We start from the raw sequence: 57,671 nt of genomic DNA, 5'->3' as shown, positions 1-57,671 counted from the left end.
ACAAGGAAGGGCGGCTTCCGTCCCGAATGTCAAATGTCCCGCACGCCGCAGAGCTGGATGAACAAACGGCAGGTTTCGGGCTCGGCTAAGGAGCGATTGATCGGCTGATGTAGGGCGCGTTGCCGATCGTCCGCTTTGACCGGCGTGATCGTCAGCTTCCGTCGATAGCGGACGTTCATCGGAGATGGAGTCAACGACCGGCTTTTGGTCGGAAGCCGCCCGGCAGCTCAGCGGCAGGCACGACCAACTTCGGGGTAGAGCGCTAGGCTCGCGCCGCGTTTGTGCGCCTTACATGAAGCCGATCTACTCGGTCTCAGCGCCTGCGTTCATCTTCCGACGGGAGGCTCGGGCTGCCCCCTTCGTAGGCTGTTCCTTCACGAGCTTTTGAACTTCAGCGCCCCAGGCTTCGAGAGCTGCCCTTTTCTCGGCTGCGAAGCCATAGCGCTGGTACACTCCGACGATACCGCTTCGACTTCCCGAGACATGGTTCAAAACCGCCTCGGTGACTTCCAGTCGAACGCCGAGTCGCTGGAGCCCCGTTGCCGCCGTCCGTCGAATGTCGTGGAGCGTCCAGTCGCGTACCACACCGAGTTTTTCGAGCATTGCAGCCCGTAGCCGCGCCTGAACCTTGCTGAAGCCGCTCGGTCCATTACGCGGCTGACCTCTTGCCGGAAACAACTTGGGGCTATCCGGCACCTCGTCGATCTTCTTGAGAACGGCAAGTGCCTCCCGGGAAAGCGGAACGAAGTGGCGCTCACCGTTCTTCGCCCGCTCAGCGGGTATCCACCACTCACCACGTTTGAGGTCGAACTCGCTACGGTCCGCGCTGAACACCTCATCGCGCCGCTGCCCGGTCAGGATCAACAATTTTAATGCAGGCCCCCAAGGAAGCGGTTCGGCCTCTAACAGCTTCCACAGGGTCGCAAGCTCCCGGTCGTCGAGCACGCGGTCGCGAGCCTTCGGCGCCTTGGGACGGCCGGCGTCTCGGCACGGGTTTGTGGGAAGTCGATCTAGCCTGGGTAGTGCCCACGAGTAGAATGCGGACAATTGCGCATGGACGTTGCGCGCCATCACAGGCGCAGTAGCGGCGACGCTGTCGACCAGTGCCGTGATGTCTCCCCGAGTCACCGCGTCCGCCATTCGGTCACCCAGCACCGGGATCACGTAGTTTTCGAGAACCCGCTTCATCTCCCCGACGGATCGGCGATCCGCCTTCGCGGCCAGATAATCTGGGACCATGCTGCGGATTGTAAGCGTGCTGGTTCGCTTGCTCGGTGTCCTCAGTTTCGAACTAGGGTCCCCGCCAGTCTCGATGTCGCTGATGATCGAGCGGGCCTTCTTCCGGGCGTCGGCAAGACCGAAACGAGCACCGTACTGGCCGATCGTCATGTTCTTGATCCTGCCCCCTACCCGCTTGCGGACGATGAACGTCTTCAAGCCGGTGGCACCGATCCGGACTCGAAGCCCTGGAACCGCGGGATCGCTGACCTCGATCTGGCCCCGCTGCGGTGCCTTCAAACCCTTCAGCTTCGCGTCGGTGAGAACCGTCTTGTTACCTAGGATGTTACCTATGTTCTCCATCTGTCCCACCTCGATTCCGGACCCGCTGATGTGTTACCTTAGGTATCAATTGGGGTCAGATACCCCGGTAAACTGCGGGAAACCTTGGGATAATGCAATGGCGGATTTCTGCGGTTTTTGGACGTTCTGGGGCCTTGCGGGACACCCCAAAAAATGACTCTTAATCAGCGGGTCCTTGGTTCGAGCCCAAGTGCGTCCACCATATTCATCGTCGAGAAGCGCGGATCAGCGGGTGCGGCGATCGTCCACCGCGACGAAGCTGTAGCGGCCCGATCCGATCTCGATCATCGTGCCGCCGGCGACCACATGGGCGCCGACTAGCGGACGGCCGCTCTCGGTGATCCGCGCGGCGGCCGGGACCGGGAGCAACACCTCCGCCCGGCTGTTCGGCGGCACCTCGACGTCCAGCGTGAAACGTTCTCCCTCGCGACGCCAGTTCGACACGATCGGACCACGCACGGAGTCGTAACGGGTTTCGGCTTGCGCCATGCCGGGCGGCGGGACCGGCGCGACCGTGATCCTTGCATAGCCGGGCGCGGCGGGTGCGAGGCCGCCGACGCTGCGATAGAACCATTCGACGATCCCGGCATACATGTCGTGGTTCCACGAGCGGCTGATCGGGTAATTCCATGCCTCGGGTATCGCGGTCAGCCCGTTGGCCACCATGTTCCAGTAGCTCGGCATGGTCGGTTGCAGGATCATCCGGTCGACCAGGTCGCTGCGCCGCATGTCGCCGAGCGACCGCCAGACATAGGTCGTGGCGACATCGCCCGCGGCGATGTGATCGGGCAGGATCGGGCCGAACAGGCCGTCGCGGTCGGGCTTCAGCGTCGGATGGCGGATCGTGTCGATCAGCGCCTGACGCACCGCGGTCTCGTCCGCGGGGGCGACCAGCCCGAGCGCGAGCGGCAGGGCCTGCGCGCCCTGGCTGGCGGGACGGTAGCGCCCCGCCGCGCGATCGTAGAAGGCGCGGTCGTAGGCGGCGGCGACGCGCACGGCCCCCGCGGCGTATCGGCGTGCGTCACCGGCCTTGCCGAGTATCTCCGCGATCTCGGCCATGAGCTTCAGGTCGTGCGCGTAGAACGCGGTCTCGGTGTTGCGCGGCATCGTGCCCGCGGTCGACATCCAGTCGCCGAGCCCCCCGCCGACGATCCCGTTTCGATCTTCGATGGTCCGTAGGAACGCGGCGTAGCGCTGCATTGCCGGATAGTTTTCGGCAAGCGCGCGCTTGTCGCCATAGCTTTGGTAGAGCGTCCAAGGCACCGTGAACATCTGCGCCGCCGCTGGTGTTGGTGATGAAACCGTCGCTCGACGTGTTGGTCTTGACCACGCGCGCACCGGCATTGCCGCGCATGCGGATGCCGCCGACGGTGAAGTCGAGATTGGCGAGCGCGTAGCCGGTCAGCGTCTCTTCGGTTAGCCCGAAGCCCGATTGGGGCTGGAATTCCGGACCGCCGAGCCGCAACCCGAACTTGCGCCGGATCACGTCGAAATCGCGCAGCGTCGACATCCGCGGCGCGAGAAAACGGGTGGGCACCGATACGCCGCGGAACGTGTTCAACAGGTCGAGATTGACCACCTCCAACCCTTCCGGAAAGTCGCTCAGCGGAACCCCGCTCCCATCGGTGCTCGTGTAGACGCCTTCGCTCCGGGTCTTGCGGTCGGCGTAGCGGAACCCGACCTTGATCGACGACAAAAAGCCGCCATCGATCTGGTAGGTCGCGTCATTGTTCCACGCCACCTCCGACCCCCGATCACTGCCTAGCGATTGCGCGATGCGATCGAAGCGGAAATTGGCGGGATTGGTGAGATCGATGCCCAGCGTAGTGAACGATGGCGCCGACGTGCTGACATCCATGTAATAGCGCGGAGCGTTGCCGACGATCGCGATCTGAAGGAAGTCGCCGTCGGTCTTCGCCCGCGTGTAGGACAGGTCGGAACGGACGCTGAACGCTCCCCGCTTCCACTTGACGCCGCCCGCCGTCTGCCAGGTCGTCGATATCCGTTTGCCGGTGAACGGGCCGATCAGGATCTGCACGTCGCGCAGCGTCCCCGACTGGAAGTCGCGCGTGCCCGGCGAGAGCGCGATCGGGCCGTCGAGCGCGACGGTGGCGCCATCGGCAAGCCCGTACAACAAGTCCACCGCTTCGTTGCGCCTGAACTTGTTGTAATAGCCGTCGGCATAGACTTCGAGGTCGGCGCTCGGTCGCCATTGCAGCGAACCGTTGAAGCCCAAGCGGACACGCTCGCCCTTCACCGACCCTATGCCGCTGCCGCCGGGCACCAACACCGCGTCCGCCGCCTCGTTGCGAATGCCATTGCCGTTCGCATCGGCCGCGTCGGTACGCGACCGGAAGGACTCGACCGCCGAATCGTCGGTGCGATAGGATCCTTTTTGATAGGAGCCTGCGATCAGGACGCCGATCTCACCAATGCCGGTGTCCCAGCGGTTGCTGATGAGACCCGAAACCGTCGGATCGGTTTTCCCCCGATAGTCGTAATAGGTGCCGCGGGCCTGCGCTGCGATCTCCAGTCCGTCCGAATCGAGCGGTTTGCGCAGGCGGAGGTCGACGACGCCGCCGATGCCGCCCTCGATCTGGTCGGCGCTGGCGGACTTGTACACATCGGCCCCGGCGAGCAGTTCGGACGGCACGTCCTGATAGGACAGCCCGCGCCCGCCAGATGCGGTGAAGATCGATCGGCCGTCGAGCAGCGTCTGCACCTGCGTCAGGCCGCGGATCGCGATACCCGATCCTTCGCCTTGGTTGCGCTCGATCTGGACGCCGGTGATCCGTTGCAGGGCTTCGGCGACGGTGACGTCGGGAAGCTTGCCGATATCCTCCGCGACGATCGAATCGACGATCTGGGCGGAGTTTCGCTTGATCGCTTGCGCCGATTCAAGGCTGGCGCGCAGGCCGGTGACGATGATGTCGTCGGTCGTTGCGGGATCTCCCGCCTGGGCGTCAGACTGGACGGAGGTCGCAGCATCCGATGCGTTCGGCAGCGCGCCGCTAGATGCCATCTGTGTCTGCGCCGCCGCTGGCGCCGAAAGGATCAAGGCCGCGCTCGATACCGATGCCGTTAATATGATGGAAGCTTTCACTCTTTCCTCCCCTTTATCGTTGAATTGATATTCAATCGTTTGCCGTCGGACCGGCACACGGGTCAGATCAGCCCGGTCCCCATGATCCGGATCGCGGGCACGAAGCGGGTCGGCCCGCGTTTGGGGACTTCGACACTCAGCGCCCCCGACTCGTGGCGAAAGGCGAGCGCGCCGCCGCCTATCAACTCGACCCGGTCGATCGTCGCACCCGGCAGCGCATCCTTGCCGAGCGAGGCGATGCGCACCGTTTCCTCCGGCCAGTCGAGCACGAAGGCATTGAGCACGCCGGCCTTGCGGTCGACCGTGAAGCGGATGTCCTGCGCCGTGAACGGCTTGGCGCTGCCCTCGTTCTGAACGCCCTCGCTACGCCGCGTCGGGCCCTCGCCGAAGATCCGCCAAGGCCGGGTGCCGTGAATCGCGCCGCCGTTGACCGCCATCCATGCGGTCAGGCCGTCGAGGAATTTCTCCTCTTCGGAATCGATCGTGCCGTCGCCGCGCTGCGGGATCGACAGCAGCAGATTGCCGTTCTTCGACACGATGTCGCACAGCCGCTGGACGATGTCCTCGGGTGTCTTGTACGCCTTGTTCTCGTAAATCGAGCGGTCGTAATGCCAGGCGCCGATGCAGGTGCAGGTCTGCCACGGCTCGGGTCGCAGCGTTTCCGAAAAGCCGCGCTCGACATCCTCGGTCAGGAACGTCTTCTGCCACGGGAACAACAGCTTGGCATTGACGACGACGTCGGTGCTGCCGTGCCAGTCGAGCGCCTTGTTGTAGTAGTGCGCGACCGCGTCGAGCCCGAGCTGATTGAACGGCAGCCGGGTATCGTCGAAATAGACCAGGTCGGGCCTGTACTTGTCGACCAGATCGTTCTGCCGCAGCAGCCAGCGCTTGGCGAAGCCGGGGTTCTGCCAGGGAATGTCCTCTGGCCAATGCCCGGTATTCCTGCCCTGCCAGTCGAGCATCGCCTTGGTCGTGGCGATGCCGTCGGGGGCGACGATGCTGGGGCCGGTATAGAGTTCCTGGGGGTCGAGCCCCTCCCACCATTGCCCCTTGCCCGCCGCCTTGCGCAGCGTGAACGCGTCATAGCGCACCCCCGCCATCGGTCCTTCCGCATCGTAGGAATAGGCGGGCTGGTAGAAATGCCAGGCGTGCGCGCTGTGGTTGCTGACGCCGAAGCGCAATCCCGCCGCGCGTGCGGCCTTTTCCCAGGTGCCGACGATGTCGCGCTTGGGCCCGACCCGCAGCGAGTTCCAGGAATGGTAGCTGCTGTCGTAATGATCGAAATTGTCGTGGTGGTTGGCCATCGACACGAAGTACCGCGCGCCCGCCTGCTTGAACCGCGCGACCAGCGCCTCGGGCTCCCACTTCGCCGCCGTCCAGCGATGGTACATCTGCATGAAGCCGACCTTGGACGGATGGCCATAGGTCTTCAGGTGATGCTCGTAGGCGGAGTCGCCCTGCAGATACATGCGGCGCGCGTACCAATCGCCCTGTTCGGGAACGCATTGCGCGCCCCAGTGCGCCCAGAGCCCCAGCTTTGCGTCGCGGAACCATTCAGGCCGGCGATAGCCGCGTTCGAGAGCGGTCCAATCGGCGCCGATCGCCGTCGCCCCGGCTGAGCTCGCCGCCAATCCGATCGGCAGCATCGCGCCGCCGCGGAGCAGATCGCGCTTCGTAATCATCGTGCCGCCACCGATGCCGAAGCCCGGTCGAGCGGTCGCACATTCTTGGTCAGCCACCTCATCATCGCTCTCCCCACAGTATCGGTCTCTCACCATCATCGCGGACGGCGGGCCTTCACAAGCAATGTGTACCTGCATCATAGGTTAGGTGCAACGATATAAAAGCTGGGTTTCGCAGATGAAATGCAGAAAATTGGTGTGGATCAGGACGATTTGCGCCCTTTCGATCGACGCGGCACCCGGTTCGGCTCGGATCGTGCGACTCGATTCGCCCTTTTCGCCACCAAAACCGTCACCCGCGACCCGGACGCTCAGCGACCCGCCCGCCCGGCCAGCTAACGAACGCCGCGATCCCGCGAGGGCCGGGTTCCAAATTATCTAGCGGTAATAGATGCGGGCAGCCGCCGGCCGGTCGCATCGATCTCCCCGCGATAGGCGAGATGCCGATGTCGGTCGTGGCGAACAGCGGGTCCAGCTTGGCGCCGTCGCGAACTTGGGCGGACGACACGGCTTCTCCCCATCGGTATAGGCACTTGCCGATGATCTTGCGGTGACGCCTAGCTGCTCTCATAAGTGCGACCTCGTTTTCGTCTGCGCAATCGCGCTGTCGCGACAGGAGCACCGGACCATGCGCATCGATGCCCATCACCACCTCTGGCGCTATGATCCCGTGGCATTCGGCTGGATCGAACCGGGTTGTGCGATCGCACGCGACTTTGCGCCCGCCGATCTCACCGCCGCGATCCGAGCCGGCGGGATCGACGCGTGCATCGCGGTACAGGCGCGTCAGCTGCCCGAAGAGACTGACTTTCTGCTCCGCTGCGCAGAGACGACGCCCGAGATCGTCGGCGTGGTCGGCTGGATCGATCTGCGCTCCCCCGATGTCGCCGCGACGATCGACGAGCAGGCGCACCCGGCGCTGCTCGGCTACCGCCACGTCGTGCAGGACGAGCCCGACCCCCGCTTCCTGCGGCAGGAGGCATTCGTTCGCGGCGTCGCGGCGGTCGCGGCGCGCGGGCTCACCTACGACCTGCTCGTCACCCACGAGCAACTCGCAGACGTCCCGGCGTTGCTCGATCGGATCGGCGATGGCCGCTTCGTGTTCGATCACGCCGCCAAGCCCGCGATCGCAAGCGGCGGCTGGCAGCCTTGGGCGGATCGCGTCTCCGCGGTCGCCGCCTATCCGCACATCTGGTGCAAGATCTCCGGCTTGGTCACCGAAGCGGACCATCGTCACTGGAGCGCCGCGCAGATCGAACGCTATCTCGATCACGTCCTGACGCTGTTCGGCCCCCACCGGCTGATCTGGGGGTCCGACTGGCCGGTCTGCCTACTCGCCGCCGGATATGGCGATGTCGTGCGGCTGATCGAGGATTTCGTCGCCAGCCGTTGCCCCGGTGCACGCGACGCCGTCTTTGGCGGCAACGCGATCGCCGCCTACGCTATCCAGCGCTAGATCAGGCAACGCCACAGCATTTCTTGTGCTTCTTGCCCGACCCGCACCGACAGGGATCGTTGCGCCCGGCCTTCGTCACGGGCTCCGACGCAGCGACGACGATCGCACGTTGCGGCGCGAGGACCCGCAGGTGCTCCACGATGGCGGTCGGGGCCGCGTCGCTCAACGCGTTGATCTCGATGCTCATCAGATCCGATCGCTCGGCGGCGATGTCGGCAAGCACGAACAGGTGGTCCAGCGCTGTGTTCTCCGCCGGCCCGGCATCGTCGACGCTCGACAGGAAGCGGTCGGCGGCCGCGGCGAAGCCCCAGATCCACTCCTCCCAGACGGCTTCGCGGTTCTCGTCGATGTCGAACAGCGGCTTCGGCTTGTCGCGCGCCAGATCGCGCCCGATCTCGGCCAAGCGCGCCAGGACCATTTCCGCGAACAGCGCCGCGTCGATCGGATCGTCGAACGGCACCGGTTCGTGCGCGATCCCGCCCCAGATGCCCGGCATCCACTCAGCTGGCGCGATCGCGGTGGGACAAAGCGCCACCGCGGTGAGATAGCCGTCCAGCTCCGACAGCAGCATCGGTTCGTCGACCGGCAAGTCGCCGAGGATCTCGTCGAGGCGGCGGAGCCGCGAGGGTAGCTTGGGCATGCGTCGGACGATCCACTTGTTCGCTGGCACCCATTGCATGCCAAAGCCGAAAAGTGGTAGCTGTGTCCAACGCTGGCACAGTCGATGCCCGCTCGATGAAGGGGATGCGGGCATGACGCTTCGATGGCTGGTCAGCGGGTGCGCCTTGCTACTGCCGATGATGCCGAGCGCGGCGGTGATCGCGCAGCCGGTGACCGCCGAGGTCGCCGCGGGGCGGCGGACAGTCGCGCTCGACGCCGGTTGGCGGTTCGAACGCGGCGACGTCTACGACGCGCTCCGTCCCGACTTCGAAGACGCGAAATGGTCAGAGGTCACGCTGCCGCATACCTACAACGGCGCGGACGGCGACGATGGCGGCGGCTATTATCGCGGGCCGGGCTGGTATCGGCGCAGCTTCGATGTCGCCCGGCCCGCCGACGGACGGCGGCGCTTCCTCCAGTTCGACGGTGCCGCGCTGGCGGCCGACCTGTGGGTCAACGGTCGCCATGTCGGCCGGCACGAGGGTGGTCACGCCGCGTTCCGCTTCGATATCACCGACGTGCTGGTGCCAGGCCGCAACGTCGTCGCGGTGCGCGTCGACAACACCCAGCGCCCGGAGATCACGCCGCTGGGCGGCGACTTCACCGTGTTCGGCGGGCTCTACCGCCGCGTCTTCCTCGTCGAGAGCGCGGATGCGCATGTCGACCTGCTCGATTATGGCGGGCCGGGGGTGGCGGTGAAGCAGGGCGCGATCACGCCCGCCAGCGCCGCGATCCGGGTCGCCGTCCGGGCCGCGAACGACGGCGCGACCAGGCGCAAGCTCGGCGTGCGCACCACCGTTGTCGACGCGAGCGGCCGGACGGTCGCCACCGCGACGCGGCGGGTTGACGTCGCCCCGCGCACGGTGTTGCCGGTCGACGTCGCGCTCGCGATCCCCGATCCGCATCGCTGGAACGGCCGCAAGGACCCCTATCTCTACCGCGTCGCGACCGAGATCCTCGCCACGGACGGCAGCGCGATCGACCGGGTCGAGGTGCCGCTCGGCCTGCGTACGATCGCGTTCGACGGCGACAAGGGCTTCGTGCTTAACGGCACGCCCTACTCGCTCCACGGCGTCAACCTGTTCAACCCCGGTCGCCCGGGGCGGGGGCTGGCGGTCACCGATGCCGAAGTAGCTGCCGATTTCGACACGCTTGTCGATCTCGGCGTCACCGGGCTGCGGCTGGTCCATTTCCAGCACCCGCAAGCGTCGTACGATGCCGCCGACCGCCTCGGCCTGCCGGTCTGGACCGAGATCGGGATCAACAGCCGTATCGACGCGGGCAAGCCGTTCGCCGCCGACGTCGTCCAGCAGATGCGCGAGCTGATCCGCCAGAACGTCAATCACCCCTCGGTGATCCTCTGGGGCATCGGCAACGAGGTCTATGGCGAAGGCCCCGAGGTGCCCGAGTTGCTGAAGGTCGCGCAAGCCGCGGCCAAGGCCGAGGACACGAGCCGCCCGACCGTCTACGCGCATTGCTGCCAGGGCGACGATGTCGCCAAGGCGCGGGTCAGCGACCTCACCGGCTTCAACCGCTATTTCGGCTGGTACAAGGATCAGTCCGGCGCGACGATGGCGTCCTGGGCTGACGGCTTCCGCGCCGCGCATCCGCACCGCCCCTATGCGGTCAGCGAATATGGCGCCGGCGCCAGCATCCGTCACCAGCAGCAATCGCCACCCTCGCCCATTACCGACGGCGGCTGGCATCCCGAACAATATCAGGCGCTCTACCACGAGACCAATTGGCGGGCGCTGCGCGACCGGGCGGGGCTGTTCGGCACCTTCGTCTGGGTCGGCTTCGATCTAGCCTCCGACGGGCGGGCCGAGGGCGATCGCGATGGCATCAACGACAAGGGGCTGGTCACCTACGACCGCGCAATCCGCAAGGACGCATTCTATTGGTATCAGGCGAATTGGTCGGACCGCCCGATGCTCTACATCACCAGCCGCCGCCACACTGACCGCATCGATCCGGTCACCGAGGTGAAGGTCTACGGCAATGGTGGCCCGGTGACACTGAGCGTGAACGGCGTCGCGATCGGCACGCAGCCGCTCGACGATCATATCGCGCGCTGGCGCGGCGTCACGCTCCCCCCGGGCGACAACCGGATCGAAGCGAGCGCGACGCAGGGCGGCACCGTCACCCGCGACGCGGTGACCTGGCACTATTCGCCGCCTCCCGCGATCGTCGGCGCCGACTATCCGGTCACCCCGCCCAAGCCATAACGCCCGCGCCCTCGACGGATCGCCCGCCGGTCGCCTAGGATCGGCGACAAGCCAAAGGACCGAGATGATCGACCAAGAGCCAGACAGCGATCGCTTCACGCCCAGCGGCGCATCGGTCACGATCACCGATGTCGCGGCCGCCGCGGGCGTCTCGATCCGCACCGTGTCGCGGGTGCTCAACGGCTCGCCCAAGGTCGGCAAGGATACGCGTCGCGAGATCCAGGCGCATATCGACCGGCTCGGCTTCCGCCCGAACAGCCGCGCGCGCGGGCTTGCGGCGGGCCGCTCCTTCCTGATCGGCGTCGTCCAGGACGATCCCAACGCGCACGTCATCGGCGTCTTCCAGCGCGGGATCGTCGAAATGTGCTCGCAACAGGGCTATGAACTCGTCGTCCATCCCACGGGCTACGACGACCCCGACGTGATCCGCAACGTTCAGGATTTCGCGCAACGTTCACGCGTCGACGGCATCATCCTGCTGCCGCCGTTGTCGGAGCTCGAGGGGCTGGCACTTGCGCTGCGCGACCTGCAACTGCCAGCGGTGGCGATGGCGTCGGTTCGCGTCCCCGCGCACCCGGTGATGCTGGTGAGCGACGAACGCGGTGCCGCCGCGGCGCTGGCGGATCATCTGGTCGGGCTCGGTCATCGCCGGATCGGGATCGTCACCGGCCCCAAGCGCTTTCGCTCCGCCGCCGAACGGCTGGTCGGCTTTCGCGAGGCATTGGAACGCCACGGCATCGCACTGCCCGACGATTATGTCCGCGAAGGCGATTACGGCTTCGCCTCGGGGCTGGAAGCCGGCCGACAATTGCTCGCTCTGCCAGCACCGCCGACCGCGATCTTCGCGAGCAACGACAACATGGCGGCGGGGGTGATGAAGGCCGCCAACATCGCCAGCGTCGCGGTGCCGGCGGGCGTCTCGGTAGTCGGCTTCGACGACAGCGACATCGCGGCGATGATGATCCCCGCGCTCAGCACCATCCGCCGCCCGCTCGCGGAGATGGCGCGCAGCGCGACCCAGCGGTTGCTGGCGATGATCAACCGCGGCAACGCGGTGATCGAGGACGAACGCTTCGACCTGCACCTGATCGAGCGGGACTCTGTGGCGCGCGCACCCGCCGAATAGCCGCACAGTTACCGTAAACCCGTAGGCATCCTATCCGGCTGCCACCCGATCGACCGCTGGGGTGAGTTTTGTGCCAGCGGTGGCAACAATCGTTTGACTCGAATTTGGCGATCTGCTGGAACGTCGATCAAGCCGTCGATGAGCGGTGGAACAACGGTTGAGAGCCGGTCATGCGCCCAAATGGTGCCAGCGATGGCAGCGAGGCAGCGAACCGGCCAAAAAGGGAGAGAATGATGAAGCTTCGCATCCGCACGCTCGGCTTGCTCGCGACCACGAGCCTCACCGTCTGCATGACCACCGCCGCGCCCGCCTCGGCGCAGACCACCGCGCCCGATCAGTCGCCTGCCACAGGCGCCGACCTGCCGGGCGCGACCACGGCCAATCCGCAGGTGGTGGATGCGGCCAGCGGCGATATCGTCGTCACCGGGTTCCGCCAGAGCCTGCAGAACGCGCAGAACATCAAGAAGAACGCCGCCGAAATCGTCGATTCGATCGTCGCCGAGGACATCGGCAAGCTCCCCGACAACAATCTGTCGGAAGCGCTGCAACGCGTCCCCGGCGTCCAGATTACGCGCAACCACGGCGAGGGCAGCGGCATCGCGATCCGCGGCCTGTCGCAGGTCAAGACGCTGGTGAACGGCCGCGAGGTGTTCTCCGACGCAGGCCGCGATCTCAGCCTGGAGAATGTCCCCGCCGAGATTCTTGCCGGCATCGACGTCTACAAGAATCTCTCGGCCACCCTGATCGAAGGCGGTCTCGGCGGCATCGTCAACCTGAAGACCCGCAAGCCGTTCGACTTTCCCGGCTTTCAGGCGTCGATCAGCGGCCGACTCAACTATTACGACATGGCCGACGAAACCAAGCCGCAGGTCTCCGCGCTGATCTCGAACCGGTTCGACACCGGCATGGGCGAGATCGGCGTCCTGCTCGGCGCCGCGGTAATCGAATCCGCCGGCCGCTTCGACCAGAACGGGTCGGAGCCCTTTTCCAATCGCTACAACATCGTCGACTTCAACAAGAACGGGGTGTTCGTCGGCACCAACGGGCCTGCCAACGGGATCGTCAACGGCAAGCTGCTGGATCCGGGCGACCTCGTCATCACTCCGGACGGCGGCGGCGATTCCGTCGAGATCACCGAACGCCGGCGTGTCGCGGTGAACGGCATGCTGCAATGGCGCCCCGCATCGACGCTCGAGCTGTTCGTCGAAGGCACGTATAACGACTATAGCTACCGCCAGGCATCGGGCCTCGCCTATGCCAATCGCGGCAACCGCTTCGCGCTGCCCGGTGCGCCGTTCACCTTCTACGAAGGCACCAACGTCGTGAAATCGGGCACGTACCGCGACGTGCAGTTCACCGCCAACAACAATTATTTCGATCGCGACGCCTATACCTGGCAGATCGCGACCGGCGGCACCTGGAAGCCGACCGCCAATCTCGATGTCGTGCTCGACCTGTCCTACACCAAATCGTCGCGCACGGACGAAAGCGGGGGCATTCGAACCGGCACGACGGCGGCGCAAGCCACCGGCATCAACCTGTTCTTCGACACCGCGACGAAGAACAACGTCACACTAGACTTGAGCGGCGCCGACTTCGCCAATCCCAACCTCTATTCCTTCCTCGATGCGAGCAATTCGATCGAGAAGGCGGGTGGCGCGGGCAAGTCTGCGCGGCTGGACGCGATCTACCGGTTCGACGATGCGCCGATCACGTCGCTGTCGCTCGGCGGCCGGTTCGCGGAGCGCAGCGTCGAGCGCAACCAGGGGTCCCGATCGCATCTCGGCGGCGCGCCGCTCCTCCCTTCGCCCCAGCCGATCTCGCTACTGCCCGGCATCCTCAAGCCGAGCCCCTATGGCGCCGATTTCTTCCGCGATACCGATGTCCCTAACCCGATCGGCGTGATCCTGTCGCCCGATCTCGACCAGGTCCGCGACATCGCCGCGATCTGCGCCGCCTTTCGCGACACGATCTGTTACCCGACCTTCAATCCGGTCAACCGCTACGCCCTGGACGAGAAGACCTATGCCGGCTTCGGACAGGTCAATTTCGAGCTGCCGGGGATCCTTGCGGGCATCGATGGCAATGCCGGCCTCCGCTACGTCCATACCGAGCTGTCGATCGTCGGCACCCTGACTCAGCCCAACGGTACGACGCTGCCGATCGATCGCGACAGCGAATACAACAACCTGCTGCCGAGCGTGAACGTCCGCACCAAGTTCAGCGACAAGCTGTTCCTGCGCCTCGCCGCGGCCAAGCAGATCACCCGGCCGAACTTCAGCGATCTGTCCCCGACCCTCGGCATCTCGTTCGCCAATGCCGGATCGAGCCTGGTCGGCAATTCGGGCAATCCCGACCTGCGGCCGCTCAAATCGACGTCGTACGACGCATCGCTCGAATATTACTTCTCGCGCAGCGGCTACATGTATCTGTCGGGCTTCCTGAAGAAGGTCGACGGATTCATCCAGACGGTGTCGACCGACGAGCCGGTCAGCCTGCCCGACTATCCCGGCTATACCACTGCGTTGATCCGCCGGCCGCAAAACGGCAACAACGGCACGATCAAGGGGTTCGAGGTCGGCACCCAGACCTTCCTCGACTTCCTGCCCAAGCCGTTCGACGGCTTCGGCCTTCAGGCGAACTACACCTATGTCCAGTCGAGCGCGCCCGGCCCGATCGCAGGACAGAGCGTCCCGCTGCAAGGTCTGTCCAAGAACAGCTACAACATCGTAGGCTTCTACGAAAAGGCCGGCTTCCGGGCCCGCGTCGCGTATAGTTACCGGTCCGATTATGTTGAATCCACCTCGGGGCCGGGATCGGGCGCCTTGCCCATCTACGTCCAGCCGTTCGATCAGCTCGACGCCTCGATCGGCTATTTGGTGAACGATCATTTCGACATCTCGGTCGATGCATCGAACATCACCAAGTCGGTGAACCACACCTATTTCGGTGAACTCATCCGCCCGCGCTTCAACAATCTGTACGACCGCCGCGTCGGCCTGGTCGTCCGCATCAAGTCCTGACGTACCCCCGAAGGACCTTCGCCCGCGACGAGCCACCCCTCGTCGCGGGTGTTTTTTGCAAAATTCGCTCCGTCATCCTGGGCTCGTTCCGGGATCCACTGTTCCGCACGGGCATAAGCCGCTGATCTTGCGTGACCGTGGCTCCGGAACAAGGCTCTGAGCGATGGACTGGCTCGGCACCCAATTGCCTCCACGGGGATTGATCGCCCAGCGCGCGATGGTAAGCCTTGTTACGACTTACATGAGGCTTTTCCGTATGCGTCGCACGATCTTAGTCCTTGCCGCCGGCACTGCGCTGGCCTCCGCCTCCACCCTCGTGGCGCAGACCGCCCCTACCCCAGCCGCCACGCCTGCTCCCGCCCCGCGCGGCAACGGGCCGGAGATCGGCAGCTTCGGCTTCGACGAAGCGGGCATGGACCGGAGCGTCCAGCCGGGCAGCAACTTCTACGCTTTCGCGAACGGCAGCTGGGCGAAGGCGACGCCGATCCCCGCCGATCGGTCGACCTACGGCATGTTCACCCTGCTCGACGATCTGTCGACCAATCGCAGCCGCGAGATCCTCGATGCCGAGGCCAAGCGGCCGGGCTCCAAGATCGGCGACTTCTACGCAAGCTTCACCGACGAGGCCGCAGTCGCCGCCAAGGGCGCCGCCCCGCTCCAGCCGACACTCACCGAGATCAAGGCGGTGAAGGACAAGAAGCAGGCCGCGGCGGCGATGGGCAAACTGCTGCGCCAGGGCGTGGCATCGCCGTTCGCGGTCTCCGTCAACCAGGACGACAAGGCGCCCGACACCTATATCGTCGCCATGTCGCAGTCGGGCCTCGGCATGCCCGATCGCGATTATTACCTGAAGACCGACGCCAAGCTGGTCGAGGCGAAGACCGCCTATGCGGCGTATCTCGCCAAGCTGCTGACGCTGGTTGGTGAGACCAATGCAGATGCGCGCGCCGCCGCGATCATCGCGTTCGAGACCTCGATCGCGCAGGCGCACTGGACCCGTGTCGACTCGCGCGACAGCGACAAGACCTACAACAAGCTGGCGCGCGCCGACTTCGATACGCAGGCTCCCGGCTTCGACTGGACCGCCTTCCTCGGCGCGGCGGGCATTTCGAACCAGGGCAGCTTTCTGGTCGCGCAGCCCTCCGCCTTCACCGGAACGGCCAAGGCGATCGCCGCCGCCCCGCTGCCGGTACTGAAGGACTACATGATGGTCCGCGCGATCAACGCCTCGGCACCCTATCTGTCGCAGCCGTTCGTCGACGCATCGTTCGCGTTCAACCAGACGACGCTGTCGGGCACTCCGCAGAACCGCGAGCGCTGGAAGCGTGGCGTGACGCTGGTGAAGAACTCGCTCGGCGAGGAACTCGGCAAGCAGTACGTCGCCAAGTGGTTCACCCCCGAGACCAAGGCCGCGGCGCTGGATCTCGTCAAGAACGTCATCGCCGCGCTCGACACCCGACTGCAGAACCTCGCCTGGATGGATCCCGCCACCCGCGTGAAGGCGCGCGCCAAGCTCGCCGCCTTCACCCCCAAGATCGGCTACCCGGACACGTGGCGCGATTATTCGACGCTAGTGGTGAAGCGCGACGACCTGCTCGGCAACGTCCAGCGCGCAGAGGCTTTCGAGTTCCAGCGCGGGCTCAACAAGCTCGGGAAGCCGATCGATCGCGGCGAATGGGGCATGACCCCGATGGAGATCAACGCCTACGCCAATCCGACGATGAACGAGATCGTCTTTCCGGCCGCGATCCTCCAGCCGCCCTTCTTCGATCCGAAGGCCGATGCCGCGGTCAATTACGGCGGCATCGGCGCGGTGATCGGGCACGAGATCAGCCATCATTTCGACGATCAGGGGTCAAAATACGACCTGACCGGCAAGCTGACGACCTGGTGGACGCCGCAGGACATCGAACGCTTCAAGGGGCTGACCGACAAGCTGGTCAAGCAGTACGACGCCTACCAGCCGCTGCCTGGGATGCACGTCCAGGGCGCGCTGACGCTCGGCGAGAACATCGCGGATCTGGCGGGTCTCACCACCTCCTACGATGCGTACAAGCTGTCGCTGAAGGGCAAGCCTGCGCCGGTCCTGGGTGGCTTTACCGGTGACCAGCGCTTCTATCTCGGCTGGGCACAGGTCTGGCGGATCAACTACCGCGAAGCGGCACTGCGCCAACGGCTGCTCACCGATCCGCATGCGCCGAACGAGCAGCGCGGCAACATCGTCCGCAATCTCGATCCCTGGTACGGTGCCTTCAAGCCCGCGCAAGGCGAGACGCTGTACCTCGCACCTGAGGATCGTGTCCGCATCTGGTAGGATGCGCGTCCTCCTCACGACGCTGCCGGGTTTCGGGCATTTCCAGCCGATCGTGCCGCTTGCGCATGCGCTGAGGCGTGGCGGCCACGTCGTCGCGGTCGCCACCGCGCCGTCCTTCGCGGAGGCGGTGGCGCGGGCGGGGCTGGAGTTCGTTCCGGCGGGGCTCGACTGGGACGAATCGCGTTTGCTCGAGACGTTGCCCGAGGTCGCAGACGAACCGAAGGAGTATCAGGGCGAGTGGCTGATGCGACGCATCTTCCTCGATCGCTCGCCGCGGCAGATGGTGCCGGACCTGATAGAAGTGGCGGCGAGGTGGCGGCCCGACGTGATCGTATCGGGGACGTATGAGTTCGGCGGCGCGCTGGCGGCAGAGCTGCTCGACCTGCCCTATGCGAGCTGCAGCATTTCGTTCCGATGGAATCGGTGGATCCTGAAGAACGTCGCGGGAAGGCCGCTCGCGCGACTACGTCGATCGCTGGGATTGCCGCTTGATCAGGGGTTTACCGCGTTCGGGCGGCATCTCGATCTATGCTTTGTGCCGCCGTCCTGGGTATTGACCAACGCGCTTTTACGTCCCGAATTGACACAAATGGTGCGCCGCAAAACGTTTGGCCACGGCATTTCGCTGCACCAGCGAGTGGTAGGATTGCGGGCGTTGGCCAAGCAGCGCCTGCTGGCACTCGACCATCGATTGCACCCCGAACATGGTGCGGTCGGCACGACCACGCACTTCATCCGCAACGGCGATGCCGACGGGGTGGCTGCCCCCCTGCCGGCCTGGTGGCACGATCTTCCGCCACGGCCGATCGTCTATGTCAGCCTCGGCACGGTGTTCAGCGCGCAATATCCGCACGTGTTCGACACGATCCTCGCTGGCCTCCGCGACGAGCCACTGAACCTGATCCTGACGGTCGGCCGCGACGTCGATCCCGCACGCTTCGGTCCGCAGCCCGCATCGGTGCGCATCGAACGCTTCATCCCGGCGGAGATATTGGCGGCGATGCTGCCTCACGTCTCCCTGTGCATCAACCATGCGGGGTTCGGCACGGTGATCGACGCGCTCACCCACGGCATCCCGCTGGTGTTGCTGCCGCTGTCGGCCGACCAGCCGGTGATCGCCCAATCCTGCCTGATCAACGGCGTCGCGCCGGACCTGCCGGCCGCGGCTTGGCGGATCAGTGCGAAAGGCCTGCCGATCATACGGCCGGATCATCTGACCCCCGACATGATCCGACAAGCGACAACCCAGGTGCTGCTCGACCCGCGCTTTCGCCAAGCCGCCGCCGCCGCCCGGGACGAGATCGCCGTGCTGCCCGGCCTGTCGCATGCGGTCGATCTACTTGCCGCATCGGTCGCAGGTGAGGCTATACCTAAGGCATATAGTTAATCGCAATCAGGTGCTTGCGATGCCCCAAAAAATTTCGGCGATGATTGCTTTGTTCGCACTTGCAAAAATGGTGAACATAAGGTTAACAAGCAAATAGTAGCAGCGAGCGCTTGAGTCGTCGGGTGGTGCTGCCGGGCTTCAGTAAGGGATTATCGGGAATGAACAAATTTTTGCTTGGTGCAGCGACCACGCTGGCTGCGTTTGCAATTGCACCTGCTGCGACCGCTGCGACCTTCATGCCGGGTACGCCCCAGTTCCAGGTGACGTTCAAGCCCAATGGGACCATCTCGGCACGCATCGGCGTTGATGGCTTGAGTGGCCCGTTCGATGACACCTACCAGTTCGAGCTTCTGACGAACGGTATTGGGAGCGGTGGTGTCATCGCCACCTTCAGCGGCGACGGCAACTTCTTCGAGTTCGGAGCGGTTTCGATAAACGGCGTTCCTATCCTCCCCATCAATTCCGGCGGTGTTAGTGTTGCGTCAGCAAACAACGTTAGCCTTATGGCGGGCACCAATCGCATCAGGATCGCGGGCAACGCGACAGGCAACGTCGCATACGCGGGGGTTATTACATTCGTCCCCAACGCAGTTCCCGAGCCCGCCACCTGGGCGATGATGCTCGTCGGCTTCGGCATGGTCGGCAGCGCAATGCGCTACCGTCGTCGTGCGACCAAGGTCGTTTACGCCTAATAGCGATTGCGATTAAACGATGCCGCCGATCGAAAGGTCGGCGGCATTGTCGTGTCTAGGTTGTTGTGGACATTTCCGTGATGACGTCAGCCGTAAGCGGCGCCAAGATGCGGTTCGTTCACGGCGTGCGGAATATGCGGTGCCGAACGCTCGGCATCCGGCCCAGCCAGTCGCGCAAAGATCCCGTCTTCCTCGCGTGGGGAGAAGAAGAACTGGTAGAGCGACCGCGCAACGATACCCGGCTGGCGCGCGTGTCGATCGATATGGTCACGGATCTTCGACACCTGCAGCCACATCAGCTGCGACGGTGCGCCGACGCTGTCGTTGGTCTTGAGGTCGCCGATCGCCTTGAAGCCGAGCATCGCCTCGTAGAAACGGCGGTGCCGCGGGTTTACCTCGATGAACAGGTCTGTGCAGCGATGCCGGCGCTGGCCGTAAATGAAGACGATGTGGAACAGCGACGCCAGCAACGGCTTGGACGGCACCTCCGCATCGAACGCCAGCTTGGTCAGTTCGCACACCTTGGCGCCCGGCACGCGACGAAACGAGTCGATCTCGGCGCGGAAGATCTTGTCCGCCGCCAACCCCGCCGCCGAATCGATCGCCAATGTGATCGTCCCCACGGTGCGTTCGTCGTCCGAAGCGGTGAAGGTCGCGTGGGTCGGCGCGATCGGGATGACGTGGCGGTCGCCGTAGCCGCGCCAGGAATACATCCGGTTGACCAGCATCCGCGCGCCGTTACGGGCGTCGTGGTCGTCGGCGAGCCGAACCGTAATCGTCCGATCGATATCGGGGGAAGCGAGTCGCAACGATCCGCGCTCCTCGTCGCCCATCGGCGGGTCCAGCGACATGCCTTGATCCGTCTTCACCATTCGCCCGACCCCCTTGGCGACTCAGGCGATGCGTCGGCCAGCCGGCTGGCTGGCGTCGTTCCGACGATGGCGAGGACGGAAAAGCATGACGCCGATCGACGGCACCATTCGCAACGCCCCCCTCATCGGCGAAACCCGATCCCGTGGTTACGATGCCGTCCCGGTGACCCTGTCGAGCCGACCGAAAGCATCGCTCCTCGAGCTTCAAGTACATCGCTTACGGCTTGGTGACGTGCGACCGGTTAATAATCCACAACTCGCAACGACTTAGGCGGCAGGACGGTGGAACGGTGCGGCCAAACACATCAGCACGACGGCACGGGTCAACGTTTGCACGCCCGCCGCTGCTTCACGGACGCAAGCGGTCGATCGCAGCGGGCATCAGCCAGTCGCTCCAGGCGACACTTCGGCCGTCCTGCCACGCGTCCCGCAGGACCCGCCGATCACTGCGCGAGGACCAGAGCATCGCACTGCGGACCGGCTCGCCGCCGGAGCGGCCATCCTCGAACGCGTCGATCATCCGATCGAGATTTGGGTCAGCGAGCATGTCATGATAATCGCACGAAATCGCGTATGGTTCCAGATGGCTTGGTAAACGAACGGCTCATCGGTCAAAAAAGTTTTCGCAGCGTTACGCTGACGACCCGCCCGACCGGATCCAGAAAGCCAGGCTGCAACCGATACGGCACGTTGCCCTGCCGGTCACGGATAGACTGCCGCGCGTCGGTGACGTTGTTGACGTCGACCTTCAGCTGCAGGTGGCTCGTCCATTCCTGCTTGGGCGTGAAATGGTGAACGCTTATGTACGTGCCGATATTTAGCTTGAAGATCGGCGCTAGCGCCAGATCTGCCGCCGGGTCCGCGTTCCTTACGCGACTGCCACCGCCGTACCAGAAATCGAACGTTCCGCCGCTGCCGAGATAGCTGATGCCGCCATAGGCATAGCCGAAGGCCCGCGGATTTCCGCCGCCGGTCACCGTGGCGCCGCGCAGCAGGTCGAGTTCGGGCGCGCCCGGCCGTAGCTGCAGCCGGTCGCTGAATTTGATGCTCGGCCCCGCGCCGACATAATAGGTCGGCCGCGGCGGTGCCTTGCCGGCATCGGCGCCGGCTGCCGGCGGACGACCCAGCGCGCCGTTGGCGGACACGGTCATGTTGAGGGTGCGCAGCCGCTCGCGGTAGAAGTTGATCGGACGGATCGTCAGCGAGGTCAGCCGCCCGGTCGCGTCGCGGGTGAACAGCTCGGGCAACAGCGGCTCGGTCTCCGGGGTCAGCGCATAGACGGTGCCGGTCTGATCGCGGACCGTCGTCGCCTCATAGGTCGCACCGACCCGGATCTCGCGCTTGGCAAAGGGCTTGATCGTCGCGGTCAGCGATCGCACCCGACGCCGCTCTGCGCGCAGATCGGGGTTGCCGCCCTGGATCAGCGTGACCAGCTCGGTCCGGGCATTGGTGAAGTCGAAGGCGTAGATGTTGGCGACGCGTACCTCGGGCGAGGAAAGCGCCTCGACCCCCGGCGCCGCCGCGCTGTGCCGGGATTGCGCCAGGAACTGCAGCCCGGTGAACGGCGCCCAAGCGACGCCCATGCTATGATCGTCGAGTGCGCCGAAGCCGCCGACCCGCCGCGCGTTGAAGGCGGCATTGACCGACAGCTCGCCGATGAACGGCAACACGTCCTGCCGCCGCGAGGCCAATGGCAGGTCGACCGCCACCCCGCCCTCGATACGCGACCGGCCAAGCGAAAGGTCGAACGGGTTTGGACCACGGGTAGTGGAAACCGCACTCGACCGCTCGAACTCCACGGTCGCGGTGACCGTCACCGGGCCTGCAGGAAGATCCACGGGCGCGTTGGTAGCGACCGACTTCAGCCCGGCGGTGCGGGTTCGGAGCCGCGCCCGGTCGGTCAGCCGTGTCGCCAGCAGCCCCGCGTCGAACGGCGCGAACGGATCGGCGCCCACGGCAATAGCCGCATTGGCAGCGGTCAGATCGATGCCGCGCTCGCTGTAGCCTGCGACGCGCTTCTGTTCGAGCGAGGCGGTCGCGTCCCAGCGCCACCCCGCGAACGTACCGCGCAGCACACCACCTGCGCGCAGGGTCGTCGTGGTCTGCTGCGCGCCAAGCGTCGGCACCTCGGTCAGATAGCGATTGAGCAGCACCGGCCGCGAGAAGGGCGACGCCGGATTGGTCTCGGGCACCGTCAGTGTCGCCACCGCAGGGCCCAGGGTCGATCGGTCGCGGCTCCGTTCGACGCCGAGGCTGAGCGATCCCGCGAGCGTCTCGCCGAGCCGGTCCGCGAACACCGCCTCCGCCTTCACCGCATCGTTCGCCGGGATCAGCGTGCGATATGGGCCAAGATCGAACAGACGCGGCTGGTTTGCCCTCGCCGCATAGCCGGCGAGGCTGCTGCGATCGCCGGCCGCGAACGGCACCGGCGCAACGCTCACCAGCCCGCCTGCCAGCGCCGACAGCGCCGGATCGATCTCGCCGCCGTTCGTGCCGGTGACGTTGCCGATCGCATCGAAGATGATCGCGGGATCATTGGCGATGGCACGCTTTGACTGGAGCAGCGGATCGGTGCGCCGATATTCGAGCCCCAGCGTCAGTCGGCTGTCGTCGCGCAGCCGCGTCACGCCCAGATTGAGATTGCCCCGATCGCTGCCGCCGCGTGTCGTCGTTCCCGCGGTGCCGCGCACCTCGGTCTGGCGGAAGCGGCGCTTGGTGATGAAGTTCAGCACGCGGCGGGTCGGCGGATAGCCGAACGCCAGCGCCGCGGGTTCGGGGAGCACCTCGACCTTCTCGATTGCCTCGGGCGGCAGCGCGCCGATGTCGGGATAGCCGGAGACCCGCTGGCCGTTGAGCAGGAAGATCGGATCGCTGCCGTCGGCGGACTGGGTGATGCCGCGGATCGACCGCAGCAATTCGCCGATCGTCGTCGCACCCGTCGCGGCGATTATCGCGCTATCGACGACCGCGACAGCATCGATCCCGCCGAGGATCGAGCCGCGCCGGCCGATCACGACGACATCGTCCTTGGTGGGCTCGACCGGCGCCTTTGCCGCGACGTCGGGGGCGACTTGCTGGGCGCCACCACTGCTATGGACGGCAATCGAGAACGCCACGATCAGGCGAGCGATCCTCGGCGCACGATCGCTGATCCGCATACTCGATTACGCCTCACCCCGACGCCGCGATCATATCGTTCGCGCGACCAAAATCCAACGGCTTTGCAGATGCATTCGGCGACGGTAAGCGCAGGTACTTACCGGAGCGGAGAAGCTGTCATGAAGCCATCGATCGTCGCGGCGCTTGCCGGCTCGCTGCTTTCCTCGTCCGCCGCGATGGCAAGCCCGCCCGCGACCACGCCCGACCAGCAGGCGCTCGACATCGCCAAGCGCGCGATTAGTTACCGCAGCGTTCGCGGGCCCGGCAACCAGACGCCCCAGCTCGCCGCCTATCTGCGCTCGGTGCTCATCGACGGAGGCTTCGCCGCCGCCGACGTCACCGTCACCCCGGTCGACGACACCGCCTATCTCGTCGCGCGGTTCCGCGGGACCGATCCCGCCGCCAAGCCGCTGCTGATGTCGGGCCACATCGACGTCGTCGAGGCGAAGCCCGCCGACTGGACCCGCGATCCGTTCACCGCGGTGGTGGAGAACGGCTATCTGTTCGGCCGGGGCGCAACCGACATGAAACTCGACGCCGCCATCGCGATCGCGACGCTGGTCGACCTCAAGCGGCAGGGTTTCAAGCCACGGCGCGACATCGTGCTCGAACTATCGGGCGACGAAGAGACGGTAATGAAGACCAGCGCGCTGATCGCCGAGCAGTTCAAGAACGCCGAGATGGTGCTCAACATCGACGGCGGCGGCGGGCGGCTGGGCGAGGACGGCAAGCCGCAATTCTTCACCTGGCAGGGCGCGGAGAAGACCTATGCCGATTTCCGCCTAACCGTGACGAACCCCGGCGGGCATTCGTCGGCGCCGCGCCCGCTGAACGCGATCAACCAGCTGTCGGCGGCGCTGGTGCGGATCGGTGACTACCACTTCGCCGCCCAGACCAACGACCTGACCCGCGCCTATTTCCGCTCCGCCGCCAAGTTCAAGACCGGCCCGATTGCGCAGGCGATGGCGCGCTTCGCGGACTCGCCGACCGACGAGCAGGCGATTGCGACGCTGCGCGCGGACCCCGCGACGGTCGGCCAGATCGGCACCACCTGCGTCGCCACGATGGTCTCGGGCGGCCATGCCGAGAACGCACTGCCGCAGCGCGCGACCGCCAACATCAACTGCCGGATCTTTCCGGGTGTCGCACCGAAGGCGGTGATGGAGACGCTGCGTACCGCCGCCGCCGATCCCGCGGTTGGCTTCACCGACGTCACCGAAGGATCGGTCGCCAACGACGCCTCGCCGATGCGCCCCGATTTCGTCAATGCGGTCGAGCGTGCGATGGGCAAGGCTTACCCCGGCGTGCCGGTGTTCCCGAGCATGGCGGCTGGCGCGAGCGACTCGATGTGGTTCCGCTATCACCACGTGCCGAGCTACGGCGCGAGCCCGGTGTTCATGAAGGAATCCGACGATTTCAGCCACGGCCTGAACGAACGCACCCCGATCGCCGCGATCGCGCCATCGGTGGTGTATTACCGGTCGCTGCTGACCGACCTGGCACAGTAGCCAAGCACTGAGCCCCTCCCATCGGGGAGAGGGTGAGTAGAGGGTGGCGCGTCTTCACCCCCCCAGCAGATGCGCCACATGCCGCGACGCCACGGTGCGCGCCTCCGCGGCGGTGAAGCCGGTCGGCGACAGGCACAGCTCCAGCCACAGCCCGTCCACCAGCGCCGCGATCGATAGCGCGGCGAGGCGCAGGTCTCCCGCCGCCACGCCGCATTCGATCAGCAGCGCCTCCAGCCCTGCGCGGTACGCAGCATAGGATCGGTCATGCTCCGCCGCGACCGCGGGGTTGCTGCGGGTCAGGCTCCACAATGCGGTCCAGGTCGCCAGCAGCGACGCGTCCGCGATCGGCGGTGCAAAGCTCGCGCCGACATACGCCTCCAGCCGCGCCCGCGGATCGTCGCCCGCAGTCTCGGCCGCTGCGGTCAGCGCCGCCGCGACCCGCTCCCCTACCGCGGCATAGGTCCGCGCCACCAGCGCATCGACGCTGGCGAAATGATGCGTAACCAGCCCCGGCGACACTCCCGCCTCCGCCGCGATCGCGCGCACCGATGCGCCCGCCGCGCCGTCGCGCGCCAGCACGCGGGCCGTCGCCTCGATCAGGCCGGTACGACGGACTTCGGCCTCCACGCGTTCGAACTTGCGCATCCCCGCACGCTATTATACGACCGTATAACAAGCAACGGGGGACGTCATGGCGCAGCGCTATCTGGATCTCGCGAGCGTGGACCCCGATGCCGATTGGAGCCTGCCTGCCTGGCTCTACACCGATCCCGAATATCATGCGGTCGAGATCGACCGCATCATCCTCCCTTCCTGGCAGATCGTCTGCCATGCGGGCGAGATCGCGCAGCCGGGCGACTGGCGGACGATCGAGTATCTCGGCGAGAGCGTCGTCGTGGTTCGCGGCGACGACGGCGAGGTCCGCGCGTTCCACAATGTCTGCCGCCATCGCGCGATGCGGCTGGTGGCGGGCGATGCGGGCTGCACCCGCAAGCTCGTCTGCCCGTATCATGCGTGGACCTACGAACTCGATGGCCGGCTGACCGGCGTGCCGATGCGCCGCGACTATCCCGCGCTTGACCTGGCCGCGACCGGGCTGATTGCCGTCGAGCTCGACACCTGGCGCGGCTTCGTCTTCGTGCGGCTGACGGACGATGGCGGGCCGTCGGTGGCGGCGATGATGGCGCCCTATGATCACGAGATCGCGCCCTACCGGTTCGACGATATGCGCCCGCTCGCCCCGATGCGGCAGCGCGAGCGGCGGGTAAACTGGAAGAATGTCGGCGACAATTATTCCGACAATCTCCACATCCCAGTCGCGCACGACGGCCTGTCGCGGCTGTTCGGGCGCAGCTATGCAATCGAGGCGCAGCCCTATGTCGACAAGATGTCGGGCTATTTGGTCGAGCGGCCTTCGACCGATTTCTGGGAGCGCTTCTACCAGGCGCACCTGCCGGTCGCCGATCACCTGCCCGTCGCCAACCAGAGATTGTGGCTCTATTTCAAGCTGTGGCCCAACATGGCGTTCGACATCTATGCCGATCAGATCGATTTCATGCAGTGGCTGCCGCTCACCCCGACCACGTCGCTGCTGCGCGAGACCAGCTATGCCCTGCCGGACGACCGCCGCGCAATGAAGCTCGCGCGCTACGCCAATTGGCGGATCAACCGCGTCGTCAATGCCGAGGACACGAAATTGATCGAGCAGGTCCAGCAGGGCATGGCGTCGCGCAGCTATACCGCGGGGCCGATCGGGCGCAGCGAGGTGTGCCTGCGCAGCTTCGCCGCGAAGATCCGCGATCGGATCCCCGAGGCACGGCTGCACCGCCCGCCCCCGCCCGGCTGGAGCCGCGCGCCGCGCGCCGTAGGAGCATCGGCATGACCGCACGCTACGACGCGATCGTCATCGGCGGCGGCCATAACGGGCTGGTCTGCGCCTTCTATCTCGCCCGGGCCGGGCTGAAGGTCCGCGTCCTCGAACGCCGCCACGTCGTCGGCGGCGCCGCGGTGACCGAGGAGTTCCATCCCGGCTTCCGCAACTCCACCGCGAGCTACACCGTCAGCCTGCTCCGCCCCAAGGTGATCGCGGACATGAAGCTGCACGACCGCGGCTTCCGAATTATCGAGCGGACGATCTCCAACTTCTTCCCGTTCGAAAACGACTATCTGAAGCTGGGCGGCGGCACCGATCGTACGCAGGCCGAGTTCGCGCGGTTCTCGCAAAAGGATGCCGATGCCTTCCCCGCCTATGAAGCGGCGCTGGAAAAGGTCGCGCAGGTGCTGCGCGATCTCGCGCTGAAGGCACCGCCGAATGTCGGCAGCGGCCTGCCGGCGCTATTCGCGGCGGGGCGGCAGGGCTGGCCGCTGTCGCGAATGGGAATCGAGGCGCAGCGCGACCTGCTCGATGTCTTCACCAAATCGGCGCGCGACTTCCTCGACGGCTGGTTCGAGAACGACCATGTCCGCTCCGCCTTCGCGTTCGACGCGGTGGTCGGCAACTATGCCGGGGTGTCGACCGCGGGCAGCGCCTATGTCCTGCTCCACCACGTTTTCGGCGAGGTGAACGGCAAGTTCGGCGCCTGGGGGCATTCGGTCGGCGGGATGGGCGCGATCACCCAGGCGATGGCGGCGGCGTGCCTCGACGAAGGCGTCGAGATCAGCCTCGACGCGCCGGTCGACAAGCTGCTGGTCGACGGCGGCAAGGCCAGTGGCGTCAGGCTGTCGAGCGGCGAGGAGATCGTCGCGCCGATCGTCGCCGCCAATGTCGGACCCGCGATGCTGTACCGCGAGATGGTCGACGCGTCCGACCTGCCCGCCGATTTTCGCCGGCGCATCGCCGGGTTCAAGACCGGGTCGGGCACCTTCCGGATGAACGTGGCGCTGAGCGAGCTGCCCGATTTCAGCGTGCTACGCGGCCGCGACAAGGCCGAGCACCATACTGCGGGGATCATCATCGCGCCCAGCATGGACTATATGGATCAGGCGTTCGACGACGCCCGGCAGTTCGGCTGGTCGCGGAAGCCGATCGTCGAGATGAAGCTGCCGACCTCGGTCGACGACAGCCTGGCACCGCCGGGGATGCACATCGCCAGCCTGTTCTGCCAGCAGTTCGCGCCCGATCTGCCGCCGGGCCCCGACGGCGCGCCTCGCACCTGGGACGATTGCCGTGAGGAGGTCGCCGACCTGATCATCGACACCGTCACCGCGCATGCCCCCAACTTCAAGGGATCGATCGTGGCGCGGCAGATCCATTCGCCGCTCGATCTCGAACGCAAGTTCGGGCTGATCGGCGGCGACATCTTCCACGGGCAGATGGGGCTCGACCAGCTATGGGCGGCGCGGCCGGTGCTCGGCCATGGCGATTACCGCGCGCCGATCGCGGGGCTCTACATGTGCGGATCGGGCACCCATCCCGGCGGCGGCGTGACCGGCGCGCCCGGCCACAATGCCGCGCACGCGATCCTTGCCGATCGCAGCGTCATCGGGCGGTTGCTGCGCCGCGCCTGACCAGGAGGTAGACCGGGGCGCCGGCGAGCAGCAGCGCCAGCGCCCACTTGTTCGCCTCGGCGCCCAATCCCCAGGAAAGCCACGCGACGAACACCGCGGCGATCGCGGCGACGGCGCGCAGCACGCGGTCGCCAGGCAACAACCGAAACGCAGCGAGCGCGCTGGCGAAATAGGCGAGCATCCCAGCCGCCAGCGATACCGACGCGATGAACTGGAACAGGTCGCCCATCCCGCGCGCATAGTTGAGCAGCGTCACGACCGTGACGAGCGCGCCCGACACCAGATGCGCGCGAACCGGAGTGCCGTTGCGGCCGACCTTGCCGAACCACGCCGGGAACACCCCGCCCCGCCCCATTGCGCCGCACACCTCGCCCTGCATCAGGATGAAGCCGTTGAGCGTTCCGAACGCACTCACCGCCGCGAACAGCGCGACGACCGCGGCGGTGCCCGCGCCCAGCGTGGTGCCGAGGAACGCCGCCACCGGCGCCGGTGAAGCGGCGACCAGCGCGGTCGGCATCAGCGTCGTAATCGCGGCGGTCACCGCGAGATAGATTACGCCCGCCAGCGCGGTCCCGATCAGCGTCGCGCGCGGGACGACCCGGCTGGCATCTGCCACCTTGTCTGCGGGCACGGTCGCGGACTCGACGCCCAAGAACCCCCAGAAGGTCAGCGCCGCCGCCCCCGCGATCGCGCCTGCGCCGACCGGGACCGGCGACGCCGCTACCCGTGCCTCGCCGCCGGCGAGCAGCCATGCCGCCAGCACGATCACCCCGATCAGCGGCAGCAACTTTAGCAGCGTCGTGACCAGCTGAACCTTACCCGCCAGCGCGACGCCGCGAATATTGACGAACACCAGCAACCAGATCAGCGCCAGTGCCGCCATCGCCGCATGACCGGCCAGCCCCGGCATGATCAGGCTGAGCGCGCTGACCACCGCCACCGCCACCGCGGCGTTCCCCGCCCAGATCAACGTCCAGTAGCTCCACGCCGTCGCGAACCCGGCCGCCGGCCCGAACGCCGCCTGCGCGAAGGCATAGGGCCCGCCCGCCACCGGCATCGCCGCGCCCAGTCGCGCGAACACGAAGGCGAGGCACAGGGCGCCCGCGATCGTCGCCATCCAGCCGAACATCGCATTCGGCCCCAGCGGCGCGAGCGTCGCGGGCAACAGATAAATGCCGGAGCCGACCATGTTGCCGACGACGAGCGCCAGCACCGCCCAGAAACCGAGCGGCCTTGAGCCAGGGGCGCGCCCCGCGCGATCGGTCGTGCTGGTCATGTCGCGCCGACGCTACATCTTGATCGCATGCGCGCCACATGGTTTCTGCACGGCGCATGGCATCTTCTCCCCCGATCCCGCGCTGGCCCACCGGGCTCGTCGATGCCGCGCTGGCGTTGCACGACAACCGGCTGGAGATCGCCGAGCCGCTGCTTCGCCGGCATCTCAAGCGCGATCCGTTCGACGCGCGCGCGATCCGGATGCTCGCCGAGCTCGCCGGGCGACTCGGCCGATACAAGGACTCGGAGACGCTGCTGCGCCGCGCGCTGGAGCTGGCGCCGGGCTTCACCGCCGCGCGCGCGAACCTCGCGATCGTGCTCTATCGGCAGAACCGGCCGGTCGATGCACTGGAGGAACTCGACCGACTGCTCGACGAGGAACCCGATCATCCCGGCCACGCCAATCTGAAGGCCGCGGCGCTAGGCCGGCTCGGCGGGTTCGAGGCCGCGATCACGCTCTACGAAGGCGTGCTCGCCCGCGCGCCCGACCAGCCCAAGGTGTGGATGAGCTACGGCCACATGCTGAAGACGGTCGGCCGCCAGGCCGACGGCGTCGCCGCCTATCGCCAGGCGCTCGGCCTGCGGCCCGATCTCGGCGAGGCGTGGTGGAGCCTCGCCAACCTCAAGACCGTGCGGTTCGACGAGGCGGACATCGCCGCGATGGCAGCCGCGCTCGCCCGACCCGACCTGACCGACGAGGACCGTTTCCACCTCGATTTCGCGCTCGGCAAGGCGTGGGAGGATCGCCGCGACCCTGCCCGCGCGTTCGATCATTATGCCGCGGCCAACGCATTGCGCCGAACCAAGATCGTCTACGACGCCGACCAGACCGAGCGCTTCGTCGACGACGTCGTTGCGCTCGCCACCCCCGCCTTCTTCGCTCACAGGGTCGGCTGGGGCTGCCCCGCCGCCGACCCGATCTTCGTGCTGGGAATGCCGCGCGCAGGATCGACGCTGGTCGAACAGATCCTCGCCAGCCACAGCCAGGTCGAGGGCACCACCGAGTTGCCCGATCTGCCCGCGATCGCGCGGCAGGTGACGAATTACCCGCACGGCCTGTCGACCGTCACCGCCGACCAAGCCCGCGCGATGGGCGAGGAGTATCTGCGCCGTGCCGCGGTCCAGCGCCGCACCGATCGCCCCTTGTTCGTCGACAAGCTCCCCAACAATTGGGCGCACGTCGCACTGATCCGGCTGATCCTTCCCAACGCCACCGTCATCGACGCCCGGCGCGAGCCCCGCGCCTGCTGTTTCTCCAACTTCAAGCAGCATTTCGCGCGCGGCCAGGCGTTCAGCTACTCGCTTGCCGACATGGGCCGCTATTATCGCGACTATGTGCGGTTGCTGGCGCATCTCGACGCGGTGCAGCCCGGCCGGGTTCACCGCGTGATCCACGAGCGGCTGGTCGACGATGTCGAGAGCGAGGTTCGCGGCCTGCTCGCCGCCTGCGGGCTGGCGTTCGAGCCCGCCTGCCTGACCCCGCACGAGACCGATCGCGCGGTGCGCACCGCAAGCTCCGAACAGGTGCGCCAGCCGATCTTCCGTACCGGCAACGACGCCTGGGGTCCGTTCGCCGATCGGCTGGGCGAGCTGGAAGCCGCGCTCGGCGACACCGTCGACGCCTATCCGGATGCTCCGGCGTTCGGCTGATGTGGCAAATGCGCCACGTCGTATAACGAAGTTGTAGCGAACGGTTGCGCCGATTGACCTTGATCGCGCGGCGACCCAGCATGATCCCGGATTAAAAGACGATCGGGGGATCACATGGTCATGACGTTCAACCGCCGCTGTGTCGCGCTGTTGCTCGCCTCCGCCGCGTTCGCGGCGACGCCGGCCTGGGCACAGGACGCGACCACCAGCAACCCGCCGACGGACGACACCGCGCGCGCCGATATTCAGGACGACATCGTCGTCACCGCGCAGAAGCGTGACGAGAACATCCAGGACGTGCCGATCAGCATCCAGGCGATCGGCACGCGACGGCTCGATCAGCTCAACATCTCGAACTTCAACGAATATACCCAGCTGCTCCCCTCGGTCGCGTTCCAGACCGCGCAGCCGGGCGTCACCACCGTCTATATGCGCGGCGTCGCATCGGGCGGCGACGGCAACCATTCGGGCTCGCTGCCCTCGGTCGGCACCTATCTTGACGAACAGCCGGTGACGACGATCGGCGGCACGCTCGACATCCACATCTACGACGTCGCACGGATCGAGAGCCTGTCGGGGCCGCAGGGCACGCTCTACGGCGCATCGAGCCAAGCGGGCACGATCCGCATCATCACCAACAAGCCGGACGCGTCGAGCTTCTATGGTCGCGTCGACGGCGAGCTCAACACCATCACCGACGGCGGCATGGGCGGCAAGCTGGAGGGCATGATCAACGCGCCGCTGTCGAGCGCCGCGGCGCTGCGCCTCGTCGGCTTCTACCAGCGCGACGGCGGCTATATCGACAACGTTCCCGGCACGCGCAGCTTCATCGGCGGCATCACCGTCGACAACGACGATTTCGTCGAGAAGAACTACAACGATACCGAGACCTGGGGCGGCCGCGCCGCGCTGAAGATCGATCTCGACGACAGCTGGACGGTGACGCCGACCGTACTCTACCAGGAACTGCGCAGCCACGGCAGCTACGGCTTCGACCCCAAGGTCGGCGATCTCGACGTCCAGCGCTTCTACCCCGAATATCGCCGCGATCGCTTCGTCCAGGCGGCAATGACGATCGAGGGGAAGGTCGGCAATTGGGACGTCACCTATGCCGGCGCCTATCTCGATCGGCGCACCGCATCGTCATCCGACTATACCGATTATTCCGAGGCCTATGACTCGCTCTATTCGTCGGTCGGAGGGCTGTCGGGCTATTTCTACTATCAGGACAATGCCGGGAACACGATCGACCCGCGGCAGAACGTCCTCGCCACCGATCACTTCCGCAAGATGAGCCAGGAGCTGCGCGTCGCGTCGCCGGCGGAGGACCGCTTCCGGGTGGTCGCCGGCGCCTTCTACCAGCGCCAGAGCAACCTGATCCACCAGGATTACTCGATCCCGAACCTCGGCGCGCAGGTGTCGGTGAACGGTGCGCCGGGCACGCTGTGGCTGACCCAGCAGAAGCGGGTCGACAAGGATTATGCGGTGTTCGGCGAGGCGAGCTTCGATCTGCTGCCGACGCTGACGGTGACCGGCGGCGGCCGCGCCTACATCTACGACAATTCGCTGATCGGGTTCTTCGGCTTCGGCCGCAATCCCGGCGTCGATCCCGACGACGGCCGGCCGTATACCGCGTCGCCGTTCAACGCCGCGGGTTCGTCGCGAACCGGTGTCGCCGGCTGTTACCTGCAGAACGGCCAGGTGTTCCGTGACGCCTATCTGGACGGCGGCAACACCGACCAATTCCTGCCGGCCGCGGTGAAGGGCAGCTTCTGCACCAACCTCGCGACGCTCGCGAGCGGCAAGCTCTATCCCAAGAAGACCGAAGGCCAGGGCGCGACCTATCGCCTCAACCTGACCTGGAAGCCTACCGACGCCGTCCTGCTCTACGGCACCTGGTCGCGCGGATTTCGTCCCGGCGGGATCAACCGCCGCGGCGACGTCCAGGATTACGGCGCCGACTTCCTCACCAATTACGAAGTAGGCTGGAAGACGACGCTGGCGGGCGGGCTGCTCCGCTGGAATGGCGCGGTGTACCAGCAGAACTGGAACAAGTTCCAATTCGCCTTCCTCGGCGAGAACAGCTTCACCGTCATCCAGAACGGCCCCAACGCCCGGATCCGCGGGATCGAGAGCGACATCAACCTCAGCAGCGGCCCGCTGACGCTGACCGCGTCGGGCGCGTACACCGACGCGACCACCCGGCAGGACCTCTGCCTAGAGGCGCGCGCCAATTACGTCTGCGACGGCCTGATCGCGAGCGGGCAGCCCAATATCGTATCGGCGCCCGCCGGCACCCGGCTGCCGATCACCCCGCGCTTCAAGGTCAGCGGCACCGCGCGCTACACCGTGCCGTTCGGCCCGACCACGCGCGGCTACATCCAGGGCCTCGTCGCGCACCAGAGTTCGGCCGCGTCGGACATCCGCAGCGCGGTGTACTCGGCGGGCACCGGCGATGTGGTCAACCCGGCGGCAGCGCTCGGCCGGCTGCGCAGCTTCACCACCGGCAATGCCGCGATCGGCGCGGAGACCGGCAACTTCACCTTCGAGCTGTTCGCGCAGAACGTCTGGAACGAACGCGCGGAGATCACCCGCTTCCAGCAGTGCGGCTCCTGCTACCAGCGGCCGTACATCGTTCCGGTTACCCCCCGCACGATCGGGATCAGGGCGGGCGCGAAGTTCTAGCGGCCTTGCTCCCCGCCTGCGCGGAGATACCAGCGTTCAGCGGCTCGACATGGTCGGCGCAGCGTCGCCGTCGGTCATCACGATCGGCAGGATCGCGCCGTCCGCGGCATAGCGGACGCGATCGATCGCGACCTGACGCTCGCCCTTCAGCGGCGCGTCGGCGGGCGGCGATTCCCAGCGGTGGTAAACGATCAGCCAGTCGCCTGCGGTGTCCTGCACGAAGCTGTGATGCCCCGGCCCCTGATGCCGCGCGTCGCTGGTCAGGATCGCGCCTCGATACGTCCACGGTCCGGTCGGCGACGGCGCGGTGGCGTAGTGCGCCGAGTAATCGGGACCGTTCCATCGTCCGTGGCTGTACGACAGATAATAGATCCCGCCGCGCTCGTGCATGAACGCGCCTTCGGTGAACATCGGCGGTTGATCGACCTTCACCTCACGCGCGATCCCGACCATGTTCGGGTTCAGCTCCCACACCCGGAGCGTCGCGCCCGCGCTGCCGCCGGCATAGAGATATGCCTTGTCGGTGCGCGGATCGACGAAGACCATCGGGTCGATCGCCTCGAAGCCGTTTCCGCCAGTGACCAGCGGGCGCCCGCTGTCGCGATACGGCCCCTGCGGCCGATCGGCGACCGCGACGCCGATCCGGCTCGGGGTCGGGTTCTGCGGGCCGACCGAGTAATAGAGATACCATTTGCCGTTACGCCGCGCGACGCCTGGCGCCCACAGGAAGTGGTCGCGCGCTCCGTCATCGCCGATCCAGCGGATGCGATCGCGCCGCAGCGCCTCGCCCCGGCTGCGCCAGGTCTTCAGATCGCGCGACGAAAAGGCGCCGAACCGGTCCGCCTCCCAGCTCCCGCCCGGGCCCCCGGTCGGGAACACCCACAGCTCGTCGCCGATCAGCACCGCATGCGGATCGGCACCCTGGAACTCGGGATTGCGCGCCACCGCGGTGGTGGCGAGCGCAATCCCGAGCAGCACGGCAAGACCGCGCCGGAGCGAACGAGGGCGTGTCCGAGACATCGGCTGCCTCAGAACCGGAACCGCACGCCGAGCGAATAGGCGCGCTCGATGTAGAGCACTTGCCGCCGGTACGCGTCGCCGGTGTCGTACGCCCGATCACGCTGGATCGGGTTGCCGAGCAAATTGACGATGTCGAAGGCGACCGTGATGTTCGGCACAGGCGTGACCGTCATCGACGCGTCGATCTGGCCGCGGCCCTGCTCCTTCGTCGGATGCGCGATCGGGTCGAAGGTCTCGAAGCTATAGTAGGAAACGAAGCGCGAGCGGTAATTATATGCCAGTCGGGCCGAAAAGGTCGGGCGCTCGTAAAGCCCAATGATGTTGTACGCCCATTTCGACACGCCGGGGAAGCGCTGCTGCTGGTTGTTGTACGACGCCGCGAAGTTCGGCTGGAGATCGCCCTTGGCATCGATGAAGGTGCCGTTGGCCTGAACGCCGAAGCCCTTCGCCCAATCGGGCAGACCATTGATGTCGAGGAAGCTGGTGAACGACACCTCGGCGCCCTGCAGTCGCGTGTTGCCGAGATTCACCGGCTGATCGATCGCGATCAAGCCATAGGTCGGGTCGCGGGAGACATTGTTGACCGTCGCCAGGAACCCCTTCACGTCGTGGCGGAAAACCGCCGCGGTGAACGAACCCGTGCGCGAGAAGTAATATTCGAAGCTCGCATCGTAATTGTTCGACGTCAGCGGCTGGAGGTCAGGATTACCCTGCGATCCGCCCCGTGCACAGTTACGGCTATTGTAGGTCGCGCTGCTCGGATCCAGGCAAGGACTTCCTGCCGGGAAGGTCGGCGGCGTCCCCAACGACAAGTTCGGTCGCAGATCGATGAAGTTCGGCCTGGTCCGGGTCTTCGTATAGGCAAGCCGCATCTGAAATTTGTCGGTGAACGCGATACGCGCGCTGCCATTGGGCAGATAATCATTATAGTCGTTCTCGGCCGAGCTAGGTTGAACGACGCCGTCGATGCTCGAGAATGCCCGAATGCGGGTCTTGGTCTTGATCGCGCGCAGGCCAGCAAGCCCATCGATCGTGATGCCGCCGATTTCGAAGCCGTATTTCAGCTGCGCATAGGCTGCGTAAGACTTCTCGTTCGCGCGGAAGTTCTGCAACGGATCGAAGCCGACCGTGCCGGCGGGTTCGAGGAAGAAGCTTCGCAATGCAGGCAGATTGTCGCGAATGCTATCCCGAGTCATCGCCGCAAAGGCGACGTTGGGTTGTGCATTGTTGTAGGTGAACCCTGGCAAGGTGCTGCGAACGTCGGCGCCCGGCAGCGATGTCAACGGGATCTGTCGATCCTCGAAGAACACCGCCGGCGCCGTTGGAGAGGCAGGCACCAGAACGTTATTGTAGATGTTCCCAAAGTCACGGGCGGCATCCCGGTCGTCATAGCGAACGCCGACCTGCAACCGCTTCAGGAACCCGGCGTCCAAGTCATAAGCGAGGTCGAGCCGCGACTGCCAATCTTTGCCGCTCACCACCGTCAGCTCCTGGTACAGGCCACGAGCGACGAAGTTGGCGGGGTCGGCGATCGAATAGTTGACGAAGCTCTGCGCTGGCCCGCCATCCTGATCCTTGGACACGACGAAGTTGGAGACGTGCGTCGGCGAGCCGCGGGTCGCATAATCGACGTTGACGAGATCGGCGGTGTATTTGCTGTCGGTGTACGCGATATCGCCGGAGATCGTCAGCTTGTCGCGTGTCCAGTTGAAGCCGCCACCGCCCTGATAGGTGTCGGTCTTGCCGTTGAACGAGCCGGTGTAGCCGTCGGGACGGACCGCGCCGCTGACGGTTGCCGACGCGATCTGGTTGGTGCCCGAAACGGTCGTGACATCCGTGAGGGTGATGCCACCGAAGTTCGGAATGAACATCCAGCGGTTGTAATCCTTCGAACGGAAACCCTGGTACAGGCCGTCCGCATAGATTTCGAGTTCCGGCGTCGGCTTCCACTGGAACGCCGCATTGGCGGACGGGCGATACCGGGCGCCGTAGCCAAGGAAGTTACCCTGCGCGTCGGGAAAGCGCAGCCCCGCCGGTTGGCCGGGCGCGTTGTTGACGATGCCGCCCTGATCGTTGACCCCGTTGGTGCTCGCGATCACCACCGATTGCTCGCGCGAGGAATCGAGGAAGTTGATGCCGACATAGGAGACGTTGAGCAGCAGGCCCATTTCGCCGATGCCGGTGTTCCACCGATCGCTGACGAGCAGGTTCCCGTTGGGAACGATCTTCTCCGACTGCTGCGACAGCACGCCGTTTAGCGAACCAGACAGTTCGAAGCCGTTGAAGTCGAAGGGCTTGCGCCCTCGCACATTGACTTCGCCAGCGATGCCCCCTTCGATCAGATTGGCCGTGCCCGCCTTGTAGACCTCGAGCGCTGCGACCGTACCCGCCGGGAAATCCTGGATCTGGACGTAGCGACCCTCGGCGGTGAAGATCTGACGGCCGTTATAGGTGGTGGTCAGATCGGGCAGGCCGCGCACCGTGACGCCAGCCGCTTCGCCGCCGCCGCGTGTAACGGTGACGCCCGGCACGCGCTGCAACGCCGACGACGCGAAGGTATCGGGGAGCTTGCCGATGTCCTGGGCGACGACCGCGTCGACGATGCCGTCCGAGGTGCGCTTGATCGCCTGCGCCGATTCGAGGCTGCGACGAAGACCGGTGACGACGATGTCGCCGCCCGCTTCGACCGGGGTTTCCTGAACGGACGCATCCGGCGCGGCGGGGTTCGCGCTCTGGTCCGACGCCGTCTCCGGCTTAGGCAGGTCCTGCGCCTGGCCTGCCACGGGGGCGCTTGCCTGTGCGAAGGCCGGAGCGCCCGCCGCGAGTGCCAGCGTCGCCACCGACGTGTTCAACATAGCCCGGATGTTCATCGTCTCTCCCCTAATTCGTTCATCGGTATTCCGATTGCCTGCCGTGCTAAAACGAACCATACGCAACAATCAACATGCATTTGTAAGATTTATGGACGCGCAGGCATAAGTTGGTGAACGCACATCGGTTCGGCGACCGGCGCAAACCCGCGCGGCGCCGTCGATCCGGCGTGCAAGGGATGACGGGATGCGGCAAAAAGCCGGTTTCGGATGGGAGATCGGATGTCGACGATGCCGCAAGCGCCGGACCTGTGCCGCCACGCGCGATACCGCCGCGACGGTCGGATCACAGACAATCGGAAAGGGAGAGTAGATGTCACGTACGTTGATGATTGCGGCCGCGCTTGCCGCTAGCGGGGCGATGACCGCCGCAGATCCTGCCGCCGCCGCGCAGGCCAAACGCGCGACCTTCGGCCGCATGCCCGATGGCCGTACCGTGCCGTCGGTGACGCTGACCAACGGCAAGGGCGTCTCGGCGACGGTGATCGCGCTCGGCGCATCGTTGCAGGCGCTGACGATGCCGGACAAGGCGGGCGAGCGTGCCGACGTACAGATCGGCTACGACACGATCGACGGCTATCTGACCAAGCCCGAGTTCTTCGGCGCGACGGTCGGTCGCGTGGCCAATCGCATTGCCGGTGGCCGCTTCACCTTCGATGGGCGAGTGTACAACGTGCCCGTCAACAACGGCCCCAACTCGCTCCACGGGGGCACGAAGGGCTTCGACAAGGTGCTGTGGGAGGTCACCGAGGTGAAGGACGGCCCCGCCGCATCGGTGACGCTGCGCTATGTCAGCCCCGACGGCGACATGGGCTATCCCGGCACGCTGACCACCTACGCCACCTATTCGCTCGACGAACAGAACCAACTGACGATCGAATATCGCGCCAGCACCGATCGCGCGACCGTCGTCAACATTTCCAACCACGCTTATTGGAACCTCGCCGGGGTCGGCTCGCCTCGCGGCGCGATGGGTCACCTCGTGACCATTCCCGCAGCGCGCTATACGCCGACCGACGCGACCTCGATCCCGACCGGGCGGCACGTCAGCGTCGCCGGCACGGTGTTCGATTTCCGCAAGGCAACCGCGATCGGAGACCGGGTGCGCGACGGGCGCGACCCGCAGATCGCCTATGGCCGCGGCTATGATCACAATTGGGTGATCGGCGACGCGGTGACCCCAACCCAGCATCTGATGGCGCGGGTCGTCGAGCCGGTGTCGGGTCGCGGGTTCGAGCTGTGGTCGAACCAGCCCGGGCTGCAATTCTATTCGGGCAATTTCTTCGACGGGACGATCGTCGGCAAGGGCGGCCACATCTACCGGATGGGCGATGCGATCGTGATGGAGCCGCAGCTTTTCCCCGATGCGCCGAACCAGAAGAACTTCCCCTCGGTGCGGCTCGATCCGGGCCAGACCTATCGCAACACCATGGTCTACAAGCTGTTCACGGAGCGCTGACCGATGAAGCCTTTCCGCTATCTCCTCCTCGCCGCCACCGCGCTTGCCGCGCTCCCCGCGGACGCCCGCCCGCGTTGGACCGAGGCGCAGGCGACGACCTGGTACGATCGCCAGCCTTGGCTGGTCGGATCGAACTACGCCCCCGCCACCGCGATCAACCAGCTCGAGATGTGGCAGGCCGCGACCTGGGATCCGAAGCGCATCGATTATGAGCTGGGGCTCGCGCAGGGCATCGGCATGAACACCATGCGCGTGTTCCTCCACGATCAGCTCTGGCAGCAGGATCCGGAGGGCTTCAAGCGCCGCATCGGCGAGTTCCTGACGATCGCCAAGGCGCACGGCATCAAGCCACTGTTCGTGCTGTTCGACAGCTGCTGGGATCCCGATCCCAAGCTGGGACCGCAGCATCCGCCGATCCCCGGCGTCCACAATTCGGGCTGGGTGCAGAGCCCCGGCATGCCCGGCCTGCGCGATCGATCGCGCTACCCGGCGTACAAGGCCTATGTACAGGGCGTGATCGGCGCGTTCGCGACCGACGATCGCGTGCTCGGCTGGGACCTGTGGAACGAGCCCGACAACGGTGCCGATCAATATAAGGGCCAGGACGGCAAGGAGCCGCTGGTCCGCGCGCTGCTGGTGCAGGTGTTCGACTGGGCGCGCGACGCCGATCCGTCGCAACCGCTGACGTCGGGCGTGTGGATCGGCGAGGATTGGACGCCGGGGGGCAAGAGCTCACCGATGGAGAAGCTGCAGCTCGCCCAGTCCGACGTCATCACCTTCCACGATTACAGCTGGCCGGAGATCTTCGAACGTCGCGTCAAGCAGCTGCTGCCGTACAGGCGCCCGGTGATCTGCACCGAATATATGGCGCGCGGCAACGGATCGACCTTCGACGGATCGCTGCCGATCGCCAAGCGCTACAACATCGGGATGATGAACTGGGGCTTCGTCGACGGCCGTACCCAGACGCGACTGCCGTGGGACAGCTGGCAGAAGCCCTATGTGCTGGCGGAGCCGACGATCTGGTTCCACGAGGTGTTTCGCAACGACGGCACGCCGTATCGCGAGGCGGAGACGTCGCTGATCCGCCGCCTCGCCGCCGCGCCCAAGGGGGTCGTGCCGACGGTCGACAGCGTGCAGCCCGAACCGCGCCGTGCACGCCGGCGCTGATTCGTCGCCGGTCCGCGGCGATCTCGGGCGCAACCTGACCTTCGGGCTTCAGGAGGTGCTCGGCCGCGCGATCATCGTCGGCGACTATACCGACCGGCCGTTCCCGACCGAGGCGGAGATCGTCAAGCAGCACGGGGTCAGCCGGTCGGTGACGCGCGAGGCGGTGAAGATGCTTGGCGCAAAGGGGCTGCTGTCGGCACGTCCCAAGCAGGGAACCTTCGTGCGCCCGCAAGAGGCGTGGAACCTGTTCGACACCGACGTGCTGCGCTGGCTGCTCGAGCGAAAATCCTCGCTGACGCTGCTGCGCCGGTTCAGCGAGTTGCGCATCGCCGTCGAACCCGCCGCCTGCGCGCTCGCCGCCCACAGCGCGAGCGAGGCACAGCTGTCCGCGATCGGGTCGGGGTTCGACCGGATGCTGGCGGCAGATCGCGGCGACGACGACGCGCTGGAATCGGATATCGCGTTCCACGTTGCGATCCTGCAGGCGTCGAACAACCCGTTCTTCCAGCAATTCCGCGCGGTCGTCTCCACCGCGCTCCGTACCTCGATCCGCTTCACCAACCGGCTGTCGGGCCGCTCCGCCAGCATCGCGGATCACCAGCGCGTCCACGACGCGATCCTGCGCCGCGATGCCGAGCAGGCGCGCGACGCGATGGCGGTGCTGATCGCGAAGGTGCTGGGATTGATCGAGCAGGCTGCGCCCGAGGAGGGGGAGGATTAGGGCGGCGCTGCTTCCGGGAAGACCCCGCTACGCTAGGCTGCCGCAATGCGCAGGTGGGGGAGGTAAGCGCGCCCTCGCGGCCCCCTCCCCCCGCCACACTTACTTCTTGGGCGCAGTCAGATGCGCGCTGAGATGCTTGTTCATCTCGAACATGCTCGCCGATTTCTTGCCGAAAATCTTCTCCAGCTTGTCGTCTGCGTTGATCTGGCGCCGGTCTTTGGCATCCTGCAGGTCGTTCTTTTTGATGTAGTCCCAGACCTTCTTGACCACCTCGCTGCGGGGCAGGTCGTCCTTGCCGACGATCGAGGCCAGGTCTTCGGAAGGAGTTACCGGGGCGGTGATGCCGCCGCGGGCGCCGCCTGCGGGCTTGCCGGTCGACTTGACCTTCTTCTCCGCTGCCGCCGTCTCATCCTTGCCGCGCTTTTCCGCCGACCGTGCCATTGCAATCTCCCTATTAGCCGCCCGCTACGCACGAGCACGAGCGTCATAACGCGGCACATCGCGATTCGTCGCGCATGATTAGTTCGCCTGCGCAATCATCCGCTTGGCGGGGCCGTTCGATGCGCGGACGTGGTTCCCGCCTGCCGATGCCGCTGCTAGACCGATGGAAGCCGCCTCACCCATCCGGAGAATCCATGCGCCTGACCATCGCCGCCGTGCTCCTGTCGTTCGCCGCGCCCGCCGCCGCCCTCTTGGCGCAGGCGCCCGGCCCCGCCGCGCCGCTGCCCCGCGACAGCGCCGAGGATGCGCGGCTGAAGCAGCTGTTTAGCGACAGCGACGAGCGTGGGCTGAAGCTGGATCCGATGGACGCGATCTATCGCGGCGACCTGCGCTATGCCGACCGCTTCGGCGATTACCTCACCGATATTCGCGACGAACAGCAGCGCCGCGGCCTCGAAGACGATCTCGCCACCCTAGCCCGGATCGATCGCGCCAAGCTGACCCCGGTCGATCGCGTCGCCTATGACGTGTTCCGCAACGAACAGACGGTCGGGCTGCGCGCCTTCTCGCCCGCGATCCTCAAGATCAGGCGCGCGATGCCGATCGATCATATGAACGGCTTGCAGACCAGCTACCCCGATTTCGCGTCGGGCAAGGGCGCGGCGCCGTTCAAGACGCTCGCGGATTACCGCAACAACCTTACCCGCAACGCAGGCTATGCCGCGATGTACGACCGGGTGATCGCGCGCTTCCGCACCGGCATGGCGCAGGGCATTGTCCTGCCGAAGCTGATCGTGCGCAACATGATCGAACAGTTCGACAATCTGCTCGCCGAGGGCGTCGAAGGATCGACCTTCTACCAGCCCGTTGCCAAGTTCCCGGCGGCGATCCCGGCCGCCGACCAGGCGACGTTGAAGGCCGCCTACGCCGCGCAGATCCGCGACGTCATCAACCCTGCGCACCGCAAGATCCGCGACTTCCTCGCCAGTGAATACCTGCCGAAGGCGCGCGACGCGGTCGGGCTGTCGGCGATGCCCGGCGGCGCGGACTATTACGCCTACCGGATCGAGAGCAACACCACGCTGCCGCTCAAACCCGACGATGTCCACCAGCTTGGTCTGAACGAAGTGGCGCGGATACTGCGCGAGATGGAGGCGCAGAAGGCGGCGGTGAAGTTTACCGGCACCCTGCCCGACTTCTTCCACAATTTGCGCACCGATCCACGCTTTCAGCCGAAATCGGCCGAAGAGGTTCGGCTCGGCTACGAGGCGATCGGCCGGCGCATCGACCTGCGCGTCCGCGAACAGTTCTCGCTCGTCCCCAAGACCCGGCTCGAAATCCGTCCGGTGCCTGAGTTCCGCGCCAAATCCGCTGCGGCGGGATCGTACGACGCCGGCACGCCGGACGGCAGCCGGCCGGGGGTGTTCTACTACAACACCTACGACCTGCCGAGCCGCTATCTGTGGGGCATGGAGACGCTCTACCTGCACGAAGCGGTGCCGGGGCATCATTTCCAGGTGAGTCTGGCGCAGGAGAACACCGCCCTGCCCGCGTTCATCCGCTTCGGCGGCAACACCGCCTATGTCGAAGGCTGGGCGCTCTACACAGAGAGCCTGTGGCGCGAGCTAGGCGTCGAGACCGACCCGTACCAGCGGATGGGCGGCCTCAACGACGAGATGCTGCGCGCGATGCGGCTGGTGGTCGACACCGGGCTTCATGCCAAGGGCTGGAGCCGCGAGCGCGCGATCGACTACATGCTCGCCAACTCGCCGATGCCGAAGACCGACGCCACCGCGGAGGTCGAACGATACATCGCGATGCCGGGTCAGGCGCTCGCCTACAAGATCGGCCAACTGACCATCCTGCGGCTGAAGGCGCAGGCGAAGGCGGCGCTCGGCGCCCGCTTCGATCCGCGCGCGTTCCATGCCGCTGTGCTCGACGCCGGCGCGATGCCGATGCCGGTGCTCGAACGCAAGATCGCCGACTGGATCGCCGCGCAGCCGCGCGGATGACCGGACCAACCGACAGGGAGTAGGACGATGTTGCTGATGATGCTGGCCGCACAGGTCGCCGAGGCACAAACGACGCTCGGTGCGACCGACCACCGCGTCGACACGCCGATCGCCGCGCCCACGGGCAAGCCGACCTTTGCCGACGAGTTCGACGGGACGCGGGTCGATACCGGCAAGTGGCTGTTCGACACGTCACGCAATGCCGAGGGGTGGTACAACAACGAACGCCAATATTACGGCCCGGACAACGCGACGCTTGCGGCCGGATCGCTGGTCATCGAAGCGCGCGCGGAGAAGCTCTACAAGGCGCGCGCCGCCGATTGGGGCGGTCAGGCCTACACCGCCGCCAAGCTCGTCAGTCGCGCATCGTTCGGCTACGGCTTCTACGAGGTACGCGCGAAGCTGCCCTGCGGCCGTGGCACCTGGCCGGCGATCTGGATGCTGCCGGCGAGCGGCCCGTGGCCCGCGTCGGGCGAGATCGACATCATGGAGATGGTCGGCTGGGATCCCAATGTCGTCCACGCGACGCTGCACACCGAAAAGTTCAACCACGCGAAGAAGACCCAGCGCGGCGCCCAGATCACCGTCGCGACCGCCTGTACCGACTTCCATCGCTACCAGCTCGAATGGCGACCCGACGCGATCCTGATCGGGATCGACGACCGCGCCTATATGCGGGTCGCGAACGATCAGCCGGGCGGGGCCGCCGCGTGGCCGTTCACCCGCCCCTACCAGATGATCCTCAACGTCGCGGTCGGCGGCGACTGGGGCGGTGCGAAGGGGATCGACGAGGCCGCGCTGCCGCAGCGGATGGCGGTCGACTATGTGCGCTTCTGGTCCGGCGCCAAGGCCAAGTAATGACCAACTTCATGTTCGCGACCGGCATCGAGAACAGCGTGCCGATGATCCATGACGGCCGCACCCGCGTCGACGAGATGGAGAGCTGCGGCCACTACAAGCATTGGCGGCGCGATTTCGAACTGGTCGAGGAGATGGGGATCGGCTTCCTCCGCTACGGCCCGCCGATCCACAAGACCTGGCTGGCCGACGGCAAATATGATTGGGAGTTCGCCGACCTCGCCTTCGCGGAGCTCCGCCGCCGCAATCTCGTGCCGATCGTCGACCTCTGCCATTTCGGCATTCCCGAATGGCTCGGCAATTTTCAGAACCCGGACTTCGCCGACCGCTTCGGTACCTATGCGCGCGCCTTTGCCGAACGCTTCCCCTGGGTGCAGATCTACACGCCGGTCAACGAGATGTTCATCTGCGCGACCTTTTCGGCGCGCTATGGCTGGTGGAACGAACAGCTGAGCAGCGACCAGGCGTTCGTCACCGCGCTGAAGCACATCGTAAAGGCCAACGTGCTCGCGATGCGCGCGATCCTGGAGATCAGGCCCGACGCGATCTTCGTCCAGAGCGAGTCCTCGGAATATTTCCACGCCGAATCCCCCGCGGCGATCCGCCCGGCGGAAATCATGAATTCGCAACGCTTCCTATCGCTCGATCTCAACTATGGCCGGCGGGTCGATTCCGAGATGTACGAATACCTCACCGACAACGGCATGACCCGCGACGAGTATCACTTCTTCATGCACAACCGGCTGAAGCAGCACTGCATCATGGGCAATGATTATTACATCACCAACGAACACCGCGTCGCCGCCGACGGGGCGACACGGTCGTCGGGGGAGATCTTCGGCTACAGCGAGATCACGCGGCAATATCACGACCGCTACCGGCTGCCGGTCATGCACACCGAAACCAACCTGGTGCAGGGCCCGCGCGGCACTGAGGCGGTCGACTGGTTGTGGAAGGAATGGGCCAACGTCCTGCGGGTGCGCAACGACGGCGTGCCGATGGTCGGCTTCACCTGGTATTCGCTGACCGACCAGGTCGATTGGGACAGCGCGCTGCGGGAGACCAACGGCAACGTCAATCCGCTCGGCCTCTATGATCTTGATCGCAACATCCGGCCGGTCGGCGTCGCGTACAAGAAGCTGATCGAACAGTGGCGCAACGTGCTGCCAACTCAGAGCCTGTGCCTGACCGTGCCCGTGGTGATGCCGAACGAGGTCGAGGATGCCCACGCCCGCCGTCGACGCGCCCGCGCGCAGGAGATGCTCGCACCGCCCGCCTGACTCCTTTCAATTCGTCCGCGGCATCGTACATCGGCGACACGACATTAGGAGCGACATCGATGAAGCGCAGCGGCAACACCATCCTCATCACCGGCGGCGGATCGGGCATCGGCGAGGCGATGGCGCAGCGCTTCCACGATCGCGGCAATGTCGTGATCGTCGCCGGGCGCCGCCAGGACGCGCTCGACCACGCCTGCGCCGGGCGCGACGACATGCACGGCCTGACGCTCGACATCGCCGATGCCACCGACATTGGCGCCTTCACGCGCCGGGCGATCGCGGACTTCCCGGCAACCAACGTGCTGATCAACAATGCGGGCATCATGCGCTACGAGGATATCGGCGCCGCGCGCGACCTCGCCGATGCCGAGGCGACGGTCACCACCAACCTGCTCGGGCCGATCCGCCTGATCGATGCGCTGATCGATCAGCTCGCCGCGCAGGCCGATGCGGCGATCGTCAACGTCACCTCGGGCCTCGCCTTCGTGCCGATGACCGCGACCGCAACCTATTGCGCGACCAAGGCGGCGCTGCATTCCTACACCGTCTCGCTGCGCGACGCGCTCCGCGACCGCGTCGAGGTCATCGAGCTGGCGCCGCCCGCGGTACAGACCGATCTCACCCCGGGCCAATCGACCCGCCAGGGTTACCAGCCACTGGAGGAGTTCATCGAAGAATTGATGGCGCTGTTCGACCAGCAGCCGACCCCGCGCGAAATCCTGGTCGAGCGCGTTCACAACCTCCGCTTCGCCGAGGCCGAAGGCCGGTTCGACGAGGCTGCGACCGCGCTCAACGAGATGGTCCGCAAGGCACGGGCCGCGCAGCAGTGACGAGGATGCGCCGACCGCCGAGCTTCTGGGGCTACACCGCGGTCGGCGTGCTCCTGTGCCTCTATTCGATCGCGTCGCTGCCGTTCCGGCGCGGCGTCAGTCGTCGGCCTTCGGCGCGTGATGCTGTGCGACGTTGATCGTCAGCTGAACCGTGATCGCATGATCCATCTGCGCGCGCGCGCCGGCCCGCGCGGTCCTGTATTGGTTGAGATAGCCGACATCGGCGCTGACCAGCTTGCTGAACGGCACCGTGACGCCGACGATGTTGCGCATCCGCTCATAACCGTGAAGCTGCCCCCAGCGCGTCGAATTAGGCAGGATGAAGCTTTCGTGGCTGACGAACAGCGCATAGCCCCTGTCGCCCAGCCGATGATTGTAGCGGATCAACGGCCGTAGCCGGAACCCGACTTCGCTGCCGCGCGGGTTGAAGCGTTCGTCCAGGCGCAGGCGCCCCAGGAACGGCCCGAAGGTCGCGACGATGTGCTGGCGCAGCCTGTCCTCGTCGGCGGCGGAATTGCGATTGTGCGACCCGACCTTGCGATAGCCGACGCCAAGCTCGATCCCGTGCGTGACGCGGTAGCCCAGGATGCCGCCGAACTCGGTCTGGAACAGCCCGCCCTGCCGATCGCCGAACCGCGCGATCTGTTCGAGCGTGACGCGGAAATCGTCGGTGATCGGGACGTTGGTGTTGACCTGGAACCACGCCTGCTCGTCCTGCTGCTGCGCAGCCGCGGGCGCCGCGACGAACGCAACGCAGGCGATCGCCGTCGCGCCACAAGTCAGCCGATACAGGGTCACGCCGCGGCTCTATCCGGTCGCCTGCCGCTTGTCATCGACCCTTTGCAGCCGACGGCCGCGGCGACAGCCAGCCCTCGTCGGCGAGCCAGTCCGCCAGCCGATCGGGCCAATGAATAATCGAGATGCGGTTCGACTCATCGAGGTTGAACGCATGTCCGGACCCCGCATACATGTGCAGCTCCGCCGACACCTTGGCCGCCCGCAACTGCTCGTAGAGTGCCACCGCAGGCTTCGCGCAGCATTCGTCGAGCGTGCCAGCGACCAGGAAGGCGGGCGGCGCATCGGCGACCGCGTCGGCGGGGATGCCCAGCGGTCCCGGAAAGACCAGCGCCTGGAAGTCTGGTCGCGCGCTCTGCCGATCGACCGCGTCGACCGGCTTGGTGGCGCGCGCGTCCTTATTGTCCGCGATCATCGACACCAGCTCCCCGCCCGCCGAGAAGCCCATCACCCCCACCGGTGCGGATCGACGCCATAATCGGCGGCATGCGCTCTCACCCAGCGGATCGCGCGCCGCGCGTCGGCTGCGGCGTCGCCCTCGATCGAGTAGGTCGATCCCTCCTCGCGCGCGAGCCGGTATTTGAGCACGAAGACGGTGACGCCGTAGCGGTTCAGGGCGCGGCCGACCGCGGTGCCTTCGGTGGTGTAGACCACGATACGGTGGCCGCCACCGGGGAGGACGACGATCGCGGCGCCGTTCTGTTGAAGCTTGGGCCTGAAGATCGTCAGCGACGGCCGATGGATGTTGCGCACCCAATAATCCTGCGCGACCTCCGCCTCGCCGCGTCGCGCTGCCGAACCGGGCGCACCGTTCGGCCATAGCTCCACCGTGGTCGGGGTCGCGGGCGCATCCTGCGCGGTGCCGACGCTCGACGCTGCGGTCGTCGCGATCGCGATCGCCGCCAGGATCGTCCGATATCGTATCGCCATGCTCGTCTCCTATGCCGGTGGTGTCAGGTGCCGCGGCGCCGATCCGCGACCTCGGACGTTGTGACTGTTCGATCCGATGAGGAGGCGTCGATGCCAGCACGAGAGAAGATCACCGACGGCGCGAACGAACGCGCCATCGACGAGCCGATCGGGAGCACCGCGCCCGGGATCCCCGACGACGCGCTCCTGCCCGGCGAGGAGCTGCCCACGCCCCCCTCCGACGAGGAAGTGGCGCGGGTCGCGCGCAAGCTCGGTGCGCCGATCGGCGCCGATTCCGACGTCGACTGACGCGCGTCGTCAGGCTTGATCAGGATCGAGTCGGACGGCAGCAGCCGATCGAGGAACGGGATGATCGCGGCACCCAGCGCCGGCGCGTGATCGGCCATCGCCGCCGGCCTGACGATCGGCGAGAACGGCAGGTCGGCCCGATCGATCGTGTCGCGGAGCCCACTCGCCAGCCGCTCGATCAGCTGCTGCGGCAATCGCCCGCCGATCACCACCGCTGCCGGGTTCATCAGGCACGTCACCGCGATCAGCGGCGCGGTAAGGGTACGGACCGCGTCGTCGATCCACAAGTCAATCACCGACATAGCGTCGGCCAGCGCGTCGTCGACATCGCGTGGAAGGCCCGCCGCCTCAAGCCGATCGAGCAACGCACTGATCGAGACGACGTCCTGCACCGTCGGTCCGCCGCTGCCGTCGTCGGGCATCAACCCGATCTCGCCGCTGCGACCGGTGGCGCCGCGATAGAAGGTCCGGTCGATCACCAGCCCGCCGCCCAGGCCGGCGCTGACCAGCAGATAGAAGAAGCTCGCTTCCTCGAACGCCACCTCCGACTGCGCTTCGCCCATCGCCGCCGCCGCGGCATCGTTGTCGACATAGACCGGCCAGCCGAACGCCGCGAACATCGCGGGCAGATCGGCGTAATCCCACCCGTCATAATCAGCTGGCTGATACGGCAGCACGATGCGGCCGAGGTCGTTGGGCACCGCGACACCGATGCCGAGAATGCGCGCCGGGTCGATCGCGGTCTCCGCCAGCGCCGCCGCCACCGCTTCGCCGGCGAAGGTCACCACCGCATCGGGCAAGGCGAATGCGGTCTCGACGGTGCGGCGCCAGCGAACATCGCCGGCGAGATCGACCACCACGAGCGTCAGATGGTCGCGATCGATGTTCAGCCCGACCCCATAGGCGCCGTCCGCAGCGACCCCCATCCGCTTCGCCGGCTGGCCGCGCCGCCCGCGGATCTTGTCGAGCGGCACGACCAGCCCGAGTTCGACCAACCGGGTGACGATGCCGACCACCGTCGGCGTGCTGAGCCCGGTCTGCGCGGCGAGCTTGGTCCGCGTCGTCTCCCCCGCCCGCCGGATCGCGTTCAGCACCGTGCGCTGGTTGTAGTCGCCGGTCCGCACCGAATTGGTGCCCGACAGGCTGTGCGACAAGCGAGCGCTGCGGTGACCGGCCAGGCTGGTCCCGCTGCGTGCCGCCATCGGTCTTGCTCCGTCGCCCGCCATCATCACCCCGCCGGTGCCATGCCGGAAAAGAAAAGGGCGCGCTCGACCGTGCCGAACGCGCCCCCGATCGATCGGGCGGAGATCGCCCGTCCGGCTTTAGAAGTTGCCGCGCAGGATGAACGAGTAACGACGATCGTTCATGAAGTAGGAACGCGGTGCGAGCTTGCCCGGATCGCCGGTATAAGCCTGCAGGGTCTTGGTCACGGTGTTGGTCAGGTTGACGCCCTGCACACCCACCTTGATCCACTTGTTGACGTTGATGAACGCTGACGCATCGAGCGACCCCGTGTCGTCCTGGAAGATCGACGTGTACGGGAAGATCACGTCGGCTGCGGTCAGCAGATACTTCGACCGCCAGTTGTACGCCGCACGCAGCGAGACCGGCCCCTTTTCGTAGAACACCGTCGCGTTGACGTTGTGCTTGGACAAGCCTTCGAACGGCAGGTCGCCCGTCGGAATGGTCGAAGTCGGCTGCGGGCTTCCCGTGTTGAGGAACGAATTGGGCAGGCCGCTGCTGTCGATATACGAGTAGTTGGCATTGATGCCGAAGCCGTTCAGCAAACCGGGCAAGAAGTCGAGCGTCTGCTGATAGGCGACTTCGAAGCCCTTGATCTTGCCCTTGCCCGTGAAGTTTTCCGGGAACCGGAACTGCACCGACTGGGTGACTCCGTTGCTGGTGACGTTACGCGAAGCGATCGACTGATAGAAGAAGTTGCTCACTTCCTTGTAGAAGGCGTCGAACGTCAGCGACCCGACCCGGGCGAAATACCATTCCAGCGTGGCGTCGAACTGCCATGCCGTCGCCGGCTTCAGGAACGGATTACCCGACGTCGCCGTCGGCGTGCCGCTCGAAGGATCGGTGCTGTAAGTCTGGTAGTTGCGGATGTTGGCCGCATCCGGACGGGTCAGCACCTTCGACGCGGCGAACCGCATGATCAGTTCGTCGGACAAGCCGAGCTTCAGGTTCGCGCTAGGCAACCAATAGGTATAGTCGGTCCGTGCCACGTCCGGCGTGATCGCGCCCGTGGCGAACTGCTGAAGCGCACCATACCCCGCCGCACCGAGACGACAGATCCCGCCAGGGACCTGTGCGGGTGTTCCGGCGGGTGCACCGGCGGGAACACTGGCCACGCAGCGCGTGGTGAACGGATCGGTAATACCGAACGCCGCACGGGTCGGCAGCGCGAAGGCTCCCGATGAGCTGATCGAGGTGTGAACATAGCGCACACCGATGTTACCGCTGACCCGAACCGGGCCGAACAGCGGATCCTGCGATCCGAAGTTCAGCATGCCGTAAGCGTTGACGTCCTGCTGATTGACCGTCTGGATCTCGCCAGGAAGGTAATAGCTGCCGTTCACGGTCCCGTCACGACCAGCCGCCGGGACGAAGCGGTTGCTTGCCGTTGCGCCGTTGGCCGACCGCCACAGATCGTTCAGGGCTTGAACGTCGGTGACCGTCTTGTCGTAATTGTCGAGCGGGTTGGCACCGTAATAATAGCCACCGATCGGACCGGGCGTGTCGCCGCGGAAGAAGTTGGGGAACTTGTAGAATTCCGCATTCTCGACGCCACCCTGGGCGATCGTGACCGGCGCGCCCGACCAGACTTCGCTGATCGCTCCCCAATTGTAAGCGGTGTACTTTACCGTCTGCTGGCGCTCCGCATAGCGCGCGCCGAACTTGACGCGGTTCAGGAACGAGCCGTCGTCGAACTTGTACGTCGCGTCCGCCTTGACCTGATACTCGCTGCCGGCGCTCTCCTCGAAGTGATCCATCGCCGCACGATAGAAGGTCGCGCGCGGATCCTGGAAGTAGGTGGCATCGTCCTGTCCGGCATAGATGCTCGGAGCGGCCCAAGCGGCGGCCAAGGTGAGCGGACGATGCGGGATGACAACAGGCAGCTTGCCCGTCGTGTCGAGTTCCTGATCGGCGAAGGTGGAATTGAAGACCGAGAAGTCCCGCTGGGTGCGGTCGGCCTTCGTATAGTCGGCGTCGAGGTTGATCGACAGCTTCTCGGTCGGGTTGAACTTCAGATTGAAGCCGTAATCCTCGACGGTGTTGGATTCATAAACGCCGCGACGCGACAGCGACTGCTGGATGCCACCGGTCGGAACCGTCGTGGTCGCGCTGCCGCTGCCCGCGGTCCGCCAGCCGGCGCCCGGCAGGGTGATGATGCCGCTCTGGAACAGACCATCATCGTCATAAACATAGTTTTGCAGAGAACCGACCGGGCACTCGGCACGGGTGCCGGGATTGCTGGTCGTGATCGGCGTCGTCGTCGAATCGTCGATCCGAGGCGATCCGTTCTGGTTCTGCTGACAACCGGCAGGATAGGTGTTGTATTCCGAGAGATCCGGTGCGGTCTCGAAGGTGTGCTCGCCCCACGACTGCGTGGAGTGCGATCGCAAATACTGTGCCGTCGCGGTGGTGCGCTGGTCGGTGCTCTCCCACTGCGCGGCAACTGCGATACCCTGACGCTTGCGATCAAAATCCTGGCTGCGGAACTGGCCGCCGATCGGCGCATAGGCATTCGCCAGGAAGTCGGAGAAGCCGTCGGCACCAGCGGCGCCGGTGGCGCCGCACAGTGCGTTAGCGGGCGGCAACGTCACGGTGTCGGTGCCGCTCGGCAAGGGGTTGCGGCAAACCAGGGGGATCGCCGTGCCCGCATTCAGCGTGCCCGACTGAGCGAAGGTGTTGTCGCGAGTCTGATAGTTGGTGACCTGGATGCCGTCCGCGCGGCTCTTCAGGCGGGAATAGGATACGCTGCCGAGCAGGCCGAAGCGGCCCACGCCGGTGTCCCAGGTATCCGACAGCAGCAGCGAACCCGTCGGCGTCCACTTCTTGCGGAAGTCGCCATAATTGGCTTCGGCATCGACACCGATATGGAAGCCGGGATTGTCGAACGGCTTGCGGGTGTTGAGGTTGACCGTGCCGGCGAGGCCGCCTTCGATCAGGTCGGCCGTCGCGTTCTTGTAGACCTCGACCGAACCCAGCAGCTCGGCGGGAACGTCGGCGAAGTTGAGCGCCTGACCACCGACACCGGCGGCGAACGCGTCGCGACCGTTGAATTCGGAGCGGACGAAGTTCAGGCCGCGGACCACGACGCCCGAGCCTTCGACCGAGAAGTGATCGGGGTCGTTCGAACCGGCGAAGCGGTTGATCGACACGCCGGGGACGCGCTGCAGCGCTTCGGTAACCGAGCGATCGGGCAGTGCGCCGATGTCCTGCGCGGTGATCGCGTCGACGACTGTGTCGGCGTTACGCTTGATCGCCTGCGCGTTGGCAAGGCTCTGGCGGATGCCGGTGACGACGATGTCGTCGCCATTGGCTTCGACTTCCGAGGTGCCGACGTCGGCAGGCTGGCCGGCCTGCGCGCCGGCGGTCGGGCCGTCCTGCGGCTGCGCGGTGCTGGTGGCGGTGCCGACCGTACCCTGGCCGCTTGCCGAGCCGGTCTGCGCGAACGCGGGTGCCGCGAGCGAGAACGCACACAGCGCGCCGACCGACGCGCCACTCTTTAGCCACTTGCCGTAGCCACGAAATCCGAATTCAGGTGCAGACGCGGTCGACGAAGTCGCCATTCGTAAATCCCCCCATTTGGCCGCTGTCATTCGCAGCGATGCCTCGACGGTGTTTCTACGCAGCAATATTTCCGCTCGCAACTGCTTATGATTGCGCTAACATCCACATCGGCCGTTTTTGGCACACAAGCGTATTTCTGTGACAAAGTTGCCACATTTACTCGGGCCGTCCGCAAGCACACCGGCTTGACGCACGCTTGTGGATAGGTGACCGGAAGCGCGAGAGGATGACGGATCGCCATGAGCGAAGCGCAACGACAGCGGATCGTGATCGTCGGCGGGGGCACGTCGGGGTGGATGACCGCCGCCGCGCTCGCCAAGATGCTCCCGCGGCACTGTTCGATCCACCTCGTCGAATCCGAAGCGATCGGCATCGTCGGGGTCGGCGAAGCCACCCTGCCGCACATCCGCGCCTTCAACGAGCGGCTCGGCATCCGCGAAGCCGATTTCATGTCGTGGACCCGCGCCACCTTCAAGCTCGGCATCGAGTTCCGCGACTGGGGCCGGATCGGCGACAGCTATGTCCATCCGTTCGGCACCTTCGGGCGCGGCCAGGGTGAGGTCGACTTCCACCATTATTGGGCACGGCTGGTCCATGCCGGCGCCAATCCGCCGCCGCTCGAACAATTCTCGATGGCGTGCACGATGGCGCGGACCGGCAAGTTCGTCCCGCCCACCACCGAGCCCGGCAAGATGACCACCACCTTCGGCTATGCGTATCAATTCGATGCGGTGATGTTCGCGCCCTATCTGCGCGCGCTGGCCGAGGGGCTCGGCGCGGTACGAACCGAGGGCAAGGTCGTCGACGTCGAGCTGGACGGCGAAAGCGGCGACATCCGCGCGATCAAGCTCGACGGCGGCCAGCGCATCGAAGGCGACCTGTTCGTCGATTGTTCGGGGTTCCGATCGCTGCTGCTCGGCGAAGCATTGCAGGAGCCGTTCCAGGACTGGTCGCGCTGGCTGCCTGCCGATCGCGCCGCGGCGATGCCGTGCCGAACCGAGACTGCGGTGACGCCCTATACCAGCGCGATCGCGATGCCCGCCGGGTGGCGCTGGCGGATCCCGCTCCAGCACCGCACCGGCAACGGCTATGTCTATTCGAGCGACTTCGTCAGCGACGATCAGGCCGCCGCCGCGCTGGTCGGCGCGGTCGAGGGCGAGCCGATCGCCCAGCCGCGCTTCCTCCGCTTCAAGGCGGGTCGGCGCGAGCGTAGCTGGGTGCGCAACTGCGTCGCGATCGGGCTCGCCAGCGGGTTCCTCGAACCGCTCGAATCGACCAGCATCTACCTGGTCCAGCAGGCGATCACCGCGCTGCTCGAGCTGTTCCCCGGTCGCGAGATCGTGCCGAGCGACCGCGACGAGTTCAACCGCGTCATCGATCTCGAATATGACCGCATCCGCGACTTCCTGATCCTCCATTATCACGCCACCGAGCGCGACGATTCGGACTTCTGGAACTACGTCCGGACGATGCCGATACCGGATAGTCTGGCGGAGAAGATGGAGCTGTTCCGCCGCCGCGGGCGTGTCGTGAAATATCGCGAAGGCGTGTTCCTCGACGCCAGCTGGGTCGCGGTCTATCTCGGCCAGCGCGTGCTTCCCGCGGGCTACGACCAGCGCGCCGACCTGCCGAGCGCCGACAGCCTCGCCCGCGGCATGGACCAGCTGCGCGCCGAGATTACCGAGCTCGCCCGCGACATGCCCGATCACCTGCGCTTCATCGAAGGCTATTGCCCGATGGCAAAGGCCGCCTGACATGCCGGGCGCGGCAGGATCGCGACCAATCGCGCTCGATCGCCCGATCGCGCAGGTGGTCGTCGCGGGCGGCGGGATCGTCGGCTGGTCGGCCGCCGCCGCGCTGAAGCGACGCCTGCCCTGGCTCGACGTCACCCTGCTCGCGATCGAGCCGCCCGCCGACGCGCTGGCGGACCGGATCGCGAGCACGCTGCCCTCGATCTTCGGCTTCCATGACGATCTTGGTCTCGGCGACGACGATACCGTGGTGCGTGCCGGCAGCCTCTACCGGTTGGGCACGCGCTTCCGCGGCTGGGCGACGGGGTCGCGCGACTACGTCCATGCCTATGGCGGACACGGCAACAACATCGGCGCGGCCTCCTTCCATCATCACTGGGTCCGCGCCGCGCACGCCGGTACCGCCGCGCCGTTCGACCGCCACAGCGTTGCCGCGATGCTGGCCGCAAACGACCGCTTCGTTCCCCCGGCGGAGATCGACAAGCTGCCGGGCACGGGCCTCGACTATGGCCTCCAGATCGATCCGCCACGCTATCGCGGGATGCTCCGCGCCTTCGCGCTCCACTGCGGCGTCCGCGAGCGGCCGGGCGACATCGCCGCGGTGACGATGCGCGACGACGGCTTCGTCGCGTCGCTGCGGCTCGACGACGGCACCGATCTCGCCGCCGACCTGTTCGTCGACTGTACCGGTCCCGCCGCGCGGATCAGGTCCTGCGTCGACGAGGAACGGCAAAGCTGGCGCGCCTGGCTGCCCTGCGACCGGATGCTGATCGCCGAGGTGGCCGCCCCGACGAGCTGCGCATCCACCGACACCGTCGAGGCGGTCCCCTGCGGCTGGCGCTGGGCGGCCGGTGGACGGCACCGCACCAGCATCGGCCTGGTCTACAGCAGCGCCCATGCCGACGACGCGGACGCCGCGGCGTTGCTGGGCGCGCCGCAACCGGCGCGTGTGGCGATCGATGCCGGCACCCGCCCCGCCCCGTGGCTGCGCAACTGCGTCGCGATCGGCGACGCCGCGACTGCGATCGAGCCGCTGGAATGGACCAACCTCCACCTGGCGCACAGCGCGATCGACCGGATGATCGCGATGCTCCCGGATCGCGCCTGCGCCGGGGTCGAGACCGGCGACTTCAACCGCCAATGTGCGGCGGAGGCGATGAGGGTCCGCGACTTCGTGATCCTCCATTATGCCGTCTCGTCGCGGATCGAGCCGTTCTGGCGCGCGGTCGCCGCGATCGAACCGCCCCCCTCGCTCGCCCATAGCCTCGCGCAGTTCCGCGAACGCGGGCGCCTCCCGATCTACGAGGAGGAGACGTTCGCGCGCGACAGCTGGCTGGCGGTGCTGCTCGGCCAGGGCGTGTTGCCGCGCCGGTCGGACCCGCTGATCGACATCGTCCCCCCGCAGCAATCCGACGCGCTGATGGCGTCGGTTCGCGAGACCATCGCCACCGCCGTCGCCCAGGCGCCGACCCAGGCCGCTTTCCTCCAAGCCATGAACAGGCAGATCGCCCGATGAACGAACACACGATCCGCGACGTCGTCATCGTCGGCGGCGGCACCGCCGGCTGGATGGCGGCCGCCGCACTGTCGCGTTTCCTCGACAATGGCCATACCCGCATCACGCTGATCGAATCCGACGAGATCGGCACCGTCGGCGTCGGCGAGGCGACGATCCCGCCGATCATCACCTTCAACCAGATGCTCGGCATCAACGAGAACGATTTCCTCCGCGACACCGGCGCCACCTTCAAGCTCGGCATCGAGTTCGTCGACTGGGGCGGGTTGAACGAGCGCTATTTCCACCCGTTCGGCTTCCACGGCCGCGATCTGCAGGGCGTGCATTTCCACCAGCTCTACCTGCGCGAACGCCAGCGCCGGGTAATGCCCGATATCTCCTCCTGGTCGATGAGCGCAGTGGCCGCCTCGCGCGGTAAATACGGCCGCGCCGCCGAAGGCGCGCAATCGCCGATCAAGGAACTGCTCTACGCCTTCCATTTCGACGCCGGGCTCTACGCGCAATTCCTGCGCCGCTATGCCGAGCGCCGCGGGGTTCGGCGCGTCGAGGGCCGCGTCGTCGATGTCGCGCAACGCGCCGACGGGCATGTCGAAGCGGTGACGTTGGAGAGCAGCGAAAAGATCGGCGGCGAGCTGTTCCTCGATTGCTCCGGGTTCCGGGGCCTGCTGATCGAGGAGACGCTGAAGACCGGCTATGACGATTGGAGCGAGTGGCTGCCCTGCGACCGCGCGATCGCGGTGCCGACCGACTATCCCGGCGACCCCGACCCGTTCACCCGCTCGACCGCGCGCGGGGCTGGCTGGCAATGGCGGATCCCGCTCCAGCACCGAATGGGTAACGGGCTGGTCTATTCGAGCAAGTTCATGTCCGACGACGACGCGGAGCGGCTGCTGCTCGACAATCTCGAGGGCGCGCCGCTTGCCGCCCCGCGTCGCATCCAGTTCACCACCGGCCGGCGGCTGTCGTCGTGGAACGCTAACGTCGTCGCGCTGGGCCTGTCGAGCGGCTTCATCGAACCGCTC

Annotated in this window: 41 protein-coding genes, 1 tRNA gene and 1 pseudogene (1 of these 43 only partly in view); 24 read left to right on the top strand and 19 right to left on the bottom strand. The window is 66.2% G+C overall.

Annotated features, from left to right (window positions below; all coding sequences use genetic code 11):
* Positions 1 to 29 precede the first annotated feature (29 nt).
* Together ACT009_RS02080 and ACT009_RS02075 are read right to left on the bottom strand one after the other, a co-directional pair.
* Positions 30 to 179 (bottom strand): hypothetical protein, encoded by a 150-nt coding sequence (locus ACT009_RS02080; RefSeq protein WP_445192746.1) that lies wholly within the window; start codon positions 177 to 179, stop codon positions 30 to 32.
* Between the two features lie 124 nt (positions 180 to 303).
* The gene (locus ACT009_RS02075) at positions 304 to 1,581 is read right to left on the bottom strand and encodes a tyrosine-type recombinase/integrase (protein WP_445192745.1); all 1,278 of its coding nucleotides are present in this window, start codon (positions 1,579 to 1,581) and stop codon (positions 304 to 306) included.
* A gap of 119 nt (positions 1,582 to 1,700) precedes the next feature.
* On the opposite strand from ACT009_RS02075, the gene ACT009_RS02070 reads away from it, so the two are divergent.
* Positions 1,701 to 1,783: transfer RNA gene (locus ACT009_RS02070), tRNA-Lys, on the top strand.
* 23 nt (positions 1,784 to 1,806) lie between these two features.
* Here ACT009_RS02070 and ACT009_RS02065 read toward each other — a convergent pair.
* From ACT009_RS02065 to ACT009_RS02055, 3 genes and pseudogenes are all read right to left on the bottom strand, one after another.
* A complete protein-coding gene (locus ACT009_RS02065) occupies positions 1,807 to 2,853 on the bottom strand; it encodes an alpha-L-rhamnosidase-related protein (protein ID WP_445192744.1) in 1,047 nt (348 codons plus the stop codon).
* 10 nt (positions 2,854 to 2,863) lie between these two features.
* Positions 2,864 to 4,603 (bottom strand): annotated as a pseudogene (locus ACT009_RS02060) (TonB-dependent receptor); the annotation flags it as partial.
* 143 nt (positions 4,604 to 4,746) lie between these two features.
* Positions 4,747 to 6,366, bottom strand: coding sequence for an alpha-L-fucosidase (locus ACT009_RS02055; RefSeq protein WP_445193976.1), 1,620 nt, complete (start codon positions 6,364 to 6,366; stop codon positions 4,747 to 4,749).
* A 628-nt stretch (positions 6,367 to 6,994) separates the two neighbouring features.
* On the opposite strand from ACT009_RS02055, the gene ACT009_RS02050 reads away from it, so the two are divergent.
* Positions 6,995 to 7,822, top strand: a complete 828-nt coding sequence (locus ACT009_RS02050; protein WP_445192743.1) for an amidohydrolase family protein — start codon at positions 6,995 to 6,997, stop codon at positions 7,820 to 7,822.
* 1 nt (position 7,823) lies between these two features.
* Here ACT009_RS02050 and ACT009_RS02045 read toward each other — a convergent pair whose 3' ends face one another.
* A complete protein-coding gene (locus ACT009_RS02045; RefSeq protein WP_445192742.1) occupies positions 7,824 to 8,462 on the bottom strand; it encodes a UPF0149 family protein in 639 nt (212 codons plus the stop codon).
* Positions 8,463 to 8,574: 112 nt separating this feature from the next.
* Here ACT009_RS02045 and ACT009_RS02040 point away from each other — a divergent pair, with 112 nt between their 5' ends.
* From ACT009_RS02040 to ACT009_RS02015, 6 genes are all read left to right on the top strand, one after another.
* On the top strand, positions 8,575 to 10,707 hold the full coding sequence (locus ACT009_RS02040) for a glycoside hydrolase family 2 protein (protein ID WP_445192741.1): 2,133 nt from the start codon (positions 8,575 to 8,577) through the stop codon (positions 10,705 to 10,707).
* A 64-nt stretch (positions 10,708 to 10,771) separates the two neighbouring features.
* On the top strand, positions 10,772 to 11,833 hold the full coding sequence (locus ACT009_RS02035) for a LacI family DNA-binding transcriptional regulator (RefSeq protein ID WP_445192740.1): 1,062 nt from the start codon (positions 10,772 to 10,774) through the stop codon (positions 11,831 to 11,833).
* Positions 11,834 to 12,066: 233 nt separating this feature from the next.
* Entirely contained in the window at positions 12,067 to 14,856 is a 2,790-nt protein-coding gene (locus ACT009_RS02030; protein WP_445192739.1) for a TonB-dependent receptor, read from the top strand.
* A 256-nt stretch (positions 14,857 to 15,112) separates the two neighbouring features.
* Positions 15,113 to 17,170 carry a M13 family metallopeptidase gene (locus ACT009_RS02025; protein ID WP_445192738.1) on the top strand — a complete coding sequence of 686 codons (2,058 nt, stop codon included), beginning with the start codon at positions 15,113 to 15,115 and terminating at the stop codon, positions 17,168 to 17,170.
* 1 nt (position 17,171) lies between these two features.
* The gene (locus tag ACT009_RS02020; RefSeq protein ID WP_445192737.1) at positions 17,172 to 18,557 is read left to right on the top strand and encodes a glycosyltransferase; all 1,386 of its coding nucleotides are present in this window, start codon (positions 17,172 to 17,174) and stop codon (positions 18,555 to 18,557) included.
* 158 nt (positions 18,558 to 18,715) lie between these two features.
* The gene (locus ACT009_RS02015; protein ID WP_445192736.1) at positions 18,716 to 19,249 is read left to right on the top strand and encodes an FxDxF family PEP-CTERM protein; all 534 of its coding nucleotides are present in this window, start codon (positions 18,716 to 18,718) and stop codon (positions 19,247 to 19,249) included.
* A gap of 86 nt (positions 19,250 to 19,335) precedes the next feature.
* Here ACT009_RS02015 and ACT009_RS02010 read toward each other — a convergent pair whose 3' ends face one another.
* Positions 19,336 to 20,100 (bottom strand): N-acyl amino acid synthase FeeM domain-containing protein, encoded by a 765-nt coding sequence (locus tag ACT009_RS02010; protein ID WP_445192735.1) that lies wholly within the window; start codon positions 20,098 to 20,100, stop codon positions 19,336 to 19,338.
* 106 nt (positions 20,101 to 20,206) lie between these two features.
* Between ACT009_RS02010 and ACT009_RS02005 the strand changes: the two genes are divergently transcribed.
* Entirely contained in the window at positions 20,207 to 20,392 is a 186-nt protein-coding gene (locus ACT009_RS02005; protein ID WP_445192734.1) for a hypothetical protein, read from the top strand.
* Positions 20,393 to 20,470: 78 nt separating this feature from the next.
* Here ACT009_RS02005 and ACT009_RS02000 read toward each other — a convergent pair whose 3' ends face one another.
* Together ACT009_RS02000 and ACT009_RS01995 are read right to left on the bottom strand one after the other, a co-directional pair.
* Entirely contained in the window at positions 20,471 to 20,668 is a 198-nt protein-coding gene (locus tag ACT009_RS02000; protein ID WP_445192733.1) for a hypothetical protein, read from the bottom strand.
* Between the two features lie 64 nt (positions 20,669 to 20,732).
* The gene (locus tag ACT009_RS01995) at positions 20,733 to 23,237 is read right to left on the bottom strand and encodes a hypothetical protein (protein WP_445192732.1); all 2,505 of its coding nucleotides are present in this window, start codon (positions 23,235 to 23,237) and stop codon (positions 20,733 to 20,735) included.
* Positions 23,238 to 23,399: 162 nt separating this feature from the next.
* Between ACT009_RS01995 and ACT009_RS01990 the strand changes: the two genes are divergently transcribed.
* On the top strand, positions 23,400 to 24,788 hold the full coding sequence (locus ACT009_RS01990) for a M20/M25/M40 family metallo-hydrolase (RefSeq protein ID WP_445192731.1): 1,389 nt from the start codon (positions 23,400 to 23,402) through the stop codon (positions 24,786 to 24,788).
* Between the two features lie 54 nt (positions 24,789 to 24,842).
* On the opposite strand, the gene ACT009_RS01985 is transcribed toward ACT009_RS01990, so the two are convergent.
* Positions 24,843 to 25,433, bottom strand: coding sequence for a TetR/AcrR family transcriptional regulator (locus ACT009_RS01985; RefSeq protein WP_445192730.1), 591 nt, complete (start codon positions 25,431 to 25,433; stop codon positions 24,843 to 24,845).
* Between the two features lie 46 nt (positions 25,434 to 25,479).
* Between ACT009_RS01985 and ACT009_RS01980 the strand changes: the two genes are divergently transcribed.
* Together ACT009_RS01980 and ACT009_RS01975 are read left to right on the top strand one after the other, a co-directional pair.
* Entirely contained in the window at positions 25,480 to 26,670 is a 1,191-nt protein-coding gene (locus tag ACT009_RS01980) for an aromatic ring-hydroxylating oxygenase subunit alpha (protein WP_445192729.1), read from the top strand.
* Entirely contained in the window at positions 26,667 to 28,295 is a 1,629-nt protein-coding gene (locus tag ACT009_RS01975; RefSeq protein WP_445192728.1) for a phytoene desaturase family protein, read from the top strand. Before ACT009_RS01980 ends, ACT009_RS01975 begins: the two co-directional genes overlap by 4 nt.
* On the opposite strand, the gene ACT009_RS01970 is transcribed toward ACT009_RS01975, so the two are convergent.
* A complete protein-coding gene (locus tag ACT009_RS01970) occupies positions 28,267 to 29,571 on the bottom strand; it encodes an amino acid permease (protein WP_445192727.1) in 1,305 nt (434 codons plus the stop codon). The genes ACT009_RS01975 and ACT009_RS01970 overlap by 29 nt on opposite strands.
* A gap of 56 nt (positions 29,572 to 29,627) precedes the next feature.
* Between ACT009_RS01970 and ACT009_RS01965 the strand changes: the two genes are divergently transcribed.
* Entirely contained in the window at positions 29,628 to 31,220 is a 1,593-nt protein-coding gene (locus tag ACT009_RS01965) for a sulfotransferase (RefSeq protein ID WP_445192726.1), read from the top strand.
* A 120-nt stretch (positions 31,221 to 31,340) separates the two neighbouring features.
* Positions 31,341 to 33,905, top strand: a complete 2,565-nt coding sequence (locus ACT009_RS01960; RefSeq protein ID WP_445192725.1) for a TonB-dependent receptor — start codon at positions 31,341 to 31,343, stop codon at positions 33,903 to 33,905.
* Between the two features lie 36 nt (positions 33,906 to 33,941).
* Here ACT009_RS01960 and ACT009_RS01955 read toward each other — a convergent pair whose 3' ends face one another.
* Complete coding sequence (locus ACT009_RS01955; RefSeq protein ID WP_445192724.1) at positions 33,942 to 34,883, bottom strand: family 43 glycosylhydrolase; 942 nt, start codon at positions 34,881 to 34,883, stop codon at positions 33,942 to 33,944.
* 50 nt (positions 34,884 to 34,933) lie between these two features.
* Positions 34,934 to 37,795, bottom strand: coding sequence for a TonB-dependent receptor (locus ACT009_RS01950; protein WP_445192723.1), 2,862 nt, complete (start codon positions 37,793 to 37,795; stop codon positions 34,934 to 34,936).
* A gap of 313 nt (positions 37,796 to 38,108) precedes the next feature.
* Here ACT009_RS01950 and ACT009_RS01945 point away from each other — a divergent pair, with 313 nt between their 5' ends.
* Genes ACT009_RS01945 through ACT009_RS01935 form a run of 3 tightly spaced genes read left to right on the top strand, consistent with a single transcriptional unit; the run spans position 38,109 to position 41,145 of the window.
* Positions 38,109 to 39,254 (top strand): aldose epimerase family protein, encoded by a 1,146-nt coding sequence (locus tag ACT009_RS01945; RefSeq protein ID WP_445192722.1) that lies wholly within the window; start codon positions 38,109 to 38,111, stop codon positions 39,252 to 39,254.
* 3 nt (positions 39,255 to 39,257) lie between these two features.
* Positions 39,258 to 40,424: a 1,4-beta-xylanase gene (locus ACT009_RS01940; RefSeq protein WP_445192721.1), complete on the top strand. Its 1,167-nt coding sequence runs from the start codon at positions 39,258 to 39,260 to the stop codon at positions 40,422 to 40,424.
* Positions 40,408 to 41,145, top strand: coding sequence for a FadR/GntR family transcriptional regulator (locus ACT009_RS01935; protein WP_445192720.1), 738 nt, complete (start codon positions 40,408 to 40,410; stop codon positions 41,143 to 41,145). Before ACT009_RS01940 ends, ACT009_RS01935 begins: the two co-directional genes overlap by 17 nt.
* Before the next feature lie 99 nt (positions 41,146 to 41,244).
* On the opposite strand, the gene ACT009_RS01930 is transcribed toward ACT009_RS01935, so the two are convergent.
* The gene (locus ACT009_RS01930) at positions 41,245 to 41,586 is read right to left on the bottom strand and encodes an SWIB/MDM2 domain-containing protein (protein ID WP_445192719.1); all 342 of its coding nucleotides are present in this window, start codon (positions 41,584 to 41,586) and stop codon (positions 41,245 to 41,247) included.
* A 194-nt stretch (positions 41,587 to 41,780) separates the two neighbouring features.
* On the opposite strand from ACT009_RS01930, the gene ACT009_RS01925 reads away from it, so the two are divergent.
* From ACT009_RS01925 to ACT009_RS01910, 4 genes are read left to right on the top strand one after another with little or no spacing between them, the layout of a single operon-like run.
* Entirely contained in the window at positions 41,781 to 43,598 is a 1,818-nt protein-coding gene (locus tag ACT009_RS01925; protein WP_445192718.1) for a DUF885 domain-containing protein, read from the top strand.
* A gap of 27 nt (positions 43,599 to 43,625) precedes the next feature.
* Positions 43,626 to 44,456 carry a glycoside hydrolase family 16 protein gene (locus tag ACT009_RS01920; protein WP_445192717.1) on the top strand — a complete coding sequence of 277 codons (831 nt, stop codon included), beginning with the start codon at positions 43,626 to 43,628 and terminating at the stop codon, positions 44,454 to 44,456.
* A complete protein-coding gene (locus ACT009_RS01915) occupies positions 44,456 to 45,736 on the top strand; it encodes a family 1 glycosylhydrolase (protein WP_445192716.1) in 1,281 nt (426 codons plus the stop codon). Before ACT009_RS01920 ends, ACT009_RS01915 begins: the two co-directional genes overlap by 1 nt.
* A gap of 59 nt (positions 45,737 to 45,795) precedes the next feature.
* A complete protein-coding gene (locus ACT009_RS01910) occupies positions 45,796 to 46,566 on the top strand; it encodes an SDR family oxidoreductase (protein WP_445192715.1) in 771 nt (256 codons plus the stop codon).
* A gap of 96 nt (positions 46,567 to 46,662) precedes the next feature.
* Here ACT009_RS01910 and ACT009_RS01905 read toward each other — a convergent pair whose 3' ends face one another.
* The 5 genes from ACT009_RS01905 to ACT009_RS01885 form a co-directional block, all read right to left on the bottom strand.
* Positions 46,663 to 47,364 (bottom strand): DUF2490 domain-containing protein, encoded by a 702-nt coding sequence (locus ACT009_RS01905; protein ID WP_445192714.1) that lies wholly within the window; start codon positions 47,362 to 47,364, stop codon positions 46,663 to 46,665.
* A gap of 31 nt (positions 47,365 to 47,395) precedes the next feature.
* Positions 47,396 to 47,809 carry an alpha/beta hydrolase gene (locus tag ACT009_RS01900; RefSeq protein ID WP_445193975.1) on the bottom strand — a complete coding sequence of 138 codons (414 nt, stop codon included), beginning with the start codon at positions 47,807 to 47,809 and terminating at the stop codon, positions 47,396 to 47,398.
* On the bottom strand, positions 47,809 to 48,291 hold the full coding sequence (locus tag ACT009_RS01895; RefSeq protein WP_445192713.1) for an alpha/beta hydrolase: 483 nt from the start codon (positions 48,289 to 48,291) through the stop codon (positions 47,809 to 47,811). Before ACT009_RS01895 ends, ACT009_RS01900 begins: the two co-directional genes overlap by 1 nt.
* A 23-nt stretch (positions 48,292 to 48,314) precedes the next feature.
* Entirely contained in the window at positions 48,315 to 49,781 is a 1,467-nt protein-coding gene (locus ACT009_RS01890; protein WP_445192712.1) for an ROK family transcriptional regulator, read from the bottom strand.
* A gap of 120 nt (positions 49,782 to 49,901) precedes the next feature.
* A complete protein-coding gene (locus ACT009_RS01885) occupies positions 49,902 to 53,381 on the bottom strand; it encodes a TonB-dependent receptor (RefSeq protein WP_445192711.1) in 3,480 nt (1,159 codons plus the stop codon).
* A gap of 240 nt (positions 53,382 to 53,621) precedes the next feature.
* Here ACT009_RS01885 and ACT009_RS01880 point away from each other — a divergent pair, with 240 nt between their 5' ends.
* The 3 genes in view from ACT009_RS01880 to ACT009_RS01870 are tightly spaced (at most 1 nt apart) and all read left to right on the top strand, a layout consistent with a single transcriptional unit that may run on beyond the window.
* On the top strand, positions 53,622 to 55,136 hold the full coding sequence (locus tag ACT009_RS01880; protein WP_445192710.1) for a tryptophan halogenase family protein: 1,515 nt from the start codon (positions 53,622 to 53,624) through the stop codon (positions 55,134 to 55,136).
* A 1-nt stretch (position 55,137) separates the two neighbouring features.
* Positions 55,138 to 56,649: a tryptophan 7-halogenase gene (locus ACT009_RS01875; protein WP_445192709.1), complete on the top strand. Its 1,512-nt coding sequence runs from the start codon at positions 55,138 to 55,140 to the stop codon at positions 56,647 to 56,649.
* Positions 56,646 to 57,671: the 5' portion of a tryptophan halogenase family protein gene (locus ACT009_RS01870; RefSeq protein WP_445192708.1), read on the top strand. It continues 597 nt past the right edge of the window; the window shows 1,026 of its 1,623 coding nt (coding positions 1–1,026); its start codon is at positions 56,646 to 56,648; its stop codon lies beyond the right edge, outside the window. The genes ACT009_RS01875 and ACT009_RS01870 overlap by 4 nt, the downstream gene beginning before the upstream one ends.

The organism is Sphingomonas sp. Tas61C01 (assembly GCF_052567495.1).
This window is presented reverse-complemented; position numbering and strand designations above follow the sequence as displayed.

Bases quoted from the DNA above. Each gene is read 5' to 3' on its own strand.
- ACT009_RS02030 (WP_445192739.1), top strand. From the start codon at position 12,067: ATGAAGCTTCGCATCCGCACGCTCGGCTTGCTCGCGACCACGAGCCTC.
- ACT009_RS01965 (WP_445192726.1), top strand. From the start codon at position 29,628: ATGGCATCTTCTCCCCCGATCCCGCGCTGGCCCACCGGGCTCGTCGAT.
- ACT009_RS02040 (WP_445192741.1), top strand. From the start codon at position 8,575: ATGACGCTTCGATGGCTGGTCAGCGGGTGCGCCTTGCTACTGCCGATG.
- ACT009_RS01875 (WP_445192709.1), top strand. From the start codon at position 55,138: ATGCCGGGCGCGGCAGGATCGCGACCAATCGCGCTCGATCGCCCGATC.
- ACT009_RS02075 (WP_445192745.1), bottom strand. From the start codon at position 1,581: ATGGAGAACATAGGTAACATCCTAGGTAACAAGACGGTTCTCACCGAC.
- ACT009_RS01980 (WP_445192729.1), top strand. From the start codon at position 25,480: ATGGCGCAGCGCTATCTGGATCTCGCGAGCGTGGACCCCGATGCCGAT.
- ACT009_RS01990 (WP_445192731.1), top strand. From the start codon at position 23,400: ATGAAGCCATCGATCGTCGCGGCGCTTGCCGGCTCGCTGCTTTCCTCG.
- ACT009_RS01915 (WP_445192716.1), top strand. From the start codon at position 44,456: ATGACCAACTTCATGTTCGCGACCGGCATCGAGAACAGCGTGCCGATG.
- ACT009_RS01910 (WP_445192715.1), top strand. From the start codon at position 45,796: ATGAAGCGCAGCGGCAACACCATCCTCATCACCGGCGGCGGATCGGGC.
- ACT009_RS01880 (WP_445192710.1), top strand. From the start codon at position 53,622: ATGAGCGAAGCGCAACGACAGCGGATCGTGATCGTCGGCGGGGGCACG.
- ACT009_RS02045 (WP_445192742.1), bottom strand. From the start codon at position 8,462: ATGCCCAAGCTACCCTCGCGGCTCCGCCGCCTCGACGAGATCCTCGGC.
- ACT009_RS01970 (WP_445192727.1), bottom strand. From the start codon at position 29,571: ATGACCAGCACGACCGATCGCGCGGGGCGCGCCCCTGGCTCAAGGCCG.
- ACT009_RS02015 (WP_445192736.1), top strand. From the start codon at position 18,716: ATGAACAAATTTTTGCTTGGTGCAGCGACCACGCTGGCTGCGTTTGCA.
- ACT009_RS01945 (WP_445192722.1), top strand. From the start codon at position 38,109: ATGTCACGTACGTTGATGATTGCGGCCGCGCTTGCCGCTAGCGGGGCG.
- ACT009_RS01940 (WP_445192721.1), top strand. From the start codon at position 39,258: ATGAAGCCTTTCCGCTATCTCCTCCTCGCCGCCACCGCGCTTGCCGCG.
- ACT009_RS02010 (WP_445192735.1), bottom strand. From the start codon at position 20,100: ATGTCGCTGGACCCGCCGATGGGCGACGAGGAGCGCGGATCGTTGCGA.
- ACT009_RS02055 (WP_445193976.1), bottom strand. From the start codon at position 6,366: ATGATTACGAAGCGCGATCTGCTCCGCGGCGGCGCGATGCTGCCGATC.
- ACT009_RS01890 (WP_445192712.1), bottom strand. From the start codon at position 49,781: ATGGCGGCACGCAGCGGGACCAGCCTGGCCGGTCACCGCAGCGCTCGC.
- ACT009_RS01900 (WP_445193975.1), bottom strand. From the start codon at position 47,809: ATGGGCTTCTCGGCGGGCGGGGAGCTGGTGTCGATGATCGCGGACAAT.
- ACT009_RS01930 (WP_445192719.1), bottom strand. From the start codon at position 41,586: ATGGCACGGTCGGCGGAAAAGCGCGGCAAGGATGAGACGGCGGCAGCG.
- ACT009_RS02025 (WP_445192738.1), top strand. From the start codon at position 15,113: ATGCGTCGCACGATCTTAGTCCTTGCCGCCGGCACTGCGCTGGCCTCC.
- ACT009_RS02065 (WP_445192744.1), bottom strand. From the start codon at position 2,853: ATGTTCACGGTGCCTTGGACGCTCTACCAAAGCTATGGCGACAAGCGC.
- ACT009_RS01920 (WP_445192717.1), top strand. From the start codon at position 43,626: ATGTTGCTGATGATGCTGGCCGCACAGGTCGCCGAGGCACAAACGACG.
- ACT009_RS02080 (WP_445192746.1), bottom strand. From the start codon at position 179: ATGAACGTCCGCTATCGACGGAAGCTGACGATCACGCCGGTCAAAGCG.
- ACT009_RS01960 (WP_445192725.1), top strand. From the start codon at position 31,341: ATGACGTTCAACCGCCGCTGTGTCGCGCTGTTGCTCGCCTCCGCCGCG.
- ACT009_RS01925 (WP_445192718.1), top strand. From the start codon at position 41,781: ATGCGCCTGACCATCGCCGCCGTGCTCCTGTCGTTCGCCGCGCCCGCC.
- ACT009_RS01885 (WP_445192711.1), bottom strand. From the start codon at position 53,381: ATGGCGACTTCGTCGACCGCGTCTGCACCTGAATTCGGATTTCGTGGC.
- ACT009_RS01975 (WP_445192728.1), top strand. From the start codon at position 26,667: ATGACCGCACGCTACGACGCGATCGTCATCGGCGGCGGCCATAACGGG.
- ACT009_RS01950 (WP_445192723.1), bottom strand. From the start codon at position 37,795: ATGAACATCCGGGCTATGTTGAACACGTCGGTGGCGACGCTGGCACTC.
- ACT009_RS01895 (WP_445192713.1), bottom strand. From the start codon at position 48,291: ATGGCGATACGATATCGGACGATCCTGGCGGCGATCGCGATCGCGACG.
- ACT009_RS02050 (WP_445192743.1), top strand. From the start codon at position 6,995: ATGCGCATCGATGCCCATCACCACCTCTGGCGCTATGATCCCGTGGCA.
- ACT009_RS02035 (WP_445192740.1), top strand. From the start codon at position 10,772: ATGATCGACCAAGAGCCAGACAGCGATCGCTTCACGCCCAGCGGCGCA.
- ACT009_RS02000 (WP_445192733.1), bottom strand. From the start codon at position 20,668: ATGCTCGCTGACCCAAATCTCGATCGGATGATCGACGCGTTCGAGGAT.
- ACT009_RS02020 (WP_445192737.1), top strand. From the start codon at position 17,172: ATGCGCGTCCTCCTCACGACGCTGCCGGGTTTCGGGCATTTCCAGCCG.
- ACT009_RS02005 (WP_445192734.1), top strand. From the start codon at position 20,207: ATGACGCCGATCGACGGCACCATTCGCAACGCCCCCCTCATCGGCGAA.
- ACT009_RS01985 (WP_445192730.1), bottom strand. From the start codon at position 25,433: ATGCGCAAGTTCGAACGCGTGGAGGCCGAAGTCCGTCGTACCGGCCTG.